Raw genomic sequence first — 56,592 nt, 5'->3', positions numbered from 1 at the left:
GCGCGCGATGGATCGGGTTGCGGGTCTGGAAGGCCGCTATCCTGCGCCAGCCGCGCCGAGCGAATGCCTCGCGGCTTTGCGCCGGCGTGTAGCGGTAGGCCGCGAAGTCGCCATGCAGCTCGGGGTCGATCAGGCGCACACGACCGGCGAGGTAGAACTCTCCGAGGGCGCGCACGGCGGTCACGCCGGGGTGCTCGGCGTCGTCCACGCCGTAGACCGCGAGCGCTTCCAGCGCCTTGTCGGCGCGGTAGGATTCGGCGATCTCCAGCGTGGCGACCACGCGGCCGTTCCAGCTCAGGGCGATTTCCGCGGCATCGCCGATTTCAGCCAGCGTCGATGCATCGGTGTCGAAGATCACCGGGATCGGCCACAACGTACCGTCCGCCAGACGCATCTCGCGCAGAACCCGCCGATAGTCTCCTTCGCACATGAAGCCCTCCAGCGGCGAGTACACGCCGGTGGCGAGGCATTCCAGGTCGGCTAGCTGGCGTGCGCTCAGCACCAGCCTGGGCAGGGTGGCGGCGCGGCGCAGCGTGGCTTCGCGTTCTTCAGGCGGAACGACGAGGTCGATCAGTTGCCCGCCGTGAGGCGCAATGAGTGCGGAGGTGTCGAGCGTATTCATGCGGATTTCCTGGGTCGCGGGTTGAGGATCAAAGCAGGGCGTATACGGCTTCGCGCCGTTCGCGTTGCGGGCGCGCGATAACCGGCGGAGTGCCGTACCAATGCAGTCTTTCCGCGAGCGCGGTGGTCTTGCCGACCATCAGCAGGGCCGGTGCGGGGATCTCGCGCTGCTCCGCCAGTCGCGGCAGCGTGCTCAGCGTGCCGAGCAGTACCTGCTGCCCGGTCTGTGTCCCTTCGGCGACCAGCGCTGCCGGCCAGTCGGGCGGCAGGCCGTACGCGGTGAGCTGGGTGCAGATCAAATCTAGTTCGTGCAGCGGCATGTAGAACACCAGGGTGTGCTGACGCTTGGCCAGTGCGCCCCAGTCGTGTTCGCTGCCGTCCGGATGGGCGTATCCGGAGGTGATTACCACGGTGTGCGCAAGTTCGCGGTGGGTCAGCGGTATGCCCGCATAGGCGGCGCAGCCGTTTGCGGCGCTGATGCCGGGCACGACCTCGAAGGCGATGCCCGCGCGCGCCAGGGCCTCGGCCTCCTCGCCGCCGCGGCCGAAGACCATCGGATCGCCGCCCTTCAGGCGGACCAAGCGCAGTCCCTGGCGGGCGTAATCGATCATCTGCCGTTGGATCTCATGCTGCGGGGTATGCACGCCGCCGGCGCGCTTGCCGACGAACACGCGCTCGGCCTCCGGGCGTACCAGCTCCATAATCGGCGCGGATACCAGGGCGTCGTACAGCACCACGTCGCAGCCCTGAATCAGTTGCAATGCCCTGAGCGTGAGCAATTGCGGGTCGCCGGGTCCGGCGCCGACCAGCGCGACCGGCGGGGGCGCAGCTTCGGCGTCCTGCTCCAGTTCATGCCAGGCGTCGCGTACCCGGTGCGCGTCGATCAGTGTCAGCTCGGGGCCGCCCAGCACGCGTTCCCAGCACGTGCGCCGCGCGGGCAGCGTGGAGAAGCGCGCCTTGACCCGCTCGCGCAGCCCACCCATCAGTTCGGCTGCGGACGACAGCGAGTACGGCAGTCGCGCCTCGATCCAGGTCTTGACGTGGCGCGCCAGCATCGGCGCCTGCCCGCCGGACGAGATCGCCACGAGCAGCGGCGAACGGTCCACGATGGCCGGCAGGATGAAGTCGCAGTGCTGCGGATCGTCCACCACATTGACCGGAACGCCCGCCGCGCGCGCATCGACGGCGACACGGCGGTTGGTCTCGGGGTCGTCGGTGGCGGCGATCGCCAGATGCCGTCCGCGCAGCACGTCGCCGGCATAGCGGCCGGCGACGTGCGCAATGCGTCCCGCCTCCAGATCGTCGCGCAGCTCCGCGCCGAGGCGCTCGGCCGCGACGCACACCGATGCGCCTGAACGGAGCAGCGCCCTGACCTTGCGCGCGGCCACCTTGCCGCCGCCGACCACGAGCACGGAGCGACCACGCAGATTCCAGAACACGGGATACCAGTGCATGGTCAGCTCGGCAGCAGCGTGTAGCGCAGATACGGGCGCGGCGCTTCCCAGCCCTGCGGGAACAGCTCGCGCGCACGCTCGTCGGAGACCGCCGGCGGAATGATCACGCGCTCGCCCGGGCGCCAGTTCACCGGGGTGGCCACCGTCGCGCGGTCGCTGGTCTGCAGGGCGTCGACCACGCGCAGGATCTCGTCGAAATTGCGTCCCACCGAAGGCGGGTAGGTGAGGCTCAGGCGCAGGCGCTTCTGCGGGTCGATCACGAACACGGCGCGCACCGTCACCTTGGGGTCCGCCTCGGGGTGCACCATGCCGTAGGCCGTCGACACGATGCGATCCTGGTCGGCGATCAGCGGGAAATTCAGCGCATGGCCCTGGGTATCGCGGATGTCGTCGGCCCAGCCGAGGTGATCGTCTAGCGGGTCGACGGACAGGCCGATCAGCTTCACGCCGCGCGCCGCGAATTCCGGCTGCAGGCGCGAGGCCTCGCCCAGCTCGGTGGTGCATACCGGCGTGTAGTCGGCCGGGTGCGAGAACAGGATCGCCCACTGGTCGCCGATCCAGTCGTGGAAGTCGATGGGGCCTTCGGTGGTCGCGACGCTGAAGTCGGGGACGGTCTGATTGAGCTGCAGGGTCATGCGCGGGTTCCTCGTGAAGTGGTTGAAGTGGCCTCGATCAGTTCGAGGCGGTGCAGAAAATCGCCGAAGCCTTCGTCCGCGGCGCGTTCCTCGGCAAAGCGCGCGAACAGCGGACGCAGGGTGTCGATCAGCGCGGCCTCGTCCACGGCCTCGCGCACCCGCGTGTTGAGCCGGGTGCCGGCGCGGTCGCTGCCCAGATACAGGTCGTAGAGCCCCGGTGCCTTGCCGACCAGGCCGATCTCGGCCAGGTACGGCCGGGCGCAGCCATTGGGGCAGCCGGTCATGCGCAGCGACAGGTCCTCGCGCGCCAGGCCGAACTCGTCCAGCAGCCCGTTGAGTCGGCGGGTCAGTTGCGGCAGGTAGCGCTCGCTTTCGGCCATCGCCAGCGGGCAGGTGGGCAGGGCGACGCAGGCCATGGCGCCGGTCTCCAGCGATGTGCGCCGCGGCGCCAGATCCAGCGCGCGACGGGCGAGCAGCGTTTCGATGCGAGGGCGCGCCTCGGGCGTGACGCCGACCAGCACCAGATTCTGGTTGCAGGTCAGGCGCAGTTCGCCGCCGTGGGCTTCGACGAGTTCGTCCAGATCGCTCAGCGGCAGGTATTCCGGGCGGTCGTCCACGATGCGTCCGCCCGGCACGTAAAGCGTGAGGCTGGCCGTGCCGTCGGCATGTTCGACCCAGCCGAACTCATCGCCGGAGGTGTCGAAACGGGCTGGCCGTGCGGGCGCCAGCGCGAAGCCGCAGCGGCGCGTCACGTCCGCGACGAAGGCGTCCAGCCCCATGCGGTCGATGGTGTACTTGAGACGGGCCTGGGCGCGGTCGCTGCGGTTGCCGTGATCGCGCTGCGCGGCGACCACCGCCTCGGTCACGGCGAGCACCTGCTCCGGCGTGCAGAAGCCGATTACGTCAGCCACGCGCGGATAGGTCTCCGCGTTGGTGTGGCTGCGCCCCAGCCCGCCGCCGACGGTGACGTTGAACCCGGCGAGGCGGCCGTGCTCCTCGATGGCGATGAAACCCAGGTCGTGGGCGAACACGTCCACGTCGTTGGACGGCGGGATGGCCAGGGCGATCTTGAACTTGCGCGGCAGGTAGGTCGGTCCGTACAGCGGTTCGGGCTCCGACTGCACCACCGGCTCGCCCTCCAGCCAGATCTCGTGATAGGCGCGCGATCCGGGCAGCAGGCGTTCGGCGATGCGGCATGCCCAGCCGTACACCGCGCCGTGCAGGTTCGAGCGGTTCGGATTGGCGCAGGCGATGACGTTGCGGTTGATGTCGCCGCAGGTGCTGATGGTGTCCAGCAGCACGCGGTCCAGTGCCTGCACGGCCGGCTTGAGGTCCTGCTTGAACAGGCCGTGGAACTGGATGCTCTGGCGGCTGGTGATGCGCAGGCTGCCGTTGCCGTTTTCGCGGGCGATGCGCCCCAATGCCAGCCATTGCGCGCTGCTCAGCACGCCGCCGGGCAGACGCAGGCGAGCCATGAACTGATACTGCGGCTCCAGCTTGCGGCGCTGGCGCTCGGCGCGCAGGTCGCGGTCGTCCTGCTGGTAGATGCCGTGAAACTTGATCACCTGCGTGTCGTCGGCGTGCACCGCGCCGGTGTGGCCCAGCGCCAGACTCTCGACCAGACTGCCGCGCAGGCCGCGGCTCGCGGCCTTGATGCGCTCGACATCGGAAAGCGGTTTTTCAGTAGACATCGCGGTGGTATCTCCCGGTGTGCTTGAGGTCCTCGACGTAGCCCTCGGCCCGTTCGGCGGTCAGCCCGCCGGCCGCGCCGACCAGATCGATCAATGCCTGGTGCACGTCATGGCCCAGCCGCTCCGAGCCGCAGACATAGATCGCCGCGCCCTCTTCAAGCCAGGCATAAACCTCGGCGCCGCGCTCGCGCAGGCGGTCCTGCACGTAGACTTTGCGCGGCTGGTCGCGCGAGAAGGCCACGTCCAGACGGGTCAGCAGGCCGCCCTCCAGCCACTGCAGCCATTCGCGCTGATAGAGGAAGTCGGTGCGACGATTGCGGTCGCCGAAAAACAGCCAGTTGCGCCCCTGCGCGCCCAGCGCCTCGCGCTCCTGCAGGAAGGCGCGATAGGGCGCGACGCCGGTGCCGGCGCCGATCAGGATGATCGGGTGCGCCGGGTCTTCCGGCAGGCGGAAGGCTGCGTGTCCTTCGATGAACACCGGCACCTCCCCGCCTTCGGCCAGACGTTCGACCAGCAGGGTCGAGGCCACCCCCAGGCGCACCCGGCCGCGGCTCTCCCAACGCACCGGCGCCACGGCCAGGTGGGCCTCGTCGGGATAGGTGAGCGGGCTGGAGGCGATGGAGTAGCGCCGCGCGGGCAGCACACGCAGCAGATCGCCGAAATCCTGCGCGGACAGGTCGCGCGCCGGATGCTCCTGGATCAGATCGAGCACGTCGCGCCCGGTCATCCATGCGGTCAGCGCTTTATCGTCGCGCGCCAGTCCGCGCAATGCGTTCGAGTCGGCGAGCTCGGCGTAGCGTTCCACCAGGGGGCGCGTCAGCCGCGAGATTTCGTAGCGCGAGGCGAGCGCCTCGGCCAGCGTGCACTCGCCATGCCGGGTTGCGATCGTGGCGTCGCCGTTCAGACCCAGCCGGGTCACCAGCGAGTCCACCAGTTCGGGCGGGTTCGACGGCACGATGGAGAGGCAGTCGCCGGCGGCGAACTCGATGCCCGAGCCGGCCAGATCCAGCTCCAGGTGCCACACGCGACGGGTCGAGCCCTCGGCGGTCAGCGGCAGGCGTTCGAGTAGCGGCGCGGCGAAGGGCCTGTGCCGCGTCCACGAGACCTGTTCAGTGGCCGCGGACACGACGGATACCGTCGACGCCTCGCTTCGCGGCCCGTCGAACAAGCCCAGGACGCGTTCGGCCCAGGCCTGCGCGTCGTCCTCGTAGTCCACATCGCAATCGACGCGTTCGGCGAGGCGCGTGGCGCCGGCGGCGACCAACGCCTCATCGAATTCCCGGCCCGTCTGGCAGAAACGCGGGTAACTCGCGTCTCCCAGGGCGAGCACGGCGTAGCGCGTGCCGGTCAGGTCCGGCACGCGCGGTCCGGTCAGCAGCGCGTGCAGCTCCTGCGCGCCGTCCGGCGGCTCGCCGTCGCCCTGGGTGCTGACGACGACCAGCAGGTTGCGGTCCTCGCGCAGCCGCGCGCGTCGGTAGCTCCGCATGTCTAGGGCCTCGGCCGCAAAGCCGAGCGCGCTGGCGCGGCGCGCCACGCGTTCGGCCAGGGCCGCGGCGGTCCCGGTCTGCGAGCCGTAGAGCACCGCGAGGCGCACGTTTTCGGCCGCGGGCTGCGTGGCCGGCAGCGCGGACGTCGAGCCCTGCAGCCCGGCGAGATAGCCGCTGGCCCACAGCAGCTGCTCGGGGTTCAGGGCCCCAGCGAAGCGCCGCAGATCCTGAAACTGACGCTCGTCGAGCAGTGGCGCGGAAATCCGCTGAGGCATTTCGACAACCGTGCTCATGCGCTCGCGTTCCCGTCGACGTAGCGGTGCAGGCCGCATTCCTTGGATTCGGGCTGCTCCCACCACCAGCGTCCCGCGCGCACGTCCTCGCCCTGCGCGATGGCGCGCGTGCAGGGTGCGCAGCCGATGCTGGGGTAATGCCGGTCGTGCAGCGTGTTGTAGGGCAGATCGCGGCTGCGGATGTATCCCCAGATTTCCGCCTCGCTCCAGTCGGCCAGCGGATTGAACTTGAACAGGCCGTTGCCCTCGTCCCATTCGCGCACGTCCAGGGCGAGCCGGGTCACCGACTGTTCGCGGCGCAGGCCCGTCACCCAGGACTTGTATCCATGCAGGGCGCGGCGCAGCGGCTCGATCTTGCGGATCGCGCAGCAGCGCTTGCGCAGCGCCACGCTGTCGTAGAACGCATTCGCGCCGAACGCGTTGACGAAGGTTTCGAGCGCCTCGGTGTCCGGGCAGTAGATACGCGGGGCGCGGCCGTAGCGCGCGCGCACCTGTTCCAGCAGCGCGTAGGTCTCCGCCGGCAGGCGTCCGGTATCGAGCATGAAATCGTCGATCTCGGGCACCTGGCGGTAGATCAGATCCGTCAGCACGATGTCCTCCGCGCCGAGGCTGTTGGCAAAGGTCGCGGGTGCGTCCGCGGTTGCGGCGAGACGCAGAATCTCGACGCTGTGGGCGATCCGGTTGTGCAGGTTATGGGGTAGCGCAGACATGAGCGGTCCTCGTGGTCGGTCAGGCGATGAGCGTGATCGAAGCGCCGGCCAGCAACGCGGCCGTGGCAAGGCGCAGCCATCGATCGGGGAGGCGGTGCATCAGCTGCCGCCCAAGCCAGATGCCGGGCAGCGAGCCGATGGACAGATCGACGGCGGCGCGCCAGTCGACCTGTCCCGAAAGGAAGTGCGCGCCCGCGGCCAGCGCGGCCAGCGGCACGGCCATGGCCAGTTCGGTGCCGACGATCTCGGCCAGCGGGCGTTCGGGATAAAGGAGCGTTAGCAGGGCGCCGGTCAGCGTGCCCGCGCCGATGGACGACAGCGTGACCAGCACGGCCACGGTGGCGCCGCTGGCGATCAGCCAGCGTCGAATGGCGGCGGGTGGCCTAGCGACATGACCGCGTCGACGCGGCAGCAACAGCCCGAGCGCGCTCAGGGCGAGCACGCAAGCGACCGCGGTGCCGACCAGGCGGTCCTGCAGCGCGGCGTCGTGAAACGAACTCAGAAACAAATGCGCGGCGGCCACGCCCGGCACACCGCCGGCCAGCAGCCAGCCGACCGTCGCCCAGTCGACGCGCCTATCACGCGCATAGGCCAGTAGGGCACCGCTCTTGGTGAACGTCGCATACAGCAGGTCGGTGCCCACCGCGGTGGTGGGCGCAAGGCCGCAGCCGAGGATCAGTGCGGGCGTCATCAGCGAGCCGCCGCCGATGCCGGTGACGGCAATCAGGGCGGCGATCAGCAATCCGGTGGTGACGAGCGTCCAGTCCATGTCCGTGCCTGCGGTGAAGTACGCTGCAGACACTACCGACGATGCTTATTCCAAACAAAGATCGATTTATTACATGCTTATGCCTGGACGGAATATGCGGCCGGCAGTAGGCTGGATGCTTGTTCAAGCGGTTTCGGCAGCCGGGTGGCCAGATGAAGCTCCGACAGATTCAGTACGTCTGCGCCGTGGTGCAGCAGGGGTTCAGCGTCTCCGCCGCGGCCGAGGCTCTGTATACCTCGCAGCCTGGGGTGAGCAAGCAGATCAGGATGCTGGAAGACGAGTTGGGCTCGCCGATCTTCGAGCGCAGCGGAAAATCGTTTACCCGGCTGACCGAATTCGGGCGCGTGATCATGCCCTACCTGGAACGCATTCAGGCCGAAACGGAAAACGTGCGGCGCCGAGCCACCGAGCTTGCGTCACCGGCTGCGGGTACGCTGTCCATCGCCACGACGCACACACAGGCGCGCTACATGCTGCCGCCCATCGTCGCCGAGTTTCGTGCGCGCTATCCCGGTGTGGCACTCAACCTCCACCAGGGCACACCGGAACAGATAGCCGAGATGGCTGTAAACGGAAAAGTCGATTTCGCCATTGCCACCGAAGGTCTCAATCACTTCGAGGATCTGGTGCTGCTGCCTTGTTACAAGTGGAATCGAGCGGCGTTGGTGCCGCGCGGGCATCCTCTAGAGCTCGTAAAACGCCTGAGCCTGGAGGATCTCGCGAAATTTCCGCTGGTAACGTACGTTTTCGGTTTTGCCGATCACTCGGAAATGTCCGCGACCTTCGCCAAAAAGCGGTTGCGGCCCAATCTCGTGCTGACCGCCGTCGATGCCGACGTTATTAAGACCTACGTGCGTACGGGCTTGGGCGTGGGCCTGCTCGCCAGAATGGCTTACGAGCCCGAGCGGGACGGCGATCTGGTCTGTCTGGATGTGCGCCACCTGTTCCCGCACGAGGTCACTAGCATCGGCCTGCGCCGGGGCCTGGTGTTGCGGGACTACATGTACGACTTCATCCACAGATTTGCGCCACATCTGGACCGCATTGCAGTCGACATGATGGTGCTCGCGCACGACCGCCATAAGGAAACGCAATTATATCTTGCGCACATACCTTATTTGACGTTAAGGGAATAATGCTCTAAGTGAACAGCCACCCCAGGGATCGCGGAAACTATTTTGCATCAGTGTAGGCATCGGTCAGAAGAATTTGTATTCCAGGCGAGCTACCCATGTCTCACTCTGTAGAGTGCGCCTACATGTATGTGGTTGCCAAGGGCGCTTATACCGCGCGCATACAGCGCGATGGATTTCTCGTCAAAGCCAGAGGAAGGAGGGCGGGTGCTTGGGAGTCAGCAGTGGATCGCGCGTCCGTGGCGGTCGCGCGAGATATCCAGCACCACATGCACATCGGCTAGGGTGTCTGATTTCTGCAAATAGCGATTTCGGTGGTTATTGGCTGTCTGCCGGGTGGCGGCTTCCAGGTGCGCGTCCAGCGCGGTCGACAACAAGCGTTCGGCCAGATGTTTCTTGAATTCGCCGATCAGTCAGTCGTTGCTCAGCAACGCCGCGCTTGTCTGGTGGCCCTCCAGCATCTGGTCGATCAGTGCGTTATCAATGCTCGACTGGGTGCGTTGTGCCATGGGGGTCCTTTTCAGATCGCTGCCATGACTCACCACGCAAAATTACTTGCGCCTACAGGTTTGTTAGCGCCTAAATCCCATGTTTTTTCTTGAAATGGATTGGAATCTGGCAACCAGTGAATCTAGTTCAGCGGAAAGTGAGATCAATCCATCCGACAGGTTTTTTGATCGGGTGGCTGAATCGGTTATCTGTTCGGCGCCATCTCGTATATTGACCACGTTCTGGTTGATTTCCTCCGCGACAGAATTTTGTTCCTCGGCGGAGGTGGCGATCTGGGTGTTCATGTTATTGATGATGTCCACAGCGTTGGATATGGCCGTTAAGGCATTATTTACATCCGCAATGCGAGCCACGCCTTGACTGGATATGGATTGACTTGACCGCATGTTTTCTGCGCTCTCGTTGATAACTTTTTTGAACTCTTCGAGTTGAGTGCGAATGTTCGTTGTTGCATTCTGCGTTTTCTTTGATAATGCGCTGACTTCGCTTGCTACTACGGCAAAACCCCTTCCATGCTCACCTGCTCTCGCAGCCTCTATCGAAGCATTCAATGCCAGCAGGTTGGTTTGTTCGGCAATCTGGGTGATCAGGTCAGTTACTTTGTAAATTTCCTCGCTGTCATTCAAGAGTTTTTCCATGGCATGGGTTGCAAGAGCGGTTTGATCGGCCGCCTGTCGTATATACATCGAAAAATCTTTTGCGATCCGATTGCCATTTTCGGTTTCCAGGTGTGAATTTTGAGCCGCCTCGGCTGCAAAAGTGGTGTTCCGTGCAACCTCCTGTACAGTGGATGCCATTTCATTCATCGCCGTGGCCACAAGATCAGTTTGAGTATGCTGAAGCTCGATTTGCTCGATGACTCGCATCAGTTCAGTTGCTGAAGTATCTGCCGCCTGATGGAGCTTTTTGGATTCTTCCCCAAGCCGTCCCAGAATAGTTCTTTGGCCTGATTGGAGTAGGCGGATTGCCAATTCAAGACGGCCCGGCTCCCCACGTTTTCCGCTATACACGGCCTGCATGAGCGGGTTGTCCACGATCTCGCGACGCACGGAGGCATCGAGCTCCCTTAGAGGGCGAAACATCAACCAGGTCCCGAAAATTCCGAGAGCAGCCAGGGTTGCAGTGCAGGCGGTAATGGCATCCCGAGGTAGCGAGGTCATCGTCATTATCGTGATGAGTGAAAATACGACAAGAATACTGAAAATGACTCGGTTCGTCAGGTTATCCAAAAGATGGGGCTTTCCTAATTTTTCAGCCAGCCTTGACGCACGCTCGGATGCGACTCCCCGATCGTCCTGGCTGGTTGCAGGACCGAGTGCTTTGTACAGTCGTTCGGCACGTTTGCGGTCTTCGGGGCGGGGTTTTACGCGGACGGATTCATAGCCGACGCAAAGTCCTCCGTTGTAAACAGGGGTGACATAGGCATCCACCCAGTACGAGCCGCCATCCTTGCTGCGATTTTGAACAATTCCCATCCATGGTCGGTTTTCCTTGAGCGTTTTCCATAGATCGGCAAATGCTGCCTGAGGCATATGAGGATGGCGAACGATGTTGTGACTCTTGCCAATGAGTTCATCAACCGTGAAACCAGAGATTTCAGCAAAATTTTCGTTGCTGTACGTGATGACTCCAGCCACGTCAGTCGATGAAATCAACAAATCTTTCTCGTCAATAGGGTGTTCTTTCTGAGAGATGGGGAAGTTTTTCTTCATGATTATGCCCAGAAGACGTTGAGTTTCATATTCCGCGTCAGGAATGCGGTAGCTGGGCCGCAATTGTATGCTATCTGACTAGAAGATTGCTTTATTCATGAGTGTCTTTTGATATGAATTTCTTGAACTCAATTTAAAGAGCCCATCCATTCGCCCGGCGTTGACATTCTAGGTACCTGGCAGTCGGTTTTGGGGGGGGCGATGATTGACGGATGCGCTGATATCAGCATGCGCAAGTGTGCAAAATGGATGCCTGCTGCGCCAGCACCAAGCGGATGAACCCTTCCCCCGAATTCTATCTCGCTGCACAAAGGATGAGTCGCTATTAGTTTCGTGGTATCCCCTGATTCGGGCATCCGAGTTGCAACATTATTATTGTGGCTTATTGGCCTGTCAATGTAATTCGGTACCGCATCTGGTTCAGGGTAGAGGCGACCACTCAGTGCGCCCGTTCGAGGATCGTACAACGGACGGGTCGCTGCCCGTTCAGAGCTGCATCATGATTCAGCGTACCCAGCGACGGGCGTCCTTCAAGAGCAGCAGCAATTGCTGCTCTCGCAACGGCGAGGCGATGAACCCGAACCGGGTGTAGAACTGTGCCGCTTCTTGATCGATGGGATGGGTCAACATGGCCCTGATGCCGGCTTGTTCGGCAATCAGCATCGTGCGACGAATCGCGTCTTGCAGCAGGCCAAAGCCTATGCCTCGCCTCTGATCCGCCACCGAAACAGCCAGCCTCGCCAGAATCACCACCGGTAACGGGTACTGCCCCATTCCCTTGCGAATGCGCTCCGGAGCTTGCAGTGTATCGACCTGTCCAACGGTTAGGCTGAAGTAGCCTGCGACGCGGTCCTCATCCTCGGCAACCACAAAGGTCTTGGCCGAGCCGCTGCCCTGCGCCTGACGGGCGTGGCGCAAAAGCCAGTCATTCAGCGCGGGCTTGCCGCAATCGAAACCCTCTAGCCGATGCTGCGCGGCGAGAGGTTCCGGTGCGCGCAAGGTCACCTCGTGTCCCAGGGCGCCTTGTGGGCAAACAGGTTACGCAAACCTTCATTGGCCTGTTCGGGCTGATCCAGCAGATCCATCAGGGCTTGGTATTGGCTCCCGGAAACCATGAACAATCGCTGATCGAGCAGGGTCTGCTCGGCAGCCAGGCAAGCGCTGTCGAGAATGAAGTCGGTCAGCGACTTGTGGGCCACCTCGGCGGCACGGCGCAGCATCGCCTCCTGTTCGGGGGTGGCGCGCAGCCCAAGTCGGGCAGAGCGAGCGGAAGTCGACGATGCCCCGGCAGTCATGACAGCACCTCTCGTGTTAGATCAATTGCCGCAATGTTGGTACAAGAAGCGTACATTGTCTAGTGGCGTGGGCGACTCTGTGCGCGGCAAGCTCCACTGTTCAGGACGGAGAGGACGGCTCACCGAACGACGCTGGGTGCTGGTGTATGCGTTGCTGGGTGGAAACGAATTATCGGTACACGAACTGGCACCACCCGTGCGCTCTGGTCGTTGACCCAGGAAACCCCCGCTACAAACCCTTCGGGGATTTAGCGGTGGGAGACTTCATGGAGTCCGAGAACATCGTTCGGTACTGGCATGCAGTCGAGTTGCTGCAGCCGCAATCGGCCCCCAAGATCAAAGAACGCAGCAGCGCCTATGGTGCATTCCTTCACGATACGCCCTGCACGCGCCCTATCCCTCCTTGGGCACCCCAGAGCATCGTTAGCAAGCAGGCGCTTCCCGAGAAGCGCGAATGGAGCCATAGGCTCTATGCACACCTGTACGACAGCCGGCTCGTCGCCGCCGCGCTCCAGAAACTGTACGGCGCCGACCAGGGCTACCGCGAACCACAGCACCGAGAGTCTGCGATGTTCGCCGCGAAGTTCACCATGCGCGGGCAACTGGTGGAAGATAGTTTCGTGCTCTCCAGCGAGGCCTGGTTCCTCGGACGGGCGCTGGCGAGAAAGGACTGGACACGCGGATTCGAGGACGATCAGCGGGCCGCCGCCGAGCAGGCGCGAACGCAGCTACAAGGCCAGGTCTCCGGCGATGCGCTGCGGGACTTCACCCGGTGGGTGCTGCAGTTTCTCGGCGTGGCGGATTTCTTTGCGACTATTGAGCGCCCGCCACTGCGATTTCGTTCCCAACCTGTCAAACCCGACAAGCCCGCATCGGAGGACGATCCGCTCAACAGCTTCCTGCTCGACGATCTGGCCACCGTTGCTGACAGCCTCAGCAAGGGCGTGGCGAGCGAAGCGTTGAACCAATACCTGCGCCGCCACGATCCGCAACTGCGGCTGCATATCGACAGCGACGACGCCTCCCCATCGCTGATCGAGCGGCTTATGCCGCAGGCCCATGCCGATAGCTGCTGGCCCTCCGAACGGCACCTGGGGCTTGTGCATTCCCAGCAACTGGCCGTGAACACCGTTCTGTCCAAGCTCGCTGACGGACAGGGACTTCTAGGAGTCAATGGCCCGCCGGGCACGGGCAAAACGACCCTGCTGCGCGATTTGATAGCCGCCATCATCACCAGCCGGGCGGACGTGCTTGCCACGCTGCGCCGCGCATCCGACGGTTTTGCCAGCAACGCGCGCGAAACCGGCAACGATGGCGGTAAGGAGCGGGCTGCCTTCAAGCTCAATCCTTCGCTGTACGGCTTCGAGATCGTGGTCGCTTCGTCCAACAACGGCGCCGTGGAGAACGTCACCCTTGAACTGCCCCAGCGCGACAAGATCGACGAGAACTGGCTGCCCGAGGCCGAGCACTTCGCCGACCTGGGCGAGCTGATCACCGGCAAGCCGGCCTGGGGATTGATCTCTGGTGCGCTGGGCAGCAAGGCGCGGCGCAAGACGTTCGTAGACCGCTACTTCTATGGGCAGAGTCCAGCGGCCGGCCAAGACAAGGTGGACAACAACGAGGAAGCCAGCGACGAAATCGACGATGAGAATGTCGCCAAGACCCTGTTTGCCGGCCCGGCCACCGCTGCCGAGACCAATGATCAGCAAGCATCTCAGCAACCGCTGAAGAAAGCGCCGCAAGGCCTGATGGCATGGTTGGGCGAGCACAGCCAGCGCAACAAGGAGCGCAGGCCGGAAGAACGCCAAGCCCTGTGGCAGCAGGCGGTCGCCGAGTACGAGAAGGCCAAGGCGCAGGTTCGCTTGGTATGCGCCGAAGCCTCCCGCATCCGCGCTCTGATCCAGACGCTGGAAACGACCAGGAAGAAGATCACCGAAATGACTGCCACCGTGCAGGCGCTTGAAAAGCGCTTGGCGCACACGGCGGAACAACAGGCACGCCTGGATGCCGATGAAGGTCGTCCCGCCAATGCGGCGTTCAAACATGCGCTGGAGGCGCTTGCCCAACACCAGGCCAGCAAACCAGGGTTCTGGGCGAACCTATGCAGTCTGTGGGGAGCGTCACGCACCTGGAACACTGCGCTGAAACTGCTGCAAGACCGGCATGGCCTCGCCAAGGCTGAGTTCGACCGCATCGCACGGCTTGCCAAGCAATTCGAGGACTCCAGGCAGCAACTGGATAGGCAGATCGCCAATGCGCAGCAGGCGTTGAAAAAAATGCGGGCGGAAGATCAATCCCTGACGCAACAGGCCAGCGATTTGGCTAGCGCTTGTCGAGCCGACCATCTGCTGGCATGGTTGCGCGGCGGCGTGATCGGTCGTGGCGACGCCATCGAACTGGCCGAACCCTGGCACATCGAGGGCTGGCGACAGGCCCGAGCGCGTGTCTTCATTCAGGCACTGAAGCTACATCGGACATTCTTCGAGCTGGAGGCGGCACGGATGCGCTCCAACCTGTTTCTGATCAACGCGATGTTGACCGGCGCGCACCTGCAGGGATTCTCGCGCGAGGCGATTCGCTCGGTTTGGGCCTCGTTGTTCATGGTCGTGCCGGTACTCAGCAGCACCTTTGCCTCGTTCGCAAGCTCTTTCCGCACATTGGGGCCGGGGGAGATCGGCTGGCTGCTGGTGGATGAGGCCGGACAGGCCCTCCCGCAAGCGGCGGTGGGTGCGCTGTGGCGCTCCCGACGCGCGCTGCTGGTGGGCGATCCCCTGCAACTCAAGCCCATCGTCACCGTGTCCGACGCTGTGCTGGAACACATGCGCACACGCTATCGCGTCGATGCGCATTGGCTCCCCAACAGACAGTCCGCGCAGACCTTGGCGGATCAGGCCACGACATGGGGCCGCCTGGCGGGGCCAGCCGACAGCAAGATGTGGGTGGGGTTGCCATTGGTCGTGCATCGGCGCTGCGACAAGCCGATGTACAGGCTGGCCAACCGTATCGCCTACGACGGTGCCATGGTGTATGGCACCCTCGCACCGCGCGCCGACAAAGAGACGCGCGCCCGCCTGCCGACGGGATGGATTCACGCCAGCGGAGCATCCGACGGGAACTGGGTGCCGGCCGAAGGAGAGGCCTTGCGGGCGCTGCTCGCCCTGTTGCGCGTGGATGGCGTGGATGCGGCCGAAATTTCGGTGATCACGCCCTTCAAGGCTGTTCAGGAAAACCTCAAACGCCTGCTCGGTGACTCGATGGTTTCCGGAACCATCCACACCATGCAGGGCAAGGAGGCTCCAGTCGTTATCATGGTGCTGGGCGGCAATACCGAAGGTTCCGGCGCACGAGATTGGGCGGTCTCAGAGCCCAACCTGCTGAATGTGGCAGCGACGCGGGCCAAGCGACGTTTTTATGTTATCGGGGACCGGAACGACTGGCAGAACCGGTCGCTGTTTCGCGATGTCATGGATCTCTTGCCGCTCCAGTGCCTTCCCGAGCGCGAAACGATAGTGGCGCCCTAACCTTAGTAATCGTGCTGGGCTGGGAGCGATGCGCGTGCGGGTCTTGCATCGATCCGCTGGAGGCAAGCGAAGCCGCAGCGCCATAGGCACGAAGGCGTGAGGGATTGAAGCCGAATGGTTGTGACGGCAAAGACGGCATGGGGCGCAGTCCGAAAGCCCGGCGGCGCGTCGCGCCGACACACCCCGGCTCCGAGACTGCTATTACGCCGCAGGTCAACTACATGAAGAAGCTGCCCTGATCGGAGTAACCCGCAGGCTCGATCCCAACATCCGCAATGCGCGACTGCAACGCACGCTTGCAGTGAACATCCTCGCCACCATCCTGAAGCCAGGCACCCAAGTGCCGCTCCACCCTACCAGAAGCCACCGCGTCCCCACTGCTCAAATCGCAATCCCACTCCGGCTGAATGTCAGCTTTCCGAGGCTTGAGAACAACATTGATGGAAAGCTCGCCGCCGCTGATCGTATCCACACTGGCGACCGCCGGCAGATCTCCATCGAACACGAAGCGATGGGGGCTGCGCTCGCAGTGATGACTGTCTTCGGCACCACCGGGCCACCAGTTCTCGCCTTCCGACAGCCCGAACAGGCGCTGTTCGAGGTCAGCGTTGACAAGCCGACACCATCAGATTTCGCCAGACCCACCAGCGCGCGCTGCGCTGCGTTCGCAGCGGGAAGGTCTTGAACGGCGAATAGGAGCGCTTGAACTTCGGCAGCCGCAGGTCGTCGGGTGCGGCGTAGCCGAATTGCCGCAGGCGCTGCACCAGCCGGGCATTACTCGGCTTCTGCGCCTCTGCGGTTGCGCGGCCGGCAAGGGCTGCACGCAGCGCCGCATGGTTTTTGAATCCCAAGGCTGCGGCACCGGCTCGCCGGTTGCCGTCATATCGGCCACGACCTGCTCGACGAGGTGGCGGATTCCGGGCAAGGCGGCTCGGATGTCAAATACAAAGCCAGACATAATCACTCGCCCGAGTCACGGCGACATAGAGAGCGCGATGATAATCTTCGGCGCCGGACTTGCGGACCATGCCATACAGATCGCGGACATCGACAATCGAACAATAGAATGTGCTGCCCTGAGATTTATGCGCGGTCATGGCATAGCCATGCATAACCGGCGCGCAGGCGCGCGTCACCGCCCAGGCCCGGCCGAATTCTTCTTCGCGCAGCCGGTGGTTTTGCTGCTCGCGGTAATGCGCCCAGGTTGCTGTCTTGATGCGGGTATGCTCGTCCGCATCGTCTGCGATATAGAATTCGACYTCGCCGTCCTCCGGAGTCGAGGTCAGTATCCGCCAGCTGGGGATGTGCAGATAAGGGTGCTCCATCGCACGGCATTCGCGCACAACCATTTCAGTGTTGTTCTGGATGGAAATGGGTTTGAACCCGGCCGCGGCTTTTTCCCGTGCCTTGCGCTGAGCTTTGCTATTTCCAGATGTTTTCGCGGGCGAAAGCATCGCCTCCCAGAATAGTTCGTCTCGCCACTCGCTGCCGCATCCGGCGGGAAACGCATGCAGCATCTCGCGCGCGATGATCGTTTCGCCGGGCCAGAAGGGTGCGTCACCCGTGCCTTCTTGGCTCTCGTACAGGTCGGCCAGTTCCCGGTGCACGAAGGCGTTGTGATGGTCGACGACGCGGTTGCGCCATGCGACGGCGCGAATATCTTGATCGGGCCTCGCGCGCCTGAGCTTGACGAGTCCTGCTCCGACATCCGAAACCGAGGCGATGCGGACCCGGCCAGCCAGATTATCGCTTTGCCGAACGACATATTCACGGACGCGTTCCGGCGTAAACACGCCCTCTGTGTCACCCTCGATATAACCACGGACGACTTGGGCGAACTGCACGATCGGATGGGGGCGTCCGGTCGCTTTCTGGCGCACGATCTCGTTCAGCTCGTGCTGCATCGAAACGGTTTCAAAGACGGGGGGGAGCCTCGCCAGCAAAGCGCTCGTGCCGGCGTTTTTATCGGGCTTGTCCTCGACTGGCAGCAACTGTCCCGGATCGCCGACATAGAGCACCCGAACATCGCTGTCCTGCATCGCCTCATGTATGTGATAGAGCAGGGTGTCGCCCACCATGGAAGATTCGTCGATCACGACCAACGGGTAATCGTCGAAGTATTCGTTGCCGGGGTTTCTGTCGATTTCCACCCGATAAGCGCCGAATCGGTCCTCTTTGAGGCGCAGGCCCAGCAGCGCATGCAGGGTGCCCGTCCGGATGGCTATCTGGTCGGTGGTTTTGTCAGCGCTGGCGAGCGCAGCGTCCAGCTTGTCACGAATGACGGCGACGGCCTTGTGGGTCGGTGCGCAAACTGCGGTTTTGATGCCGAGTTCGGCTGCTAGCAGCACCGCCTGCACCAGCAGCCAGGTCTTGCCGGTACCGGCATAGCCCCTGAGCACGCATTCACCGGGAGGCCCCTGCATGAAGCGGCGCAGTGCCTCGAACGCGCGCGCCTGATCTGCATTCATCGTCAAAAACGACGACGAATCGAAAGCATCGGCGGTCTTTGTGGCGGGCGTCATCACCAGACCTTCCTGTCGTCCGGGATGGGTCCGATGTAACGACGATAGGCCGAGATCCAGTTGCGCGCGATCATGCGCTGAGCGTCGGCGAGCGGCAGCCTGCCGGAACAGACCAGATGGTTGAGCTTGTTCTCGAGACGGTCCTTGGCATAGGACCCCCATCCGCCGGCAACGCGATGAGGCTCAGGCCAGAGATTGCGAGGCGAAGACGGCGATCCGCCCAATTCGAGACTGATGAGGTGGTCTTCCTCGAAGAACCACAGCCGGTTCATATCCTGAGGGTAGTCGTATTCGCGAATCTGGCGCCGCTTGAGCGATTCGGTATACCGTTCAGGCGGTCGTATGCTTCTCGTATAGCCGCGCACGCAGATGGTTTCGTGGATGTTCGCCTGGGTCACGGCGGGGTTGAGGGCGCCCGGCGTGAGGCGCGGATTTGGCAGCGCATCGCGGCGCGGGAACACCGGGTGCCGGGCGTCGCGGTAGTCATGCCACCAGGCGCTGGCCGGCGACGCTGAGAACGCAGCGAACAGGGTGACAGTCAGGAGAAACATGGGGCGCCAGCACATCGAAAAGCTCCGAAAAATCTATGTATCCCCAGTTTACCGCGAGAGCGCGAAACGCAAGCCGATTGTGCAGGTTTTGGTAGGCGGCCCGCGCATCGCGATCTTTGATAGACTGGCTTCGAGGTGAAGCCATGTTACCTATCGGACATCTGTTGACGGGCGTTGAGGCGGCAAGTACCGCAGCCGGCGGCCTGTATCAAACTCACTGGGCCACCGCGCGCATGCGTCCGGGACGCCTGTGTCTCGAGCCGCTGGTGTCCGCCAGCAGCCTGCGCCAGGTCTGCGGGGTTGAGATCCTGTACCGGCCGCAGTTCCCGTTTCGCGCAATGCCGTCGGAAGACAGCCGCCGCTGGCTATCGTGGTACCGCCATCTAGCCGACCGCGGCATGGCCTTTGCGCTCGACCGCGCGCCTTATGTCACTTTCAACCTGACCACCCGGCAATTGGCGGATGATCGCATCTATCGTGAAATCCTGCGCCTGCCGTTGCATGGGCGCATTGTCGTCGAATGGGTGGAAACGCCGGCCTCGCCAGCGCAGCTTGAGAAGGCCACGAAACGCTTGCATGCGTTGAGATCGGAGGGCGTAGGCGTCGCCATCGACGATGCCGGTGCGGGCCACGACTGGATGGACCGCGCGACCCGTGTGCGACCCGACTGGATCAAGATCGATGGCGCGCTGTTTCAGGCCGGGGCGGCGGGCTACCGGAGTGCCGCAGACATCGCGTGCCGCGGGATCGTTGAGATCGCCCGAGACCTGGGCGCCGTGGTGGTGGCCGAGTGGGTGGAACACGATGCGCATGTGGCCTATGCGCGAAAGATCGGGTGTCGATATCTGCAGGGGCGTTACTTCAATGGCGCGTTGGAACGGCAGCTTGCCAGGATGGGTGTTTGAATTTTATTACGCCAATTTTATTTAAGTTTTTGAATATAAACTATGCATTGATTCCTCTCAACGGCACCATAGAATCGCTTGAAGAAGCCAGCCGGGTGCTGGCTTTTTTTGTGGCTGGCGTCCGTGGTTAGGGGTGCAAAACCTGATGGCCGCCAGGAGGCGCCGATGTCGGATATGGCGGACAGCGAACATCCTTACGTCGGGCTGACGCCCGATACGGTTTTGGATGCGATCGAAGCGGCCGGCGGTCGGCCGACGGGATCGGTGTCGGCGCTCAACAGTTACGAGAACCGCGTCTATCAGATCGGCGACGAGGAGGCGGGGTTTCTGGTCGCGAAGTTCTATCGCCCGGGGCGCTGGAGCGACGGGCAGATCTACGAGGAGCATGCGTTTTCGCAGGCGCTGGCCAGGCTGGAGATTCCGGTGGTGGCGCCGATTGCGGGCGAGGACGGGGATACGCTGTCGCGTCATGCCGGATTTCGCTTCGCGCTGTTCCCCCGGCGCGGCGGCCGCGCGCCGGAGCTGGACGATCCCGATACGCTGTATCGCCTGGGGCAGTTCATCGGGCGCCTGCATGCGGTCGGCGCGGCGCGGGATTTTCGTCTCAGGCCGACGCTGACGCCGGCCGATTTCGGTCATGCGAGCGTCGAGTATCTTCTGGCCAACGAGTGCGTTCCGCGCGAATACGCGGGCGAATACCGCTCCCTGGCCGAAGCGTTGATGGGCGAGGTGGATGCGCGCTTCGCGGCAGCCGATTTCCGCACGATCCGCCTGCACGGCGACATGCACGCCGGTAACGTGCTGTGGACCGACAGTGGCGCGCATCTGGTCGATCTCGACGACAGCCGGATGGGACCGGCGGTGCAGGACATCTGGCTGTTGCTCAACGGCGAGCGCGCGGACATGCAGCGTCAGCTGGGCGAGATTCTGGACGGTTACGAGGAGTTCTTCGATTTCGACCGCCGCGAGCTGGCGCTGGTCGAGCCGCTGCGCACCCTGCGCCTGCTGCATTACGCCGCCTGGCTGGCGCGACGCTGGGCCGACCCCGCCTTTCCGATGGCCTTTCCCTGGTTCGGCAGCGTGCGCTATTGGGAAGAGCAGATTCTCACGCTGCGCGAGCAGCGCGAGCGGATGCTGGCGCCGCCGCTGCAAATCGGGTGATACCGGCGCTGCCGTTCGCCGGGACTGCTACGGCGCCTTGCTAGGCAAGCTTCCCTTGCCGCTGTCATGCGGCGACGTTGCGGGCGGCGGAGCCAGGGAAAGCAGCGCCTTTGCCATGGCGGCAGGGAGATGGTAGTCCACACCGAGCTTGTCGCGCCGCAGCACGAGTTCGGGCTGGGTGGAGATGACCTCGAATCGATAGAGCGTGCCGTTGTCCAGCGTAATGGCGACAGGCTGTGCGGGCTTGCCGCCGGCGGGTGCCTTGGGGGTGGCGGTGATGCGGTAGGCCGAGGCGAGCGTCCAGTTCCGCAGCAGCTGCGTCACCTGGTCGGACCTGAGCTTGGGCGGGTGCGGGGTGACGGTCCAGCTGCTCGGAGAGAGGGCCCGGATGCTCAGGCCCGGCAGCGCGAGATCGCGGATGCGCGCGTGCGGGGGCAGCAGATCGAGGCTGATCCAGCGCCGCGCGGCGGACTCCGGCAGATCGGCGAGTGCGTCCTGTATCAGATAAAGCTGTTGGCCGGCCAGCACGTAACGCAGCCGGTTCAAGGCATTGAGCGTGCCGAGTGCCAGGGTGTGGGTATCGCCGTAGTCGATGGTGACGCGTGGGGGAGAAAGGCCGTATTGCGCGAGGTCCAGGCCCTTGGCCGCATAGTGCCGCTGGCTGCGGGTCTCGGGCAGCGCGAGCAGGGATTGCATCAGCATGCGGTTGGCGCGAGCCTGCAGCGGCGCGACGATCCGCCAGACGCCGGCTTCGAGGGCGAATTCCAGTTTCGGCCTGTCCCCGCGCGTGAGCGTGATATGCCGGATATCCGCAGCGTGCAGGCCGGGCATGAGGATATGACCGGCTGGCGCTTTGGGGCGGCTCACCCGCCATACCGTGACCGCCAGCAGCACGACCACGACCAGCATGCCGAGGTTGAGCAGTCCTCGACGTTGGCGACCTGTGCCGGCCATCAGCGCGCGGCGCGCCGCCGGCGCATCCAAACCAGTGTGCCGGAGACCAGCAGGCCGATGGGGAAGAGAATCAGGAAGCCGGCGGCGATGGCATAGCCTTCGCCGCGGCTGAGCACCAGCCGGGTGTCGGGTGCGGAGGGCAGGTGTATTTGCACGAGACTGTCGTCGTGGCTCAGCCAATTGAGCGTGGCCGTCGCCAGGTTGAGGTTGGCGCCGCGTCCGATGAAGGCGTTGCTGACGAAGGCGCTGGTGCCGAACACGGCGATGCGCTGCTGATGCCCATCCGTGCGTTTGCGGCTGAAGGCCTCGCCGAGCACCAGCGGGCCGAGGGTGTCTCCGCGCGCGGCGTCGAATTTGACGTCGCCCTGAAGCGGCCCCGTCTCGCTCCAGCTCTTGGGCAGCGAACGCAACAGCGGCTCTGCCTGCCAGTCCTTGCCGCCGGCGGGCTGGGCGATGGCGGCGGTGAAGGGCATGAGGGTCTGGACCTGCAGGTGCTCGGTGATCGGCGACTGACCGTAGTCGAGCACCGGCACCACGGCCGGATTCTGGATGCCGATCATGGCGCGTAGTTCGGGGTTGGCATCGACCACCGTGCCGGGTACGAAGCGCAGGTCGAGCGTCCTTGCGAGTGCTGCCAGACCATGCAGGGAGCCCGGGTCGTGCAGCCAGAGCAGGTCACCGCCCTTTTCGACATATTGCGTGATGGCGGTGGCCTCGCCAGGCGTGAAATCGGTTTCGGGGCCGGCGACCACCAGGACGGCGGTGTTTTCCGGGATGTGAGGTGTACGCAGGAGGTTGATCGGCTGCACGTGCAGCCCGGTCTGCGCGAGGCTGGTTGCGAGTCGGCTGAGGCCGCGACTGCTGTCATCCAGCGGGCTGCGCTCCTTCTGACCCTCGATGAACACCACCCAGCGGTTGCCGCTGCGCGCGAGCTGCATCAATGCGTTGGCGATGCTCTGTTGCCCCAGGCTGTCGATCACCCGGCTGCGCCCGTCGATCTCGATTACCAGCTGACCGGTGTGGCGGACGCCGTACTGCTGGGCGCGCTTGGGCGCAAGATCGGGGTTCACGAAGCTCAGGGTGACGTCATGTCCGGCGCGGCGGTACTGCGCCAGTTGCCGGCGGATGCGCGCATGCAATGCGGCGTCGTCGCTGACGAAGGCTATGAAGTGGATGGGCTTGCGGATGCCGGCGATCAGCTTGCGGGTCACCGGTGCCAGGCTGTTGCGGTGAGTGTAGGTCCAGTCCTGATCGAAGTCGTAGCGGTGACTCAGCCAGGCCAGCAGGCCGACGGCGACCAGGAACAGGGCGACGAAGATCAGCGAATTGAGCCTGAGGTGCCAGCGGGTAGTGCGGGATATCTGCATGCGATACCTCAGCGGGGCAGCCGCAGGCCGTCGAGCTGGCGGACGGTGAGCACAAGGAAGGTGAGGATGAACAATAGGTAATAGGCCAGATCGCTGCTCCTGAATTCGCCTCGTAGGAACGACAGGAAATGGCTGAACTGCGAGAGATAGATAAACAGTTGGCTCGCCGTGTTCTGCGAAGTGCCCGAGATGTACAGGACGACCAGGAACAGCAGCAGGCCGAAGGTGCCGACCGCGGCCAGCGTCGGTTGGCCGGTCAGGCTGGAGATGTAGAGGCCTGCGGCGGTGAAGGAGGCAAGCAGCAGCGCGAGCCCGAGCAAGGCCGCCGCCAGATGTCCCCAGTCGAGGTGCGTGCCGAGCGACAGCGACAGTGGCATCAGCGAGACCATCAGGATCATCAGCAACATGAAGGCGAGCAGTCCGAGGTATTTGCCGAGCACGATTTCGGTGACCGAGACGGGAGACGATGTCAGCAGGGGCAGGGTGCGGCCCTGGAACTCCTCGCTGAGGCTGCGCATGGTGAGCAGCGGCGAAACCGCGAGCATGATGATCCCCGACCACATGATCAATGGCGAAACCACCAGCTCGGTGACCCCGGGCGCGCCGGAAACGCCGGTCAGCCGGGGCTCGACCACGTCGACGAAGTTCTGCAGCATGGTCAGGAAGATCAGGGCGAGAATGAACTGGACGATGGCGAGAATGACCCAGGCCAGCGGCGAATAGAACATGCGGCGGAATTCGAGGCGGGCGATGGTGAAGATCATGCCGTCAGCTCCTCGATGTCATCGTGTTCGTGATAGATCGTGTTCAGGAATGCCTGTTCCAGGCTGGCGCGTTCTGGGGTCAGCTCGCACAGCCCCCAGCCTTGTGACACGGCCCGCTCGGCGATGCGTCCGGCCGGGCTGCGATCGGGCGCGTGCTCGATGCGATAGCGCCCGTCCGCGAGCGCCTGAACCGCGAGAATGCCTTCTATCTCGGCCAGCGCGCGCGCGTCTGGCGGACTCGCGAAGCCGACCTTGAGGGCGGTGCTGGGACGTCGATCGGCCAGATGCTGCAGGGTGTCGGTGAAGACCGTATGGCCGCGGTTGATGATCATGACGCGGTGACAGGTGGCCTGCACCTCGGCAAGGATGTGCGTCGACAGGATCACGCCGTGCTCATGGCACAATTCGCGGATAAGGTCGCGTATCTCGCGGATTTGCAGCGGGTCCAGACCGACCGTGGGTTCGTCGAGGATGATCACGGCCGGCTGGTGGACGATGGCCTGCGCGATGCCGACACGCTGCTGGAACCCCTTGGAGAGCACGCCGATCAGCGCGCGCCCCGCATCCTCCAGGCCCGTACGCGATTTGGCCAGGTCGACGGCCTCGTTCACGGCCTTGCGCGGTATGCTGTGCAGACGTGCGGCGTAGTGCAGAAATTCGTCGACCGTGAGATCGCGGTACAGCGGCGGGTGTTCCGGCAGGTAGCCGAGATGGCGCTTGGCGCCGCGCGGATCATCGAGTAGGTCGATGCCGTTGATGCGGATGTGTCCGGCACTGGGCGCGAGGTTGCCGCTGATCATGGACAACGTGGTCGACTTGCCTGCGCCATTGGGGCCGAGGAGGCCCAGAACCTCGCCGGGGCGTAACTCCAGGGAAATGCCTTGCACCGCGCAGTGACTACCATAATAGCGGGCAAGCCCGCGTGCCTCGATCAGGGGCGTGTCGGTCATGGAGCGGCTGTGGTCCGGCGATTGTTGGAATGCATGGCCATGGGACATCCTTGTGGTTGACGCTGAGCCTTTGTCCAGCAAGGCAGGGTGATGGTTCCCCGAGATCGTCGTTGCTGCGATCTCGGGTCGATTCATGAGTCTTATGATAAACGCCGCCGGGCCGTTCGGCAGTGCCTGCTGGCCGTTCGGGGTGAATCCATGGACGCTGATTGGCGCCTTGGATATAGTGAGCACACCGGTTCAATGGGGATTGAATATATGAGCTTTTCATTATCCATGCTCTATGGATATCTGCAGCTTCCCTGGTGGGGCTACGTTCTGGTCGCGCTCGCATTGACCCACGTCACCATCGTGACGGTCACGCTGTTCCTGCACCGCTGTCAGGCGCATCGCGCACTCGACATGCACCCGCTTGTGCAGCACTTCTTCCGCTTCTGGCTGTGGCTGACCACCGGAATGGTCACCAAGGAATGGGTGGCGATCCACCGCAAGCACCACGCCAAGTGCGAGACCCCGGAGGATCCGCACAGCCCGCACGTCTACGGTATCGGCAAAGTCATGCTCGAAGGCGCCGAGCTGTACCGGGCCGAATCCCTGCGTCCGGAGACCATGGAGGCCTACGGGCACGGCACGCCGGACGACTGGCTGGAGCGCCATCTCTATTCGCGCCACAACTTCATGGGCGTCACGCTGATGGCGTTCATCGATGCCGCGCTGTTCGGCGTCTACGGTATCGTCATCTGGGCGGTGCAGATGCTGTGGATCCCCTTCTGGGCTGCCGGCGTGATCAACGGCCTGGGGCATTACCGGGGCTACCGCAACTATGAAACCACCGATGGCTCCACCAACGTCTCGCCGATCGGCATCATCGTCGGCGGCGAGGAGATGCATAACAATCACCACGCCTTCCCGAGTTCGGCCAAGTTCTCGATGCGCCGCTGGGAATTCGATATCGGCTGGATGTATATCCGTCTGCTGCAGGCGTTCGGGCTGGCGCTGGTCAAGAAGGTGGCGCCTCGCCCGGTGATCGTGGCCGACAAGGACAAGTTGGACGCGGAGACCGCGCGGGCCGTGGTGGTGGGGCGACTGCACCTGATGGCCAATTACGCGCGTCAGGTGATGCTGCCCGTGCTGCGCGAGGAATTGCACAAGGCCGACGATTCGTGTCGGCGTCTGCTCAAGCGAGGTCGCCGGGCGCTGGTGCGTGAGGAGTCGCGCATGGACGAGCGTACGCGGGCGCGTCTGGCCGATGCGCTGGAAAGCTGCGAGTCGCTGAATACGGTGTACCAGTTCCGTCTGCGGCTGCAGGCCTTATGGAGCCGGACCCAGGCCACCGACAAGCTGCTCGGCTCGTTGCAGGAGTGGTGTACGCAGGCCGAGGCCAGCGGCATCCGCGCGCTGCAGGACTTCGCGCGCGAGCTGCGCGGCTACTCGCTGGGCAAGACGGTGGTCTCCGGGCGCGTCTGAGTCCGCGCAAAGTCCAGGCCCGCCGCCCCTCAAGGGCTGGCGGGCCTTTGATACGCTCATCCCAAACAAAAAGGCCCCGGCGTTGCCGCCGGAGCCTTTTTTCACGCCCGCGGCCCTGGCCGCGACGATGATGTTCTACTTGATCTTGCCTTCCTTGTAGGAGACATGCTTACGCACGACGGGATCGTATTTCATGATCTCCATCTTTTCGGGCATGTTCCGCTTGTTCTTGGTCGTGGTGTAGAAGTGACCCGTCCCGGCGGAGGAGATCAATCGAATCTTTTCGCGAGCACCCTTGGCCATCGTTTCGCTCCTTAGACCTTTTCACCGCGGCTGCGGATTTCCGAAAGAACGGCTTCGATGCCCTTCTTGTCGATGATGCGCATGCCGTGCGAGGAGACACGCAGGTTCACCCAGCGCTTCTCGCCTTCGACCCAGAAACGGTGGGTATGCAGGTTGGGCAGAAAGCGGCGGCGGGTCTTGTTGTGGGCGTGGGAAACGTTATTCCCGGTAATGGGGCGTTTGCCCGTCACCTGACAAACTCTGGACATGCGCGTAACTCCGAATGCGTCTTGCTCGTGCAGAAAGGCAGCGGATGTTAGCCGATCGAGGGGGGCAAGGCAAGTCCGTTCGCGCGTTGCCGGCGTGTCCGGCGGCGCCCGATACGGGGACGGTCCACCCGGTGCGGGATTTGGTGCATGATGCCTGGGCGCGCGCACGGCGCGATATTCCAGGACAGTACTGAGGAGCGAGGCGTGGATATCGTATTCATTCGCGGTTTGAGGATCGAAACTCACATCGGCGTTTATGACTGGGAACAGCGTATCCTTCAGGCGCTGCACGTCGACATCGAGCTGGCCGCCGATGCCGCCCGCGCCGCATCCGCGGACGACATCGCCCTGACGGTGGATTATGCGCGGGTTGCCGGCCGGCTGAGGGCGCTTGGCGACGCGCAGTCCTGGAAGCTGGTGGAAACCTTTGCCGAAAGGGCGGCGGAAACGATCCTCGCCGAATTCGGCACGCCCTGGGTGCGGCTGTCGGTGACCAAGGCCGTGCGCTTGCCGCAGCGCACGGAGGTCGGGGTCGTCGTCGAGCGTGGAGTGCGCGCGGCGTGAGCGCTTCCCGCCTGCGCTTTCTCGGTACCGGCGATTCCGAGGCGATCGATTTCTGGAACACCAATCTGCTGCTGGAGGCCGGCGAGCGGCGCCTGCTGATCGATTGCGGCTATACCATCAAATACGCGCTGCGAGACGCGGGACTCGCCATTCCCGACATCGAAGCCATCCTGATCACGCACACGCATGCCGACCACGTCTACGGACTGGAACGCTTCGGCGTCGAGACGCGTTATCGCTACGGGACGCGGGTGCGACTGTATGCCGAGCCGGACGTGCTGCCTGCCTTGTGGCACGAAACGCTCAAGGGCGGAATGGGCCATAGCAGCGACGGCAAGAACCGTCTGGAGGATTTCTTCGAGGTGGTGCCCATCGCGGAACACGCCATCGAGTTCGCCGGTCATCGCCTGCGCACCTTCCCCACGATACACACGGGCGGCATGGCGACCTACGGCGTGGAGATCGACGACCGCGTGATCTTCACCGCGGACAGCAAGCCGCTGCCCTGGATCGCGCAGGACCGCAGCGCGCGCGCGATCCTGCACGACTGCAGCCTGCAGGCGGACAACCCGGTGCACGCCACGCTGGACGAGTTGATTGCGGCCTATCCGCCCGAGGTGCGCAGCCGGGTGCTGGCAATCCACTACGGCGACGACCTGGAGGCGCACCGCGCCACCATCGAACGCGAACTCGGCGGCGTGGCCGAACAGGGTGGGAGCCTGGCGCTGTGAGCGAGGGCGCGTCGGGCTACGTGATCGGCATCGGCAGCAATATCGAGCCGGAGCGCAATGTGCCGCGCATCATCGATGCGCTGCTGCGTCGCTTCGGTGCATTGCGCATGAGCCGGATATTGCGCACCCGTCCGGTGGATATGGCTTCGGAGCGAGATTTTCTCAATCTGGCGATTTATGCGGAAACGGCCTTGACGGCGAGCGAGCTCAAGGATGTCTGCAACGGCATCGAGTGCGCGCTCGGGCGCGACCGATGCGATCCCGAGCGCGCACGCAAGGATCGGGTTGCCGATCTCGACATCCTGTTCGCGCTGGTGCCGGGCGTTTCGGCGCCGTCGTTGACGGCGGTCGACGGCGTGTACTTCCGGCCGGTCGTTGCCGACCTGTACGGCTTGCTGGGGCTTTCGCCGGTCGCCATGGAATCGCCAGGCGTGCCCGTATGTCTGGACGGCGCCTCAGCGGGTGAGGTGCCGGCCGCCATCCACCTGGATCGCGGTACCGGTCAGGTAGTCGTTGTCGAGCAGCGCCCTTAGCGCGCGATAGACCGCTTCGGGGCCACCCTCGCGTCCCAGTGGGGTTTCCGCGAGCACGCGTTGCCGCATCGCCTCGGTATGGCTGTCCTTGAACAGGATCGGACCGGGTTGCAGGGTGTTGACCTTGACCTGCGGGGCGTAGCGCATGGCGAAGGACCGGCTCAGATTTTCGAGCCCGGCCTTGGTTGCGCAGTAGATGTCGAAGGCGGGATTGGGGCTGACGGCGAAGATGTCGGTGATGTGTACGATATCGGTAGGCGTGACGGCTGCGGCCGCGCGCAGCAGGTCGATCAATCCGTTGTTGATCAGGTAAGGCGTGCGCATATGGATCGAGAAGAAATGCTCGAACATTGCGTCGGCGGCGTCCATATCCGTCGGCGTGGGCGTGAAGGCGGATGCGTTGTGCACGATCGCGCGCAGCGAGACCGCCTGCCCGCGGACGGCCGCGACCAGCGCATGCGCGCCTTCAGCCCGGTCGAAGGCGGCCTGAATCGGTATCGCCCCGCGCGCGACCAGCGCCTCGATGGCCTCGCTGGGACGGTGGTAATGCGCGATCACCGGATGGCCGTCGTCGAGCAGGCGCTGGGCGATGTGCAGGCCGACGCGCCGACCTGCGCCGGTGACGAGTATGGGAGGCTTGTCGTGGGTGCTCACGGTGCGGAATCGATCGCGTGTGTAGAATGACGAAGGTACAGACTCTACCTTATCCACGACAACTAGGGGTCGTCCGAGACGGCGCGGCCCGGGGTTTCGCGATGCATCAGTCCCTGACCGAGCGGTTGCCGACTCCGCCGCCCGAGGCCGCGGCGCTCAGCAAGGCGCTGCTTGAGCGGATTGCGGACGAAGTGGCCGCCGGCGGCGGCTGGCTGGGTTTCGACCGTTACATGGAGCTTGCGCTGTACGCGCCGGGTGCGGGTTATTACAGCGCGGGTTCGGCCAATTTCGGTGCCGCCGGCGATTTCGTCACGTCGCCGGAGTTGGGAGCGCTGTTCGCGCGCACCCTGGCACATCAGGTGGCGGACGTGCTGGCGACGCTGGGAGGCGGCGAGGTACTCGAATTCGGCGCCGGCAGTGGCGCGCTGGCCGCCGTATTGCTTGCCGAACTGGATCGACTCGACTGTCTGCCGGTGCGTTACGCGATCCTGGAACTCAGCGCCGAACTGCGTGAGCGCCAGCACGCGGCCATCGCCGCCCGCGTGCCGCGGGCGCTATCGCGCCTGGATTGGCTGACGCAGTGGCCGGAGACGCCGATGCGTGGGGTCGTGCTCGCCAACGAAGTGCTCGACGCCATGCCGGTGCGCGTCTTCGGCTTGGCCGGCGGACAGGTCTGGGAGCACGGCGTCGGGCTGTCCGAGCCGGGGTTGGGATGGACTCGCCGCCCGTCGGATCCGGATTTCGAGGCGGCCGTGCGCCATCGTCTGCCCGGTGCGGTCGAGGACTACCCGGAAGGTTATCGCGGCGAGTTGAACGAGCGCCTGCTGCCCTGGTTCATGGGGCTCGCGGACACCCTGGCGCAAGGCGTGGCCCTGCTGGTCGATTACGGCGGCGTGAGTGCCGAGGTCTATCGACCACAACGGACGGCAGGCACGTTGCGAGCCTATTACCGGCATCGCCTGTTGGACGCACCATTCTGGTGGCCGGGATTGTGCGACCTGACGGCCGATGTGGATTTCACTGCCGCAGCGGAGGCCGCCGAGGCCGCCGGCCTGCACGTTGCTGGATTCGCGCCGCAGGCGCAGATGTTGCTGCACGGCGGTCTGGAGGCCGTGTTCGCCGAGGCCTTCGCCGCCGCGCCGGACGAACCGGCGCGGTTGCGGCTGGCGCAGGAAGTCAAGCGCCTGACGTTGCCGGACGAGATGGGCGAGCGTTTCTGGGGATTGGCGCTGTCGAGGGATTACGAGGGGCGTTTGCCCGGCTTCGAAAGTCGCGACTTCCGCTATCGGCTGGGCGCCGGCCGATAGCACCGTCATCGTGGGCGAGTGACCGGTCTCGCCTAGGGGGGGATATGCCGTTGACCCATTTGCTGGCTCTGGCCGTGTTGCAGGGCCTGACCGAATTCCTGCCGATTTCGAGTTCGGCCCATCTGATCCTGTTGCCTCGCCTGCTGGACTGGTCCGACCAGGGGCTGGCCTTCGACGTGGCCGTGCATCTCGGCACGCTCGGCGCCGTGGTGGTTTATTTCCGGGCAGAGCTGTGGCGCATGGCGCGCGACTGGCTCGGTTCGCTCGCGGGACGCGGTTTGACCGCGGAGGCGCGGCTGGCCTGGGCGGTGCTGTGGGGCACGATTCCTGTGGGGCTGGCGGGGCTGCTGCTCAAGGGCTGGATCGAGCAGGCGCTGCGTACGCCGACGGTGATCGCCCTTGCGACCCTGGGCTTCGGTGTGCTGCTGGGGCTCGCGGACTGGGCAGGGCGGCGCCGGCGCGATGAGTATTCGCTGGGTTGGCGCGGAGTGCTGGCGATCGGCGTGGCGCAGGCGCTGGCGCTGATTCCAGGTACCTCGCGCTCCGGTGCGACCATGACCGCGGGACTCGCCCTCGGACTCACGCGGGAGGCGGCGGCGCGGTTTTCGTTTCTGCTGTCGATCCCGGTGATCGTGCTTGCCGGCGGCCTGGAGTTGCGCGACCTGGCGACCGCCGGGCCTGCGGTGGACTGGTCGACGCTCTGGATAGGCGCCTTGATCTCCGGTGCAAGCGCATTCGCCTGCATCCACTTGTTCCTGCGCCTGATCGCACGGCTTTCGATGTGGCCCTTCGTCGTATACCGTTTGGTGCTTGGGGGCGCGCTGTTGGCTATTTATGCCCCCTGAGCGGGGTGGCCGGGCGAGATGCGCCACACGCGATTGCGCCCCGAGCGCTTGGCCTGATAGAGCGCATCGTCCGCGCAGAGCATGAGTTTCTCGGGGTCGCTCAGGTCTTGGGGCCAGCAGGCCATGCCGATGCTCAGGGTCGGCGCGCCGCCGTCGAGCGTGTCGCCCCAGGCGTGGGTGGCGATCTCGTGGCACAAGCGGGTGGCGATCGACCACGCGGCCGCCGGTTCGGTGGCGGGCAGCAGGCACAGGAACTCCTCGCCGCCCCAGCGCGCCAGTCGATCGCCCGGCCGCATCAGATGCTTCAGCCTCAGGGCGACGGTCTGCAGCACATGATCGCCGACCGCATGGCCGTGCCGGTCGTTGACCGACTTGAAGTGGTCGAGGTCGCAGATCAACAGGGCGTAGGGCTTGCCCGTACGTGTGGCCTGGTCGTGCGAATGTGGCAGGATGTCGTGCATGGCGCGGCGGTTGGTCAGACCGGTCAACGCATCGTGTTCCGCCTGATGGCGCAGGCGGGCAAGCAGCTCCTGCTCGCCGCTGACGTCGCGTATCACCAGGACGCCGCCATCCTCGCCCGGCGCAGGCGCCAGAGGGGCGAGCCGCAGCTCCAGCCAGCGTGATCCGACGGCCAGCTGAATTGGTTGCGGTAGCCGATAGGGCTGCCCCGCGCTCAGGGCCGTCAGCAGACCTCGGAGGCCATTCGCGCCATTGAGAGGTTCATCGATGGCGAGCATGTCGCCGACGCACTGGCCGGCCTCCCAGCCGGTCATCTCGCGGGCTGCCGGATTGAGATAACGGATGCGACCATCCGTCGAGAGCGAGGCGACGCCTTCGCAAAGTGCCGCGAGTATGGATTCGTGGCGCTGGCGTTCGGCATCGATGCGCGCCTCCATTTCGACCCGCTCGGTGATGTCGCGGATGGTGCCCACGCTGACCCTGCCTTCATCCTCGTCGCCTTCGGCCATGCGCACGTCGACCTCGACATGGATCACGCGGCCGTCCTTGCGCACCATGCGCTTGACGTGGCGGGAGGCGGAGGTCTTGCCGATCTCAAGGGACTGCTTGACCTTGAGGTTCATGGGGCGGTCTTCAGGGTGGACGATGTCGAGCAGGTGGGTGCCGAGCGATTCCACGACGGTGTAGCCGGTCATGTGCGCCCAGGCCGGACTCAGGTAACACCAGTAGCCGTTGCGGTGGGTGCGGAACACCACGTCGCGCAGGTGGGTGGTGATGTCCGCAAGCCGGGGTTCTTCATCCTGCATCCGTTCGTCGCCTCGGGTTGGAAACGGGTGGGCCGGATGAGAATAGAACAATTTGCCCGCAATGTTGTATGTCGGGTGGGGTTAATCGATGGCGGGGCGCGGCAGGGCGGCTATGGCATCGGCCCTTGCGCCGTGCAGGTGTTCGGCCAGCTGCGGGCCTTTGTGGCCCTGCGCGACGAGCGGCTGCACCGGGACGGCGCGTGCGGCGGCGAGGGCGGCGCGCAGAAAATCGGCCTGCGGGTAGGGCCGCGACTCGAAACCGGGCCGGCCGCGCGCGTCGGCCTCGCAGGCAAGCAGGAACTGCTCGAAGCGCTCGGGCCGGCGAAAGGCATCGCTGCCTTCGAGCAGCTTGAGTACGGTGTCCGGTCGCAGTGCCAGCGCACGGTGGGCGTTGCCGTGTTCGCGGGCGACGAGACGGGCCAGGTCGCGGAATTCGTTGGGCGCCCTGAAGCGTGCGCAGACGTCCAGCACGAGCCTTTCGCCGCGTTGCTCGTGGCCGTGGTGTTTAGGCCATTGCGCTGGCGGCGTGGTGCCCTTGCCGAGGTCGTGCAACAGTGCCGCGAAGCGCACGGTCGGTTCCGGCGACAGCCTTGCGGCCTGCTGCAGTACCAGCAGGGTATGTAGGCCGGTGTCGATTTCCGGATGCCACTGGGGCGGTTGCGGCACGCCCCAAAGACGGTCCAGCTCGGGCATCAGTCGGGCCAGCGCGCCGCAGTCGCGCAGGGTTTCGAAAAAGGCCTCCGGCGCGGGCGCCGCGAGCGCGCGCGCCAGTTCCTGCCAGACCCGTTCCGGCACCAGGGCGTCGACCTCGCCGGCCGCGACCATCTCGCGCATCAGCGCCAGTGTCGCCTCGGCGATGACGAAGCCTTGCGGCGCCAGGCGTGCGGCGAAGCGCGCCACGCGCAGGATGCGCACCGGATCCTCGACGAATGCCGGCGAGACATGGCGCAGCAGACGCTTTTCCAGATCCTGTCGCCCGCCGTAGGGGTCGATCAGGCGGCCGTCGTCGGCCTCGGCCATGGCGTTGATGGTCAGATCGCGACGTTGCAGATCCTCTTCCAGGGTGACGTCCGGCGAGGCGTGCACGGCGAATCCGTAGTAGCCGGCGGCGGTCTTGCGTTCGGTTCGCGCCAGGGCGTATTCCTCGCCGGTCCGCGGATGCAGGAATACGGGGAAGTCCTTGCCGACCTGCTTGAAGCCCAGGCGGCGCATTTCTTCGGCGGTACTGCCGACGACTACCCAGTCGCGTTCGCGCACCGGCAGCCCCAGCAGCCGGTCGCGCACGGCGCCACCCACCAGGAAGGTTGCGGACGGGGTCGTGGGTGTCGCCATCGTTTCGTTCAATACTGGCCGAGGTCGCGCAGGCGGTCGTATTGCCGCTGCAGATCCTGGTCGCCGAGATACCGCGGCGCGATGCTTTCCAGCGAGGTGGGGCAGTGAGGCGCGCCCGGCGCGCATACGCTGTCGATAGTCAGCGAACGATAGTTGTCCATCGTGAAGGGTTTGCCAGGCACGCGTTCCAGCATGCGCGCCTGAAGCCTGGCGGCCCAGTCCGGTAGCCCTACGATGCGCCGACGAAGTCCTTTCAGCCGGGCGACGTAGGCGACCAGTTCGCGCAAGGTATAGATCCTGGGTCCGCACAGATCGATGCGGGCACCGTGAGTGGCCATGTCGTCCAGGGCGTGGTCGAAGGCCTGTGCGACGTCACCGACGTAGACGGGCTGGAAACGGGCTTCCGGGCAGGCGAGCGGAAAGACAAGGGGAATGTCTTCCAGTAATTTGGAGAAACGGCCGAGGAAGTCGCCGCCAGGGCCGAAGATCACGGACGGGCGCAGGCTGGTGACCGCGAGTGCCGGACCGCTGAGGGTGTGCACCAGGCTTTCGGCTTCGGCCTTGGTGCGCAGGTAGTGGCTGGTGTCGGGGGTGTTTTGCGCGTGCAGCGCGCTCATGTGCAGGAGGCGCTGCACGCCGGTACGCTGGCAGGCGTCGAGCACCTTCTTGGCCAGCTCGACATGCGCCTGCGTGAAGCCGCGGCCGTCGCGGCCCCGCTCGTTGAGGATGCCGACGAGGTTGATGACCGCCTCGCTGCCCTCGATGGTTTTCGCAAGCTGCGCCGGGTCGTGGACGTCGGCTTCGATCAGTCGTACGCCATCGAGCAGGCGCAGGTCACGGTGTCGCTGCGGGTGACGGGTGGGCATGCGTAGTTGCAGTCCGCGAGCGCTGAGGCGCGCGGCCAGGTGGCGACCGACGAAGCCGGTGCCGCCGAGGATGCTGACGCAGGTCAACTTCATGGAATGAGTCCGTTGCTGGTGAGGAGTCGCTCGTGCAGGGTAGGGTCACTGCTTTATAGCGGATGCGCTTGCGATCACGATCCGGATGCTTGGAAAAATGATACCGGTATCGACGCGACGCTGCCAAAAAACCATGCGGTGATCCGCGTGACGCAAGGGGGATGCATGTCGGGAGCAGAGGCGTGACGCGCCGGTGGCGGAGAGGGATCCGGTACGCATGCCTGTTGTCGCTCGCGGCGTTCGTCGGCGCGTCGACGGATGCTTCAGCTTCCGCTGCACCCGAGTCGGCCTCACTGATCGGCGCCATCCGCTTCGAGGGGAACCGCGTGACGCGCGGTGTGGTGTTGCGGCAGCAGTTGCTGATACGTGTCGGCGAGCCGCTGTCGCAGCCCGCGGTCGAGGCGTCGCGTCAAGCCATCATGAATCTCGGGTTGTTCGTGCGCGTCGAGGATAGGATCGAGCCGATGCCGGATCGGCGGGTGGCCGTGATCTTCGCGGTGAAGGAAAAAACCTATGTCTGGGCGCTGCCTCGCCTGGGGCGCAACAACGACGGGGACATCAGTTACGGGGGGCAGCTCGAGTTCGACAATCTGTTCGGTCTGGATCAGCGTCTGAAGCTGATCGCCGAGCAGAAGCGCATCGCCGGCGGCGGCACCTCCGATCAGCAGAGCATCGAGTATTCCTCAGCGCGCATTCCGAATACCGCTTATGGTTTCAGCGCCAGGGTCGGCGCCACCGAACAGCGGGAACGCTTGTATGCGCCCGATGGCACCTCGGGAACCTACCGCAACGAGGTGCTGAGTCTGAGCGCCGGGCTGACCCGCTGGTTGGACCGCAATGGTCCCAACAGTGGCTGGAGCGGTGGTGTCGGGATGGATGTGAGTCTGGTTCGCTACCGCTATCTTGCGGGTGCGCCCGGTCTAGCCGCTTCCGGCCGCGACGCGGGGATGAACGTGCATGTCGATTACACTCGCGTGGCGCTGGGGCGATACGGTTATCGGCGCGGCGTGGAGTACGGCCTCAGCCTGGGCGGAGGCGGGCGCTTTATCGGCAGCGATTACGATCAGCTTGCGCTGGGCGGATATTACCGCCGCTACCGCCAGCCGGGCGGCGGATCGTCCAACCTGAACTACCAGCTGCGCTTTGGGTTCAGCAGCCGCTCGCGTCTGCTGGGTCCGGCCTACACGCTGGGCGGTGCCGATACCCTGCGGGGTTATGCGCGCGATTCGCTCGAAGGCAACGCCTATGTGTTGGCCAACGTCGAGTACCTTCATCCGCTGTTCGGGCGTCCGTTGTTGCGTGGCGTGCTGTTCACGGATCTGGGCAATGCCTGGTATCGAGGCACGGCCAAACCTTGGCGCCTCGATCAGGCCCTGGGGGTCGGCCTGCGATGGCATATCGACTGGCTGGTCAACGTTGATCTGCGAGTGGATGCCGCCTATGCGCCTGGGCAGCGGCGTTCGCAGATTTATGTCGGCTCGCGTTCGATGTTTTAGGGGCGTGACTCGGGTGGTCAGCCGCCGGTCATCGACATGAAACGCACCACTTTGGTCGGTTGCTCGCGGAACTCGTGTTTTTCGGGTTTGAGATCGATGCCCCGACGCAGGGCCTGTTCGAGGCCAGTATCGTCGATGCCGGCGCGCAGCAGCGGCCGCAGTTCGAGTTTGTCTTCCTGGCCGAGGCACAGATACAGCGTGCCCTCGACGGACAGTCGGACGCGATTGCAGGTTTCGCAGAAATGCTGCGAAATTGGGGTGATGAAGCCGATGCGCAGATTCGTGCCGGCGACCTGGACGTAGCGTGCGGGGCCGCCGCCCGGCATCATGCCGGGGATCAGCTCGAAACGTCGGGCGAGGCGTGCCTTGACGGTCTGCAGGTCGAGGTACTGGCCGCTCGCCTCGCGTCCGGTCTCGCCCATCGGCATGGTTTCGATGAAGCGCAAGGTGAAATCGTGCGCGATGCAGAACCGCACCATATCCTCGATTTCATCTTCGTTTACGCCGCGCATGGCCACCATGTTGATCTTGATCGGTCCGAAGCCGGCCGCCTTGGCGGCCATGAGGCCGTCGATCACCTTTTCGAGTTTGCCGCCGGTGATGGCCTTGAAGCGCTCGGGTTTCAGCGTGTCGAGGCTCACGTTGATACGCGAAACGCCGGCCTCGCGCAGGGCCTGGGCGTGCTTCGTCAGGCGCGTCGCATTGGTGGAGAGCGACAGATCTTCGATCCCAGGCAGGCGAGACAGGCGGCCGGCGAGATCGGGCAAATGCTTGCGTACGAGCGGTTCGCCGCCGGTCAGTCGCACGCGGCGGACACCAAGCCGGCCGAATGCGGCGATCACGCGTTCGATTTCGTCGAAGCTGAGCCATTCCTCCGGCTCGCTGAAGTCCTTGAACCCTCTGGGCATGCAGTAGTGACAGCGCAGGTCGCACTGGTCCGTCACCGAGAGACGGACGTACTCGATAGGGCGCTGGAAGCGGTCGATCAGGGTCGTCATGGGCGCAGTATACGCCCGGCTGCGAGGTGCGAACACTCGATACATCTGGGGGTTATCAGCGGTACGATGCTTACAATAAGTAAATTTTGTGCCACATAAATTTTATGGATTAGAAAATAAAAAAGACTAGTTTGTGTCTGCCCGCAACGCCCTTCAGACTGCACGGTCTACATTGTCAGACACAGTAGCCAGAGGTTCTGCATGAGCGCGATCCCCGAATTCGAAAACCACGCCAAACAGGAAGTCAAATACACCACCTGTTACATGTGTGCCTGCCGCTGTGGAATCAAGGTCACCGTGGAGGACAACCAGGTCCGTTTCATCCAGGGTAACCGCAACCACCCGATCAACAAGGGCGTGCTCTGCGCCAAGGGCAACGCGGGCATCATGAAGCAGAATTCGCCGGCCAAGCTGCGTTCGGCGCTGCTGCGCAAGCAGGGTGCGGAACGCGGCAGCGGCGAGTTCGAAGAGATTCCGATGGCCCGCGCGCTCGATATCCTGACCGAGCGCCTCAAGAAAATCCGCGAGACCGACCCCAAGAAGCTGGCCTATTTCACCGGCCGCGACCAGATGCAGGCGCTGACCGGCCTCTGGGCAACCCAGTTCGGCACCATCAATTGGGCCGCTCACGGCGGCTTCTGCTCCGTGAACATGGCTGCCGGTGGCCTCTACACCATGGGGCACGCCTTCTGGGAGTTCGGCGATCCCGACTGGGACCGCACCAAGTACTTCATGATGTGGGGCGTGGCCGAGGATCATGCCTCGAACCCGATCAAGATCGGTATCGAGAAGCTCAAGCGCCGAGGCGCCAAGTTCGTCGGCGTGAATCCTGTGCGCACCGGCTACCAGGCCGTCGCCGACGAATGGATTCCGATCCGCCCGGGCACCGACGCGATGTTCGCCCTGTCCATGGCGCACGTGCTGCTCAAGCACGAGCAGTTCGACTGGGAGTTCATGATCCGCTACACCAACAGCCCCTGGCTGGTGGTCAGCACTCCCGGCGAGCAGGGCGACGGGTTGTTCGTGCGCGACGCCGACGGCAAGCCGCTGGCCTGGGACATGGCCAGCGAGTCCTTCGTCGACGCGACGCGCGCCGACATCCAGCCGGCCCTGTTCTGGGAAGGCCAGGGTCCCGACGGTCGCCCGGTCAAGAGCGCGATGATGCTGCTGGCCGAGAAGTACCTCGACGAGCAGTACGCCCCGGAAAACGCGGAAAAGGTCACCGGCGTGCCCGCCGAGACCATCGAGCGACTGGCGCTTGAGATGGCCCACGTCGCCTTCAAGGAAACCATCGAGGTCGACGTCGAGTGGACCGACTGGGCCGGACGCAAGCACGACAAGTTCGTCGGCCGGCCGGTGTCGATGCACGCGATGCGCGGCATCTCGGCGCACTCCAACGGCTTCCAGGCCTGCCGTGCGATCCATCTCGTGCAGGCGCTGCTGGGGTCGATCGACTGCCCCGGCGGTCACGTCGCCAAGCCGCCGTATCCCAAGCACGTGCCGCCGTCGATCAAGCCGGCCAAGGAGATGGCGCCGAATACGCCGCTCAAGAGCCCGCCGCTGGGCTTCCCCAAGGCCCCGGAGGATCTGGTCATCGATGCCGACGGCAATCCGCTGCGCATCGACAAGGCCTTCTCCTGGGACGCGCCGATCTCCAATCACGGCCTGATGCACATGGTCATCACCAACGCGGTGAAGGGCGATCCCTACCCGATCGACACGCTGATGTTCTTCATGGCGAACATGTCGTGGAACTCGACCATGAACACCAAGGACGTGCAGGACATGCTGCGCGCCAAGGACGACAACGGCGAGTACAAGATCCCCTTCCTGGTGGTGAGCGACGCCTACCACTCGGAGATGGTGAATTTTGCCGATCTGGTGATCCCGGACACCACCTATCTCGAGCGCTACGACACCATCTCAATGCTCGACCGCCCGATCTCCGAGGCGGATCTGGCCGCGGACTCCATCCGTCAGCCGGTGATCGAGCCCAAGCGCGACGTGATGGCCTGGCAGGAGGTGCAGGTGGAACTGGCCTCGCGTCTCAAGTTCCCGGCCTTCACCAATGCCGACGGCTCGCGCAAGTTCAAGGACTACAAGGACTTCATCGTCAACTACGAGAAGGAACCCGGCATCGGCTTCCTCTCGGGGTGGCGTCTGGACGAGAACGGCAACGAGGTGCATCTGCGCGGCAAGCCCAATCCCAAGCAGTGGGACCGCTACATCGAGAACCAGTCGTTCTTCGCCTACCATCTGCCGGAAAACACGCGCTACTACCGCTTCGCCAACAAGGATTACCTTGAACTGGCCAAGCATGCCGGTTGGGTGGGCTCGACCGATCCCATCATCATCGAGCTGTACTCCGAGACGCTGCAGAAATTCCGTCTCGCCGGCCAGGGGCTGTACGACGGCCCGCAGCCGACCCGGCCGGAGCACAAGGAGCGCCTGGTCAAGTACTTCTCGCCGCTGCCGGAACACTACAAGCCGTTGGAGCAGTGCCGTATCGACGAGGACGAATATCCGTTCCACGCGGTCAATCAGCGTCCCATGTTCATGTACCACTCATGGGATTCGCAGAACGCATGGCTGCGTCAGATCGTGGCCCAGAACTACCTGTTCATGAGTCGCCAGCAGGCGACCGAGATGGGTATCGAGGATCTGTCCTGGGTCTGGGTCGAATCCCATAACGGCAAGATTCGCGTCCAGGTCAAGCTCATGGAGGGCGTCGAGCGCAACACGGTATGGACCTGGAACGCGATCGGCAAGCAGTCCGGTGCCTGGGGCCTCAAGCCCGATGCCAACGAGGCCACCAAGGGCTTCCTGATGAACCACCTGATCCGCGAGCTGTTGCCGAGCAAGGGGGATGCGGTCGACAACATCACCAATTCCGACCCGGTCACCGGTCAGGCGGCGTGGTACGACCTGAGGGTGAAGATCACACCGGCCGCGCCGGGCGAGGTGGGCAGCTGGCCGACCTTCGACACCATCAAGCGGCTGCCCAACGTGGCGGAATCGCCCGATGTCCTGCGCTACCACACGCACGCACCCGTGCGCATGCAGCGCGATCTCGGCGATGTCCTGACCCGCGGCCAGAAATAACGGAATATAAGGAGCGTTGATCATGCGACTCGGTCTCGTCATCGATCTGGACACCTGCGTCGGCTGCCATGCTTGCGCGGTGGCCTGCAAGCAGTGGAACACCTCGGGCACCACCGGCCCGCTGACCGACTACCGGCCCTACGGCGCCGATCCGAGCGGCGTGTGGTTCAACCGCATCCGCCATTACGAGGTGGGCGACTATCCCAACAGCAAGACCATCAACTTCCCGATGTCCTGCATGCACTGCGAGGACGCCGACTGCGTCACCGTCTGCCCCACCGGCGCGTCGTACAAGCGCAAGGAGGACGGCGTGGTCCTGGTCGACCAGACCAAGTGCATGGGCTGCAACTACTGCTCCTGGGCCTGCCCCTACGGCGCTCGCGAGCTGGACCGCGAATCGGGCACGATGAAGAAATGCACGCTGTGCATCGATCGCATCTACGACGAGACTCTCGCCGAGATCGATCGTCAGCCGGCCTGCGTCATCACCTGCCCGGCGCACGCGCGTTTCTTCGGCGATTTCGACGATCCGGATTCGGAGGTCAGCCGCCTGGTGCGCGAGCGCGACGGCATGCAGCTGATGCCCGAGCTCGGCTACAACCCGACCAACCGCTATCTGCCGCCGCGTATCAACACGCCGATCCCGACCGAGGACGTGCGCCGCGACAGCCTCGTCGGCAAGGTCAAGGAATGGGTCAACAAGGCGGTGGCGCGTTGAGACGCGCCGGTCCCTGCACGCAAGCTTGAGGTAAGTCACCATGCATCCGGCATTGTCTGTCATCTTTTTCACCGTCGTCTCCGGCGCGGGTTTCGGGCTGTATTCGCTCACCGCGATCCTGCAGCTGTTCCGACTCGGCCCGGCGATGGACCGTTCCGAGCTGCTCAGCGCCCTGATCACCGCCTTCGTGCTGATCGTGGCCGGTCTGATCTCGTCCACGGGACATCTGGCCAATCCGAAGAACGCCTGGCGTTCCTTCATGCGCGTGAAGACCTCCTGGCTGTCGCGCGAGGCTGTGCTGGCGGTAATCTTCTTCCCGTTCGCGCTGCTGTATCTGCTGGGCGTGTACCTTTATGGCGCGCACGTGCCCGTGTTTTTCGGGCTGATGGGCGTGATCGCCATCGTGCTGGGCTTCATGACCGTGTTCGCCACCGGCATGATCTACGCCTGTCTCAAGACCATGCGCCAGTGGAACACGCCGCTGGTCCCGGCCAACTACCTGCTGATGGGGCTGACCCTGGGGGCGCTGTTCCATCTGGCGATCGAGGCGTACTACGGCGCCAATCTGCAGTTCATCATCGGCGTGGCGGGTACCGCGCTGGTGATGACCGGCGTCATGAAGGGCATTTACTACTTCTGGATCGCCAAGACCAGTGGTCCGAGCATCAACACCGCAACCACCTTCACACGGGCCACCGTGCGGTTGCTCGACGTGGGCCACACGGCGGGTACCTTCCTGACCGAGGAGTTCGGTTATCGGGTGGAACCGGGCCGTCTCAAGCTGCTCAAGACGGCCGTGTTCGCGTTGGGCTTCATTCTGCCGCTGATCCTGATCGTGGTTGCCGGCGCGGCCGATGGCGGAGCCTTCGCGCTGACCGTGTTCGCGGTGCTGTCATCGCTAGCGGGCAAGGGCGTCGAGCGCTGGCTGTTCTTCGCCGAGGCCCGTCATGTTGTGAACCTCTACCATGGCGCGCAGCACACCTAGCGCAGTCCGCTCGGGCCCACCTGCACCGCGAAACGCCCGCCTGAATGCGGGCGTTTCGCGTTGTGGGCCTGCGTAACCGCATGAATGTGGCACGGGCTGGCATTCGGGTGCGCCGAGGGTGCGCGGCGGCCGCGTGTTCGAACTAGTGGTGGTGCCGCTGCCAGTACAGGATCTGCTGGACCAGCGAGCCTATGCCGATCAGCATTACCACGGTCATCACCAGTACGAAGGCGAGTCCGAGGTGGGCGAGATTGTGAATGTGCAGGCCGGTGGCGATGCTTGCGTCCGCCCAGTGCGGCGCGAGCAGGCCGAACAGGCCGCCGCCGACGAACACCACTCCCCCCCAGGTGAGCGTTCTGGATGCCGTGACCAGGGCGATCCGCCTGATTGCGTCGGCAGGCAGACCGATCCGCTGCGCAACCAGGCCGATGAGTGCGCCTGAGACCGCCTGCACGAGTGTGGTGCCGAGACCGAACAGGGCGCCGGGCAGCCAGCCGAGCGCGGGGCCGGGCATGGCCGGTGCGAGCACGGTATAGATGATCAGCGCGAAGGCGCCGACGCCCCAGCCGGCAATGAAACCGTGCACCAGGGGCATCCAGGGGCGCGGTGCCCGCAGGTCTGCGCCCAATGCCGTCGGGTCGCCGGCCCGCGGTCGCCAAAGATGGAGATCGCGTCCGCCTCTTATGTAGCGCCCGCCGAGCCACATGGCGGCGCCGACGACCAGATAGACGATGTAGTTCAGGTGCGCCGATGCATCGAACCAGCGGTCGAGCGCGAGATAGGCCAGCTCGCTGGCGAGGGCGCGCTGGGCGGTGAAGGCGAGCGAGAAACTCAGGCCGGCCACAAGGCCACGACGCGAGGAATAGCCTCCGATGGCATAGCTGTAGGTGATCGGCCAGGTGTGCTCGTCCGGGGTAATGCCGTGGACGATGCCGAGCATGAAGGCGGTCATCAGGGCGGGACCGACGTTCAATCCGGCCGAGGGTGCCCAGAGGTCGATCACATGCGACTCCGCGCGTCGAGGGAGATTCAGCCGGGGTTGGGCGTCGGTTTCCGCCTGCGCCGCCGGTGCGCGCCGTCGGAGCGCGGCTTGCTGTCTCCCTTGGCGCCCTGTGCGGGTTTGCCGCTGCGGCCAGGGCCAGGGCCGCGGACCGGCCGTCGCTTGCGCTCGTGTCTTATCTGCGCCCGGGGCTCCTTCAGCAGCGAAGGCTCGACCACCTGGGACTGGATCTTCATGCCGATGTAGGCTTCGATCTCGGGCAGATAAAAGGCGGTATCCTCGCAGGCGAAGCTGATGGCGTCGCCCTCGGCGCCCGCGCGTGCCGTCCGTCCGATGCGGTGGACGTAGTCCTCCGGCGACTGCGGAAGGTCGTAATTGAAGACGTGGGAGACATCGGGGATGTGCAGGCCCCGTGCCGCGACATCGGTGGCCACCATGATCGACATTTCGCCGCTGCTGAAGGATGCGAGCAGCTTCTGACGTTTGTTCTGCGGCACGTCGCCCGATAGCAGGGCGGTCGGGTAGCCGTTGTCCTCGAGATAGGCGGTGACTTCCTCGGCGGCGCGTTTGGTGTTGGTGAACACGATGCTGCGTTCGGGATTTTCACGTGCCAGCAGGCCGAGCAGCAGCGGGATTTTCTCCCTGTTGGAGGGATAGTAGACCTCCTGCCTGACGCGCTCGGCGGTGACCTGCTCGGGCTCGATGCGCACGGTCTGAGGATTGTTCATGTGCTCGTAGGCCAGCTCCATGACCCGGTAGGACAGGGTGGCCGAAAACAACATGGAGAGGCGATGCGTCGGGGCGGGCATGCGTCGGAGCAGGAAGCGAATGTCCTTGATGAAGCCGAGATCGAACATGCGGTCCGCCTCGTCTAGCACCATCACCTGAATCTGCTTGAGATCGAACACGTGCTGCTTGAAAAAGTCGATGATGCGCCCTGGCGTGCCGATCAGTACGTCGACGCCCGTTTCCAGGCTCTGGCGCTGCTTTTCGTAGTCGACGCCACCGTAGATCAGCGCTAGATTCAGCCCGGTGTGGCGACCGAGCGCTTCGGCGTCCTTGTGGATCTGGATCGCCAGCTCGCGGGTGGGGGCCAGCACGAGCGCGCGCGGCTGATTGGCCTTGCGGGCATCTGCTGGCGGGTGGCCAAGCAGATGGTTGAAGGTGGCGATCAAAAAGGCGGCGGTCTTGCCCGTGCCGGTCTGTGCCTGTCCGGCGGCATCCCGCCCTCCGAGCGCGATGGGCATGATCGCGGCCTGAATGGGCGTCATTTTGGAAAAGCCGCAATCGAGAATGCCTTGTCGTACCGCGGGAACCAGCTCCAGGGAATCGAATGCGTGCTCGGACAGGTGAGTATCAGTCATAGTGGCCATTGGCGTCGGGCTTGAAATGGGTCCGGTACTCGGCCCACAATCCCGGTCATGCGGGATCGCTGTCGGTTCATGGGGTGCCGGAGCCTGCACCTTATCCGTAAGCCGCGGTCTTGCCAAGTTATCTATTCCGGAGGTTAATGTGAGCGACAAGATACTTCACGTGTCTGACAGTGATTTCGAGTCCGAGGTTCTCAAATCGGATCAGCCCGTGCTGGTGGACTACTGGGCGGAGTGGTGCGGTCCCTGCAAAATGATCGCACCGGTGCTCGACGAGATCGCGGGCGAGTACGAAGGCAGGCTCAAGATCGCCAAGCTCAATATCGACGAAAATCCGGCCACGCCTCCGAAGTACGGCATCCGTGGCATTCCGACCCTGATGCTGTTCAAGGCCGGCAGCGTCGAGGCCACCAAGGTGGGTGCCGTTTCCAAGTCGCAACTCACCGCATTCCTCGATCAGAACATCTGAGCCTTGTTCGCGGCGTCCGGACGATCGGGTCTGGACGCCGCGTGGGCGCCGTGATAAATTCGGTCCCGCGGACGCGCAATACTCTCCTCATAAGCCCGTTCGCTGCGATCTCCCCGATTCTAAAAACATCGCTTTGCGGTGCGTTGGCAACATGCCAACCGCGCTGGCATGAGAACACTTCCTTTTTCTTTCCGACCCCTTCCGAGTACCGATGAACCTGACCGAACTCAAGCAGATGCCGGCCGCCGAAGTGGTGGAACTGGCCCGCAGCATGAATATCGAGGGCACCGCCCGCGCCCGCAAGCAAGACATCATCTTCTCCATGCTCAAGGCTCATGCCAAGAACGGCGAAGACATCTATGGCGACGGCGTGCTGGAAATCCTGCAGGACGGCTTCGGTTTCCTTCGGGGAGCGGACAGTTCCTACCTGGCCGGGCCGGACGATATCTACGTTTCCCCGAGCCAGATCCGCCGTTTCAACCTGCGTACCGGCGACACCATATCCGGCAAGATCAGGCCTCCGAAGGAGGGCGAGCGGTATTTTGCGCTGCTCAAGGTCGACCGCATCAACTTCGAGCCGCCGGAACACGCCAAGCATAAGGTGCTGTTCGAGAATCTGACGCCGCTGCATGCGCAGAACCGCATGCGCATCGAGCGCGGCAACGGCAGTACCGAAGATATCACCGCGCGGGTCATCGACATCGTCGCGCCCTTCGGCAAGGGGCAGCGTGGCCTGATCGTTTCGCCGCCGAAGGCGGGCAAGACGATGATGATGCAGAACATCGCTCAGAGCATCGCCTCGAACTATCCGGACTGCTATCTCATCGTGCTGCTCATCGATGAGCGTCCCGAGGAGGTTACCGAGATGTCGCGCATGGTGCAGGGCGAGGTAATCTCCTCGACCTTCGACGAACCCGCCTCGCGCCACGTGCAGGTCGCCGAAATGGTCATCGAGAAGGCCAAGCGCCTGGTCGAGCACAAGCGCGACGTGGTCATCCTGCTGGACTCCATCACTCGCCTGGCACGTGCCTACAATACCGTGGTGCCCTCGTCGGGCAAGGTGTTGACGGGTGGTGTCGACGCCAATGCGCTGCACCGTCCGAAGCGTTTCTTCGGGGCCGCGCGCAATATCGAGGAAGGCGGCAGCCTGACCATTATCGCGACCGCGCTGGTGGATACCGGCTCGAAGATGGACGAGGTGATCTACGAGGAATTCAAGGGCACCGGCAACATGGAGGTGCACCTTGATCGCCGCATCGCGGAGAAGCGCGTCTATCCGGCGATCAACATCAATCGGTCGGGCACGCGCCGAGAGGAGCTGCTCACCGATCCGGAGGAGCTGCAGAAGCTCTGGATCCTGCGCAAGTTCCTGCATGGCATGGACGATCTCGACGCCATGGAGTTCCTGCTGGGCCGCCTGCAGCAGACCAAGACCAACAACGAGTTCTTCGATGCGATGAAGCGCTCCTGAGCGCCCGGGCGGCGCCTTCGCGGCGTCGTGCATCCGTCCGAAGGCAACGAGGCCCCGTGCAGACGGGGCCTCGTTGCATCAGCTGACGCCGCGCGTGCGCCCGGCGCAGCGGGGTTCGATGCCCCATATCCGGCTCGCATATTCCTTGACGGTGCGATCGATCGAGAAGCGGCCCATGCGTGCGGTATTGAGCATGGCCTTGCGGGTCCATTCTTCCGGGGAACGGTACAGCCGGTCGATCTCGCCCTGGGCCTCGATATAGGCGGCGTAGTCGGCCAGCAACAGGTAGCGGTCTTCATGCAACAGGCTATCGACGATGGGGCGATGGCGATGCGGGTCGTCCGGCGCGAAGAAATCGCTTGCGATCATGTCGAGACAGCGGGCCAGTTCCGGATTTTCCCGGTAGTGGCTTTGCGGATCGTAGCCGTTGCGGCGTAGCGATTCGACCTCCTCCGTACGCAGTCCGAAGATGAAGATATTGTCTTCGCCGACCTCGTCGCGGATTTCGACATTGGCGCCGTCCAGCGTGCCGATGGTCAAGGCGCCGTTGAGCGCCAGTTTCATGTTGCCCGTACCGGAAGCCTCCGTGCCGGCAGTCGAAATCTGCTCGGAAAGATCGGCGGCGGGGATGATGAGGGTCGCGCTGGAAACGCCGTAGTTGGGCACGAAGACGCATTTGAGCCGATCGCCGACGAGCGGGTCGTTGTTGACCACGTCTGCCACGTCGTTGATCAAGCGAATGATCCGTTTGGCCATGACGTAGGCCGGTGCGGCCTTGCCGGCGAACAGCACCGCACGTGGTACGCAGTCGTCGGCCTGGCCATCGCGGATGCGGTTGTAGAGTGTGATGACGTGCAGCAGTTTGAGCAGCTGGCGTTTGTATTCGTGGATGCGCTTGATCTGGACGTCGAACAGGGCCGCCGGATCGACGGCGACGCCGGTCTTGTCGGCGACGTACTGGGCCAGGCGGCGCTTGTTCGCAAGCTTGACCGCACGGAATTCGGCACGCGCGTCGGTATCGTCCGCCAGCGGCGCGAACGACGCGAGCTGGTCCAGGTCGCGTATCCAGCCCTCGCCGATATGCCGGCAGATCAGATCGCCGAGTCCGGGATTCGCCTGATGCAGCCAGAGTCGCGGCGTGACGCCGTTGGTCACGTTGATGAAACGCTCCGGCATGATGCGGCTGAAATCGCTGAACAGCGTGTTGCGCAGCAGTTCGCTGTGCAGCGCGGCGACGCCGTTGGTGTGATGGCTGCCAACCACGGCGAGATGGGCCATGCGGACCCGCCGGCCGTGATCCTCGTCGATCAGCGAGACCCGGCGCAGCAGCTCGTGCTCGCCGGGGAAGCGATGGCGGACGTCATTGAGAAAGCGGTGATTGATGTCGTAGATGATCTGCATGTGGCGCGGCAGGACGCGCGCCATCAGTGCCACCGGCCAGGTCTCCAGTGCCTCCGGCATCAGCGTGTGATTGGTGTAGGCAAATGTGCGCACGGTGATGGACCAGGCTTGCTCCCAGGGCAGATCGTTTTCGTCGACCAGCAGCCGCATCAGTTCGGCCACTGCGATGGCGGGATGCGTGTCGTTGAGCTGAATTGCGGCGTGATCGTGCAGAGAGGTCAGGGGATGCCCATCCTCGCGATGGCGTGACAGGATGTCCTGCAGCGAGGCGGATACGAAGAAATATTCCTGCTTGAGGCGCAGTTCCCGTCCCGCTTGACTGGCATCGTTGGGGTACAGCACGCGGCTGATGTTCTCGGAGACGTTTTTCTGTTCGACGGCACCGATGTAGTCGCCTTCGTTGAAGTAATCGAGCTCGAAGTCGCGCGTCGCCTTGGCGGCCCACAGGCGCAGGTTGTTCACGTTGCCGGGACCGTAGCCGGGGATGGGCAGGTCGTAGGGCATCGCCATCACGGTTTCACCGTCTTCCCAGAAGTGCTGGGCTTCGCCGTTGGGTCGGTAGTGCGTGATCAGATTGCCGTAGAAACGCACCGGGTGCAGCCCCTCGGGGCGGGGCAGTTCCCAGGGATTGCCGTAGCGCAGCCAGCTGTCGGGATGCTCGATCTGCACGCCGTCGCGAATTTCCTGGGCGAACATGCCGAATTCGTAGCGGATGCCATAGCCGATGCCCGGCAGGCATTGGGTGGCGAGGGAATCGAGGATACAGGCGGCCAGGCGGCCGAGGCCGCCGTTGCCGAGAGCGGCGTCGGGCTCGACTTCGGCAATTTCGGCGAGATCCACGCCGAATTCCGCCAGGGCCTCGCGCGCAGCGTCGTAGATGCCGAGGTTGAGCATGGCATTGACGAGGCTGCGCCCAATGAGGAATTCCATCGAGAGGTAGTAAACGCGCTTCGCGCTGGCCGCCTGATAGCTGCGCCGGGTGAATATCCAGCGTTCGAGCATGCGCTCGCGTACGGCGAGCGCGACGGCATGCAGCCAGTCTCGCTCGGTGGCGATGCGCGGATCCTTGCCGAGGCTGTGGATCAGGCGGCCACGGATCGAGTCCCCCAGAGCCTTGCGGTCGTTTTCGAGCGGCGTGAACTGGCTTTCGTGGAGGATATCGTTCATCGGAGCGTCCCCGTCAGTGAGGTGAATTCCCGAGTGATACCTGCAGTAACCACCACGCCGGCCGTATCACGGCGCCAAGCGTTCGCGGGGTGGTCAGCATCGCGCCAGGGCGCGATGTCCGATGTCGGTGCGATAGTACTTGCCGGGCCAGCTTACCGCCTCGGCCAGCGCGTAGGCTCGGACTCTGGCCTCGGCAACAGTATCGCCCAACGCTGTGGCGCACAATACCCGACCGCCCGCGCTGACGGCCCGCTCGCCGTCCAGGCGGGTGCCCGCATGGAACAGCTTGCGGTCGGCGCCGTCGGCAGGCAGGGGGCCGAGGTCTTCGCCCTCGCGGTAGGCTTCGGGGTAGCCGTGGGCGGCGAGCACCACGCCGAGCGCAACGCGGGGATCCCAGTCGGCACGGACCTGGTCGAGCCGGCCGTCGAGAGCGGCCTCGACCAGCGTGTGCAGTTCGCTGCGCAGCCGCAGCATGATCGGCTGGGTTTCGGGGTCGCCGAAACGGCAGTTGAATTCCAGCACCTTGGGCGTGCCTTCGGCGTCGATCATCACGCCGGCATAGAGAAATCCGGTGTAGGGCATGCCCTCGTTGGCCATGCCGAGCACGGTGGGCTCGATCACTTCGCGCAGGATGCGCGCGTGCATTTCAGGCGTCACCACCGGGGCTGGTGAATAGGCGCCCATGCCGCCTGTATTGGGGCCGATATCGCCGTCGTCGCGCGCCTTGTGGTCCTGCGAGCTGGCCATCGGCAGGATATGCGTGCCGTCGACCATGCAGATGAAGCTGGCCTCCTCTCCCTGCAGAAATTCCTCGATGACCACGCGGTGCCCGGCCTCGCCGAAGGCGTTGCCGGCGAGCATGTCCCTGACGGCGGCGCGCGCTTCCTCCTGAGTCTGCGCGACGACCACGCCCTTGCCGGCGGCGAGGCCGTCGGCCTTGACCACGATCGGTGCGCCGTGGTCGTGGATGAAGTCCAGCGCCGGCGCGATTTCGGTAAAACTGCCGTAGCGCGCGGTCGGAATGCGGTGGCGCCGGAGGAAGTCCTTGCTGAAGGCCTTGGAGCCCTCCAGGCGGGCAGCATCTCGCGTCGGCCCGAAGATGCGCAGGCCGGCGTCGCGGAAGGTGTCGACGATACCCGCCACCAACGGTGCCTCGGGGCCGACCACGGTCAGGTCGATGCCTTCGTCGCCCGCGAAGCGGAGCAGGCCAGGAATGTCGGTGGCGGCCAGCGGCACGTTGCGCAGGCCGGGTTCTCGTGCGGTGCCGGCATTGCCGGGCGCCACGTAGACCGTGTCTACCGCGTCGGACTGGGCCAGTTTCCAGGCCAGGGCATGTTCGCGGCCGCCGCCGCCGATGACCATGATCTTCATGTGCTTCCCCCGATCAGTTGACGTGTGCGAGTTCTGCCGCGGACGGGTCCTTTTTGTCTTCTCCGGCCGGCGGGCGCAAGGTGAACTCGAAGATATGCTCGCGCGAGGGCAGTCCGCGCGTATCGAAGCCCGCGGGCAGCTGGCTGGCGTGGAAGAACACGGTACCGTAGGGCGAACGCGGATCGCGGGCGTCGGTGATGTGCAGCAGCGGGTCGATGTGCTTCAGGTAGCGCAGAAAACCGAAGCCCTTGTCGTGATCGTAATGGTAGCAGGTACCGCGCAACCGCGATTCCAGGGTGCCCCAGGGCTGCTCCGACTTGACCGGCAGTAGGCCGGGGATCAGGTAGCCGGATACGAACAGGTCTACTTCCTGACGCAGCTCTGAGGAGATATTGCTGAAGGCGATCAGCTCGGTGCGACAGCCGCGATTCTGCAGTGCGCGTACCAGATAGGCGAAATCGCCGTCGCCGCTGGCGATCAGCACGCGGTCCAGACGTTCGCCCTGTAGCAGGGCGTCGACCGCGAGTTCGAGGTCCATGTTGGCCTTGCCGTAGCGTTCGCCGGCCTCGTCGGTATACCAGCGCACATGCTTGACGATGACCTTGTAGCCGATGTCGCGCAGGGCGGCGTGGAATTGGCGCGCGCCGGCACGGTAGCCGCTGTCACGTTCCGCTCTTTGCGCATCGAAGGCGAGATAGGCGTTGAGGTGCACGGGGTTGGCGCCGTCGCGGCAGGCGAAGTCCCGCAGGATGTCGAACTGCATGCGATAGCCGCCGTTGAGATGGATGTTGGAAACGTCGACGTAAACGCCGACGCGGAGCGGTGTGGTTGTCATGCGGTTCCGGTTTGGGGAATGGGGATCATGGGGGCGTCTTGTGCGCAGGTTGGCCGGCGATTTTATCACCCGGCAGCAGGCCATGCGTTCGTCCCGACGGGCGGACGCGGCATTTCGTCGGTTGCCTGGGGCGGCGGAAGGCCGGTGGTGGTTTTCCGAATGATCGTCCGGTGTCGGCTATCGGGGCCGATTGTCGTCCGTGAAGCCGCTTGCAAGGGCTATTCGTGCCGATCGTGCGCCCGGCATCCGCCGCGCCGCGTCGTTTGGCGGCCGCAGGCCGCGAGGCGGTCTGCCGCAAATGCCGCATAATGCGCATCGGTCACAACAGGAATGCAGGAGAACGATGGACGCAACCCCCGCAGGCGGCATGAACCCGCTGTATGCCCGCTCGTCGAGCGGCGTGGTCACCACCCCGAATGCCCTGGCAAGCGGCGTCGGTGCCGATATCCTCGGGCGCGGCGGCAACGCCGTCGAGGCCGCGATCGCCATCGCGGCGGCGATCGCGGTGGTCTATCCGCATATGAACAGCCTCGGCGGCGATGCGTTCTGGCTGATCGCCGATGGCGATGGCGAGGTGCGCGGTCTTGCCGGCGCCGGCGCGGCGGGGGCGGCCTATACGCCACAGCACTATGCCGACGCAGGTCTTGCGGCCATGCCGGAACGGGGCGGGATGGCCGCGGTAACGGTGGCCGGCGCCGTCGGCAGCTGGGCCGCCGCTTACGAGATGAGCAGGGATACCTGGGGCGGCCGTCTTGCCTGGGCCGAGATTCTGGCGCCGGCGCGCCGCTATGCCGAGGAGGGGTTCCCGGTCAGCCGCAGTCACGCGGCGACGCTGGCGGAACGCATCGATGGGCTGCGCGATCTGCCCGGCTTCGCCGAGGTGTTCCTGGCGCATGGCGGGGTGCCCGGCGAGGGCGAGACGATGACGCAGCCGGCGTTGGCGCGCACGCTGGCCGAATTGCAGGAAACGGGCGCCGAGGGCTTTTACCGCGGTGCGCTGGCGAGGCGCCTGGTCGCCGGTCTACGGGCCGCCGGCAGCTTGCTGAGCGAGGACGACCTGGCGGCCTACCGGCCCGAGTGGGTCGAGCCGTTGAGGATGGCCTATGGCGCGGGCGAACTGGTCAATCTGCCGCCGCCGACCCAGGGCGTGGCCTCGCTGATGCTGCTCGGCCTGCTCGAACGCGCAGGTGTGGCGTCGATGGATCCCGAGGGCGATGCCTATGTGCACCACGCCATCGAGGCGACCAAGCGCGCGTTCGCGCTGCGCGACCGCTATGTCGGCGATCCGCGCTTCGTCGATGTGCCGCTGGCCGCAATGCTCGATGCCGATGCGCTGGACCGGCTGGCGGCGACGATCGATCCGCAGCGGGCTGCGCCCTCGCCGGTCGTGCCCGGGCCCGGCGATACGGTCTGGTTCGGCGTGGTCGATGCCAAGGGGCGCTCGGTGAGCATGATCCAGAGCATCTACCACGAGTTCGGTTGCGGCGTGGTGGCGGGGGAGACCGGCGTGGTCTGGAACAACCGCGGCTGCAGTTTTTCGCTGACGCCGGGACATGCCAACGTTCTTGCGCCCGGCAAGCGGCCGTTTCATACCCTCAATCCCGCGCTGTACGTCGAAAACGGCCGGGTGCGGCTGGTGTACGGCACCATGGGCGGAGACGGCCAGCCGCAGACCCAGGCGGCGATCCTGACGCGCGCGCTGAACTTCGACTATGCGCCGGACGCGGCCGTGGCCGCGCCGCGCTGGCTATTCGGCCGGACCTGGGGCGAGACCTCGGCCGGGGTCCGTCTGGAACGCCGCTTCGCCCCCGAGGTGATGGTCGGGCTGCAGCGGCGCGGTCACCTCGATCTTTCCTGGGCGCCGCGCTTCGCCGACATCATGGGGCATGCCGGCATGATTCGTATCGGACGCCGCGATGGCGGTCTCGATCTCGAGGCCGGGGCCGATCCGCGCAGCGACGGCGCAGCCCGGGCGGCGGGGGTGTAAGGCGATGCTGGCAACCCTTCCGCTGTTTCTCGGTCTCGGCGTGGTCGCCGGCCTGCTTGCCGGCATGCTGGGCGTCGGCGGCGGCATCGTGGTCGTGCCGGTGCTGCTGGCGGCTTTCGCCTATCTCAAGGTCGCGCCGGAGATGATCACGCACCTGGCCATCGGCACCTCGCTCGCGACCATCGTGTTCACCTCGCTGTCGGCAGTGCGGGCGCAGCAGCGCAAGAAGGCCATCGACTGGCAGCTGGTCCGTGCGCTGGCGCCGGCCGTGGTCGTGGGCAGCTTCATCAGCGGCTACGTCGCGGGCTGGATTCCGGGGCACTGGCTGCGCCTGACATTCGGCGTTTTTCTGATCCTCGCCTCGATACAACTGTTGCTCAACTGGCGTCCGCCGGGGCGGCGGGGCCTGCCGGCAGGGCCGGGTTTGTGGGCCGTGGGCGTGGCCATCGGTACCGTGTCCGCCCTGGTCGGGATCGGCGGCGGGACGCTGACTGTACCCTTCCTGAGCTGGTGCAACGTCGAGATGAAGCGGGCCGTGGCGGCCTCGTCGGCGCTCGGTTTCGTGCTGGCCCTGTTCGGCGCCGCGGGCTTCGTGATTTCGGGGTTCGGCGATCCCATGCTGCCGTCGTGGAGCCTGGGTTACGTTTCCCTGCCGGCGTTGATCGGCATCATGGCCACGGCCGTGCTGTTCGCGCCGCTGGGCGTGCAACTGTCGCATCGGCTGCCGGTCGCGGTGCTCAAGCGCATCTTCGGCATGCTGCTGCTGGCGGTTGCGGTACAGATACTGTTTTTCAAATAGGCCGCGGGGCGATGGACGCGATCGATCACGACATTCTGGCTAGACTGGTCGAGGACGGGCGTGCGTCCTATGCCGAAATCGCACGCGCGCTAGGCATCTCGCGAGCGAGCGTGCGCGAGCGCGTGCAGCGTCTGCGCGAACAGGGCGTGATCGAGAATTTCACGGTGGTCGTCAATCCGGAGTATCTGGACAAGCGGATATCGGCCTTTCTCGACGTGCAGGCGACGCCGGCATGGCTGCCGCAGCTTGCCGAGGAACTGGCTGCCTGCGACGAGGTGGCGAGCCTGTACGTGATGAGCGACATGACCAGCCTGCATGTGCATGTGCTGACGGCCGACATGCCGGCGCTGGAACGCTTTACCCAGGCGCGCCTGTTCGCCCGCGAAGGCGTGCTGCGGGTCGAGTGCAAGCTGTTGCTCAGCCGGATCAAGCATCGTCGCGGCGGCGCGAGGCTCTGAGCGCGGCGGCCTGGCGCGATCGGCTATGGCTGTCCTGCGACAACGACGCAGTTGCGCCCCTGGGCCTTGGCGTCGTAGAGCGCCTCGTCGGCGCGTCTGATCAGCACCGCACCGTCCGCCGCGGCGTCGTCCAGCGCGGCAACGCCGAAGCTCGCGGTCAGCGGGTGTTCGTGATGCTCCCACGATTCGTCGAGAAAGGCCCTGCGGCAGCGTTCCGCCAGGGTGGCGGCATGGTCGCTGGGCGTGTCCGGCAGCACGATGGCGAATTCCTCGCCGCCGTAGCGGGCGGCCAAATCGGTGGTGCGGATGGATTCGACGATCAGCCGCGCGGACTGGCGCAGTGCCTGATCTCCGGCCGGATGGCCGAAGGTGTCGTTGTAGCGCTTGAAATGGTCGATATCGAGCAGGATCAGCGACAGCGGGGTATGCGAGCGACGCGCGCGCGCGATTTCCTTGGCAATGACCTCGTCAAGACTGCGGCGGTTGTGCAGACCGGTCAGGGCGTCGGTGATGCTCAGGTGCGAGAGGTCCTGCAGTGCCTCGCGCAGGGCCGCCTCGGAAGCCTTGCGCTCGGTAACGTCCAGAACCTCGCCGATCAGATAGCGGGGTTGCAGGTCAGGGGCGCGTATCACGGCGATGGCGACATGCGCCTCGATGGTACGACCATCCTGATGCTGGTAGCGCTTGTCCATTTCGAAGGCGTCGCATTTTCCGCGAATGAGCTTGCGTATCTCCGGTGCGGTCAGGCCCCGGTCTTCGGGATGGGTAAAGCGCTCAAAGGTGTTGCCGATCATTTCTTCTCGCGTATACCCGAACATGTCGCCGAGGACTCGATTGACATCGAGGATGCGGCTGCTTCCCACGTCGACGATGGCTTTGCCCACGATCGAGTGGTTGAAGCTCGCGTCCAATATGGCCTGGCGTTCGCCTAGGTGCCGCTCCAGTTCCTCATAGGCTTCTTCGCGGCCCTTGCGCTCGATGTGCAGGGCGATGAAACCGGCGAGCGATTCGACAAGCAGGACCTGGTCTGGCGTAAATGCCAAAGGATTCGCGCCCGTATCGCCGAAGTCGAGGCTGCCATAAACGGAACCGGCCAGTCCGATGGGCGAGCTGATGAACGTTGTCAGCGATACTCCGTCGGGGAAGGCCGGGTGGTCCGGGAGTGGTGTGTCCGCATCCGCCATATAGCGGAGCGTCCTGGCCTCAAGCACCGTGGCTTCGTAGGCGCTGCCAGTCAGTTGGGCCAGTCTGCCAGGCTGGATGTCCTGCAAGGGGCTTCGCGAACAGACGATTCGATACCCGTCCCGGTCTACATGACTGATGATGCCTGTTTCGACGTTCAGCAGGCGGCAGCCGGTCTCCAGGCAGGCGTCGAATGCATCGGCCGGCGTGTCAAATCGTGCCGAGAACAGTCGGTGAAGGTCCGTTAACCAGAATGAAGGGGGCTGTTGCCGCCCCCCCGGCCTCGCTGCATGAGGTGGGTTCATAAGCGCATCGTAGCGCTTGCACCTCAGTGACGGAAGTGGCGCACCCCGGTGAACACCATGGCCATGCCGTGCTCGTCGGCGGCGGCGATCACCTCTTCGTCGCGCATCGAGCCGCCGGGCTGGATGACGGCGGTGATGCCGGCCTCCGCCGCGGCGTCGATGCCGTCGCGGAAGGGGAAGAAGGCATCCGAGGCCATCACCGTGCCGGAAACGGCGAGGCCTTCGTCGGCGGCCTTGATGCCGGCGATGCGCGCCGAATACACCC

General features: G+C 64.6%; 53 protein-coding genes (2 of these 53 cut by a window edge). 20 read left to right on the top strand and 33 right to left on the bottom strand.

What is annotated here, in order from left to right; genetic code table 11:
- The 7 genes in view from sat to THPRO_RS10095 are tightly spaced (at most 28 nt apart) and all read right to left on the bottom strand, a layout consistent with a single transcriptional unit that may run on beyond the window.
- A protein-coding gene (sat, locus tag THPRO_RS10125) for a sulfate adenylyltransferase (protein WP_038092498.1) crosses the window boundary here: on the bottom strand, positions 1–622 show its 5' portion. It extends 554 nt beyond the left edge of the window; 622 of the gene's 1,176 nt are visible here — the first part of the coding sequence; the start codon lies at positions 620–622; its stop codon lies beyond the left edge, outside the window.
- Positions 623–650: 28 nt separating this feature from the next.
- A complete protein-coding gene (gene cysG, locus THPRO_RS10120; RefSeq protein ID WP_065089576.1) occupies positions 651–2,075 on the bottom strand; it encodes a siroheme synthase CysG in 1,425 nt (474 codons plus the stop codon).
- 2 nt (positions 2,076–2,077) lie between these two features.
- Entirely contained in the window at positions 2,078–2,710 is a 633-nt protein-coding gene (locus THPRO_RS10115) for a peroxiredoxin (protein ID WP_065089575.1), read from the bottom strand.
- Positions 2,707–4,401, bottom strand: a complete 1,695-nt coding sequence (locus THPRO_RS10110; protein WP_038092495.1) for an NADPH-dependent assimilatory sulfite reductase hemoprotein subunit — start codon at positions 4,399–4,401, stop codon at positions 2,707–2,709. Before THPRO_RS10110 ends, THPRO_RS10115 begins: the two co-directional genes overlap by 4 nt.
- The gene (locus THPRO_RS10105; RefSeq protein ID WP_082954575.1) at positions 4,391–6,181 is read right to left on the bottom strand and encodes a diflavin oxidoreductase; all 1,791 of its coding nucleotides are present in this window, start codon (positions 6,179–6,181) and stop codon (positions 4,391–4,393) included. The genes THPRO_RS10110 and THPRO_RS10105 overlap by 11 nt, the downstream gene beginning before the upstream one ends.
- A complete protein-coding gene (locus tag THPRO_RS10100; protein WP_038092492.1) occupies positions 6,178–6,891 on the bottom strand; it encodes a phosphoadenylyl-sulfate reductase in 714 nt (237 codons plus the stop codon). Before THPRO_RS10100 ends, THPRO_RS10105 begins: the two co-directional genes overlap by 4 nt.
- Positions 6,892–6,910: 19 nt before the next feature.
- Positions 6,911–7,660, bottom strand: coding sequence for a sulfite exporter TauE/SafE family protein (locus THPRO_RS10095; protein WP_038092489.1), 750 nt, complete (start codon positions 7,658–7,660; stop codon positions 6,911–6,913).
- Positions 7,661–7,812: 152 nt separating this feature from the next.
- On the opposite strand from THPRO_RS10095, the gene cysB reads away from it, so the two are divergent.
- Positions 7,813–8,796: an HTH-type transcriptional regulator CysB gene (gene cysB / locus THPRO_RS10090; protein WP_038092486.1), complete on the top strand. Its 984-nt coding sequence runs from the start codon at positions 7,813–7,815 to the stop codon at positions 8,794–8,796.
- A 215-nt stretch (positions 8,797–9,011) separates the two neighbouring features.
- On the opposite strand, the gene THPRO_RS17000 is transcribed toward cysB, so the two are convergent.
- The 4 genes from THPRO_RS17000 to THPRO_RS10075 form a co-directional block, all read right to left on the bottom strand.
- Complete coding sequence (locus tag THPRO_RS17000; RefSeq protein ID WP_161489963.1) at positions 9,012–9,167, bottom strand: hypothetical protein; 156 nt, start codon at positions 9,165–9,167, stop codon at positions 9,012–9,014.
- Positions 9,168–9,365: 198 nt separating this feature from the next.
- On the bottom strand, positions 9,366–11,015 hold the full coding sequence (locus THPRO_RS10085; protein WP_038092483.1) for a methyl-accepting chemotaxis protein: 1,650 nt from the start codon (positions 11,013–11,015) through the stop codon (positions 9,366–9,368).
- A gap of 504 nt (positions 11,016–11,519) precedes the next feature.
- A complete protein-coding gene (locus tag THPRO_RS10080; RefSeq protein WP_038092478.1) occupies positions 11,520–12,020 on the bottom strand; it encodes a GNAT family N-acetyltransferase in 501 nt (166 codons plus the stop codon).
- Complete coding sequence (locus THPRO_RS10075; RefSeq protein ID WP_038092474.1) at positions 12,017–12,310, bottom strand: type II toxin-antitoxin system TacA family antitoxin; 294 nt, start codon at positions 12,308–12,310, stop codon at positions 12,017–12,019. The genes THPRO_RS10080 and THPRO_RS10075 overlap by 4 nt, the downstream gene beginning before the upstream one ends.
- Positions 12,311–12,576: 266 nt before the next feature.
- Between THPRO_RS10075 and THPRO_RS10070 the strand changes: the two genes are divergently transcribed.
- Positions 12,577–15,831: a DEAD/DEAH box helicase gene (locus tag THPRO_RS10070; RefSeq protein WP_038092473.1), complete on the top strand. Its 3,255-nt coding sequence runs from the start codon at positions 12,577–12,579 to the stop codon at positions 15,829–15,831.
- Positions 15,832–16,048: 217 nt separating this feature from the next.
- Here THPRO_RS10070 and THPRO_RS10065 read toward each other — a convergent pair whose 3' ends face one another.
- The 4 genes from THPRO_RS10065 to THPRO_RS10050 all read right to left on the bottom strand — a co-directional run bounded on the left by THPRO_RS10065 (position 16,049) and on the right by THPRO_RS10050 (position 18,904).
- On the bottom strand, positions 16,049–16,303 hold the full coding sequence (locus THPRO_RS10065) for a hypothetical protein (RefSeq protein ID WP_145930794.1): 255 nt from the start codon (positions 16,301–16,303) through the stop codon (positions 16,049–16,051).
- Positions 16,304–16,433: 130 nt separating this feature from the next.
- Complete coding sequence (locus THPRO_RS10060; protein WP_038092471.1) at positions 16,434–16,682, bottom strand: hypothetical protein; 249 nt, start codon at positions 16,680–16,682, stop codon at positions 16,434–16,436.
- An 87-nt stretch (positions 16,683–16,769) separates the two neighbouring features.
- A complete protein-coding gene (locus THPRO_RS10055) occupies positions 16,770–18,353 on the bottom strand; it encodes an ATP-dependent DNA helicase (protein WP_038092470.1) in 1,584 nt (527 codons plus the stop codon).
- Entirely contained in the window at positions 18,353–18,904 is a 552-nt protein-coding gene (locus tag THPRO_RS10050) for a hypothetical protein (RefSeq protein ID WP_052064596.1), read from the bottom strand. The genes THPRO_RS10055 and THPRO_RS10050 overlap by 1 nt, the downstream gene beginning before the upstream one ends.
- Positions 18,905–19,047: 143 nt before the next feature.
- Here THPRO_RS10050 and THPRO_RS10045 point away from each other — a divergent pair, with 143 nt between their 5' ends.
- From THPRO_RS10045 to THPRO_RS10040, 3 genes are read left to right on the top strand one after another with little or no spacing between them, the layout of a single operon-like run.
- Entirely contained in the window at positions 19,048–19,809 is a 762-nt protein-coding gene (locus THPRO_RS10045; RefSeq protein WP_038092469.1) for an EAL domain-containing protein, read from the top strand.
- Positions 19,806–19,940, top strand: a complete 135-nt coding sequence (locus tag THPRO_RS17395; RefSeq protein ID WP_269085369.1) for a hypothetical protein — start codon at positions 19,806–19,808, stop codon at positions 19,938–19,940. The genes THPRO_RS10045 and THPRO_RS17395 overlap by 4 nt, the downstream gene beginning before the upstream one ends.
- A 34-nt stretch (positions 19,941–19,974) precedes the next feature.
- Positions 19,975–20,970, top strand: coding sequence for a serine/threonine protein kinase (locus tag THPRO_RS10040; protein WP_082954574.1), 996 nt, complete (start codon positions 19,975–19,977; stop codon positions 20,968–20,970).
- Positions 20,971–20,997: 27 nt separating this feature from the next.
- On the opposite strand, the gene THPRO_RS10035 is transcribed toward THPRO_RS10040, so the two are convergent.
- From THPRO_RS10035 to THPRO_RS10020, 4 genes are read right to left on the bottom strand one after another with little or no spacing between them, the layout of a single operon-like run.
- Positions 20,998–21,924 (bottom strand): DUF4340 domain-containing protein, encoded by a 927-nt coding sequence (locus THPRO_RS10035; protein ID WP_145930792.1) that lies wholly within the window; start codon positions 21,922–21,924, stop codon positions 20,998–21,000.
- The gene (locus tag THPRO_RS10030) at positions 21,924–23,291 is read right to left on the bottom strand and encodes a GldG family protein (protein WP_038092466.1); all 1,368 of its coding nucleotides are present in this window, start codon (positions 23,289–23,291) and stop codon (positions 21,924–21,926) included. Before THPRO_RS10030 ends, THPRO_RS10035 begins: the two co-directional genes overlap by 1 nt.
- Positions 23,292–23,299: 8 nt before the next feature.
- Positions 23,300–24,055: an ABC transporter permease gene (locus tag THPRO_RS10025; RefSeq protein WP_038092465.1), complete on the bottom strand. Its 756-nt coding sequence runs from the start codon at positions 24,053–24,055 to the stop codon at positions 23,300–23,302.
- Positions 24,052–25,005, bottom strand: a complete 954-nt coding sequence (locus THPRO_RS10020; protein ID WP_038092464.1) for an ABC transporter ATP-binding protein — start codon at positions 25,003–25,005, stop codon at positions 24,052–24,054. Before THPRO_RS10020 ends, THPRO_RS10025 begins: the two co-directional genes overlap by 4 nt.
- 276 nt (positions 25,006–25,281) lie before the next feature.
- On the opposite strand from THPRO_RS10020, the gene THPRO_RS10015 reads away from it, so the two are divergent.
- Positions 25,282–26,472, top strand: coding sequence for a DesA family fatty acid desaturase (locus THPRO_RS10015; protein ID WP_065089574.1), 1,191 nt, complete (start codon positions 25,282–25,284; stop codon positions 26,470–26,472).
- A gap of 135 nt (positions 26,473–26,607) precedes the next feature.
- Here THPRO_RS10015 and rpmG read toward each other — a convergent pair whose 3' ends face one another.
- Both rpmG and rpmB read right to left on the bottom strand, forming a co-directional pair.
- Positions 26,608–26,775, bottom strand: coding sequence for a 50S ribosomal protein L33 (rpmG, locus tag THPRO_RS10010; protein WP_038092463.1), 168 nt, complete (start codon positions 26,773–26,775; stop codon positions 26,608–26,610).
- Between the two features lie 11 nt (positions 26,776–26,786).
- On the bottom strand, positions 26,787–27,023 hold the full coding sequence (gene rpmB / locus THPRO_RS10005) for a 50S ribosomal protein L28 (protein ID WP_038092462.1): 237 nt from the start codon (positions 27,021–27,023) through the stop codon (positions 26,787–26,789).
- A gap of 204 nt (positions 27,024–27,227) precedes the next feature.
- Here rpmB and folB point away from each other — a divergent pair, with 204 nt between their 5' ends.
- The 3 genes from folB to folK are packed head-to-tail and all read left to right on the top strand — an operon-like array spanning position 27,228 to position 28,851.
- Positions 27,228–27,587: a dihydroneopterin aldolase gene (gene folB / locus THPRO_RS10000; protein ID WP_038092460.1), complete on the top strand. Its 360-nt coding sequence runs from the start codon at positions 27,228–27,230 to the stop codon at positions 27,585–27,587.
- Entirely contained in the window at positions 27,584–28,318 is a 735-nt protein-coding gene (locus THPRO_RS09995) for an MBL fold metallo-hydrolase (RefSeq protein WP_052064595.1), read from the top strand. The genes folB and THPRO_RS09995 overlap by 4 nt, the downstream gene beginning before the upstream one ends.
- Positions 28,315–28,851: a 2-amino-4-hydroxy-6-hydroxymethyldihydropteridine diphosphokinase gene (gene folK / locus THPRO_RS09990; protein ID WP_052064594.1), complete on the top strand. Its 537-nt coding sequence runs from the start codon at positions 28,315–28,317 to the stop codon at positions 28,849–28,851. Before THPRO_RS09995 ends, folK begins: the two co-directional genes overlap by 4 nt.
- On the opposite strand, the gene THPRO_RS09985 is transcribed toward folK, so the two are convergent.
- Complete coding sequence (locus tag THPRO_RS09985) at positions 28,774–29,505, bottom strand: SDR family oxidoreductase (RefSeq protein ID WP_038092457.1); 732 nt, start codon at positions 29,503–29,505, stop codon at positions 28,774–28,776. The genes folK and THPRO_RS09985 overlap by 78 nt on opposite strands.
- Positions 29,506–29,606: 101 nt before the next feature.
- Between THPRO_RS09985 and THPRO_RS09980 the strand changes: the two genes are divergently transcribed.
- Together THPRO_RS09980 and THPRO_RS09975 are read left to right on the top strand one after the other, a co-directional pair.
- Positions 29,607–30,812: a class I SAM-dependent methyltransferase gene (locus tag THPRO_RS09980; RefSeq protein ID WP_052064593.1), complete on the top strand. Its 1,206-nt coding sequence runs from the start codon at positions 29,607–29,609 to the stop codon at positions 30,810–30,812.
- A 44-nt stretch (positions 30,813–30,856) separates the two neighbouring features.
- On the top strand, positions 30,857–31,657 hold the full coding sequence (locus THPRO_RS09975) for an undecaprenyl-diphosphate phosphatase (protein ID WP_065089573.1): 801 nt from the start codon (positions 30,857–30,859) through the stop codon (positions 31,655–31,657).
- Here THPRO_RS09975 and THPRO_RS09970 read toward each other — a convergent pair.
- The 3 genes from THPRO_RS09970 to THPRO_RS09960 form a co-directional block, all read right to left on the bottom strand.
- Positions 31,645–32,922: a sensor domain-containing diguanylate cyclase gene (locus tag THPRO_RS09970; RefSeq protein WP_065089572.1), complete on the bottom strand. Its 1,278-nt coding sequence runs from the start codon at positions 32,920–32,922 to the stop codon at positions 31,645–31,647. The genes THPRO_RS09975 and THPRO_RS09970 overlap by 13 nt on opposite strands.
- An 81-nt stretch (positions 32,923–33,003) precedes the next feature.
- A complete protein-coding gene (locus tag THPRO_RS09965) occupies positions 33,004–34,254 on the bottom strand; it encodes a multifunctional CCA addition/repair protein (protein ID WP_065089571.1) in 1,251 nt (416 codons plus the stop codon).
- Between the two features lie 8 nt (positions 34,255–34,262).
- Positions 34,263–35,213 (bottom strand): complex I NDUFA9 subunit family protein, encoded by a 951-nt coding sequence (locus THPRO_RS09960; protein WP_065089570.1) that lies wholly within the window; start codon positions 35,211–35,213, stop codon positions 34,263–34,265.
- Positions 35,214–35,437: 224 nt separating this feature from the next.
- Between THPRO_RS09960 and THPRO_RS09955 the strand changes: the two genes are divergently transcribed.
- Complete coding sequence (locus THPRO_RS09955) at positions 35,438–36,709, top strand: POTRA domain-containing protein (RefSeq protein ID WP_065089569.1); 1,272 nt, start codon at positions 35,438–35,440, stop codon at positions 36,707–36,709.
- 17 nt (positions 36,710–36,726) lie between these two features.
- On the opposite strand, the gene moaA is transcribed toward THPRO_RS09955, so the two are convergent.
- A complete protein-coding gene (moaA, locus tag THPRO_RS09950) occupies positions 36,727–37,707 on the bottom strand; it encodes a GTP 3',8-cyclase MoaA (protein ID WP_038092452.1) in 981 nt (326 codons plus the stop codon).
- A gap of 201 nt (positions 37,708–37,908) precedes the next feature.
- Here moaA and THPRO_RS09945 point away from each other — a divergent pair, with 201 nt between their 5' ends.
- The 3 genes from THPRO_RS09945 to THPRO_RS09935 are packed head-to-tail and all read left to right on the top strand — an operon-like array spanning position 37,909 to position 42,512.
- Positions 37,909–40,809, top strand: a complete 2,901-nt coding sequence (locus tag THPRO_RS09945; RefSeq protein ID WP_038092449.1) for a molybdopterin oxidoreductase family protein — start codon at positions 37,909–37,911, stop codon at positions 40,807–40,809.
- A gap of 22 nt (positions 40,810–40,831) precedes the next feature.
- Entirely contained in the window at positions 40,832–41,527 is a 696-nt protein-coding gene (locus THPRO_RS09940) for a 4Fe-4S dicluster domain-containing protein (RefSeq protein ID WP_038092543.1), read from the top strand.
- A 40-nt stretch (positions 41,528–41,567) separates the two neighbouring features.
- Positions 41,568–42,512 (top strand): dimethyl sulfoxide reductase anchor subunit family protein, encoded by a 945-nt coding sequence (locus THPRO_RS09935; RefSeq protein WP_038092446.1) that lies wholly within the window; start codon positions 41,568–41,570, stop codon positions 42,510–42,512.
- A 142-nt stretch (positions 42,513–42,654) separates the two neighbouring features.
- On the opposite strand, the gene THPRO_RS09930 is transcribed toward THPRO_RS09935, so the two are convergent.
- Together THPRO_RS09930 and rhlB are read right to left on the bottom strand one after the other, a co-directional pair.
- A complete protein-coding gene (locus THPRO_RS09930) occupies positions 42,655–43,515 on the bottom strand; it encodes a hypothetical protein (RefSeq protein WP_038092444.1) in 861 nt (286 codons plus the stop codon).
- A gap of 26 nt (positions 43,516–43,541) precedes the next feature.
- Positions 43,542–44,876: an ATP-dependent RNA helicase RhlB gene (gene rhlB, locus THPRO_RS09925; RefSeq protein ID WP_038092443.1), complete on the bottom strand. Its 1,335-nt coding sequence runs from the start codon at positions 44,874–44,876 to the stop codon at positions 43,542–43,544.
- A gap of 148 nt (positions 44,877–45,024) precedes the next feature.
- On the opposite strand from rhlB, the gene trxA reads away from it, so the two are divergent.
- Both trxA and rho read left to right on the top strand, forming a co-directional pair.
- Entirely contained in the window at positions 45,025–45,351 is a 327-nt protein-coding gene (trxA, locus tag THPRO_RS09920; RefSeq protein ID WP_038092439.1) for a thioredoxin TrxA, read from the top strand.
- Between the two features lie 211 nt (positions 45,352–45,562).
- A complete protein-coding gene (rho, locus tag THPRO_RS09915; RefSeq protein WP_038092438.1) occupies positions 45,563–46,822 on the top strand; it encodes a transcription termination factor Rho in 1,260 nt (419 codons plus the stop codon).
- A 78-nt stretch (positions 46,823–46,900) separates the two neighbouring features.
- On the opposite strand, the gene THPRO_RS09910 is transcribed toward rho, so the two are convergent.
- From THPRO_RS09910 to THPRO_RS09900, 3 genes are all read right to left on the bottom strand, one after another.
- Positions 46,901–49,390 carry a glycogen/starch/alpha-glucan phosphorylase gene (locus tag THPRO_RS09910; protein ID WP_052064592.1) on the bottom strand — a complete coding sequence of 830 codons (2,490 nt, stop codon included), beginning with the start codon at positions 49,388–49,390 and terminating at the stop codon, positions 46,901–46,903.
- A gap of 93 nt (positions 49,391–49,483) precedes the next feature.
- Positions 49,484–50,761 (bottom strand): phosphoribosylamine--glycine ligase, encoded by a 1,278-nt coding sequence (gene purD / locus THPRO_RS09905; RefSeq protein WP_038092437.1) that lies wholly within the window; start codon positions 50,759–50,761, stop codon positions 49,484–49,486.
- Positions 50,762–50,774: 13 nt separating this feature from the next.
- The gene (locus THPRO_RS09900; protein ID WP_038092435.1) at positions 50,775–51,596 is read right to left on the bottom strand and encodes a LabA-like NYN domain-containing protein; all 822 of its coding nucleotides are present in this window, start codon (positions 51,594–51,596) and stop codon (positions 50,775–50,777) included.
- 343 nt (positions 51,597–51,939) lie between these two features.
- Between THPRO_RS09900 and ggt the strand changes: the two genes are divergently transcribed.
- From ggt to THPRO_RS09885, 3 genes are read left to right on the top strand one after another with little or no spacing between them, the layout of a single operon-like run.
- Positions 51,940–53,583 carry a gamma-glutamyltransferase gene (gene ggt, locus THPRO_RS09895; RefSeq protein ID WP_236717288.1) on the top strand — a complete coding sequence of 548 codons (1,644 nt, stop codon included), beginning with the start codon at positions 51,940–51,942 and terminating at the stop codon, positions 53,581–53,583.
- Positions 53,584–53,587: 4 nt separating this feature from the next.
- Positions 53,588–54,382 carry a sulfite exporter TauE/SafE family protein gene (locus tag THPRO_RS09890; protein WP_038092434.1) on the top strand — a complete coding sequence of 265 codons (795 nt, stop codon included), beginning with the start codon at positions 53,588–53,590 and terminating at the stop codon, positions 54,380–54,382.
- Positions 54,383–54,393: 11 nt separating this feature from the next.
- Positions 54,394–54,840, top strand: coding sequence for an Lrp/AsnC family transcriptional regulator (locus THPRO_RS09885; protein ID WP_038092433.1), 447 nt, complete (start codon positions 54,394–54,396; stop codon positions 54,838–54,840).
- A gap of 23 nt (positions 54,841–54,863) precedes the next feature.
- On the opposite strand, the gene THPRO_RS09880 is transcribed toward THPRO_RS09885, so the two are convergent.
- Both THPRO_RS09880 and purH read right to left on the bottom strand, forming a co-directional pair.
- Entirely contained in the window at positions 54,864–56,327 is a 1,464-nt protein-coding gene (locus THPRO_RS09880) for a sensor domain-containing diguanylate cyclase (RefSeq protein WP_082954570.1), read from the bottom strand.
- Between the two features lie 23 nt (positions 56,328–56,350).
- Positions 56,351–56,592, bottom strand: the end of a protein-coding gene (gene purH / locus THPRO_RS09875; RefSeq protein WP_038092432.1) for a bifunctional phosphoribosylaminoimidazolecarboxamide formyltransferase/IMP cyclohydrolase. Its footprint extends 1,327 nt past the window's final position; only the last 242 of its 1,569 coding nucleotides appear in the window; the start codon falls outside the window, past its right edge; the stop codon is at positions 56,351–56,353.

Source organism: Acidihalobacter prosperus (assembly GCF_000754095.2).
In the GTDB taxonomy this organism is placed as follows: Bacteria; Pseudomonadota; Gammaproteobacteria; order DSM-5130; family Acidihalobacteraceae; genus Acidihalobacter; species Acidihalobacter prosperus.
Note: the sequence above shows the minus strand (reverse complement) of the source record. Positions and strands in the feature narration are given on the sequence as shown.

Bases quoted from the DNA above. Each gene is read 5' to 3' on its own strand.
- THPRO_RS09980 (WP_052064593.1), top strand. From the start codon at position 29,607: ATGCATCAGTCCCTGACCGAGCGGTTGCCGACTCCGCCGCCCGAGGCC.
- THPRO_RS09940 (WP_038092543.1), top strand. From the start codon at position 40,832: ATGCGACTCGGTCTCGTCATCGATCTGGACACCTGCGTCGGCTGCCAT.
- THPRO_RS10085 (WP_038092483.1), bottom strand. From the start codon at position 11,015: ATGAAGAAAAACTTCCCCATCTCTCAGAAAGAACACCCTATTGACGAG.
- THPRO_RS09960 (WP_065089570.1), bottom strand. From the start codon at position 35,213: ATGAAGTTGACCTGCGTCAGCATCCTCGGCGGCACCGGCTTCGTCGGT.
- THPRO_RS10115 (WP_065089575.1), bottom strand. From the start codon at position 2,710: ATGACCCTGCAGCTCAATCAGACCGTCCCCGACTTCAGCGTCGCGACC.
- THPRO_RS09935 (WP_038092446.1), top strand. From the start codon at position 41,568: ATGCATCCGGCATTGTCTGTCATCTTTTTCACCGTCGTCTCCGGCGCG.
- moaA (WP_038092452.1), bottom strand. From the start codon at position 37,707: ATGACGACCCTGATCGACCGCTTCCAGCGCCCTATCGAGTACGTCCGT.
- THPRO_RS09945 (WP_038092449.1), top strand. From the start codon at position 37,909: ATGAGCGCGATCCCCGAATTCGAAAACCACGCCAAACAGGAAGTCAAA.
- rhlB (WP_038092443.1), bottom strand. From the start codon at position 44,876: ATGACTGATACTCACCTGTCCGAGCACGCATTCGATTCCCTGGAGCTG.
- rpmB (WP_038092462.1), bottom strand. From the start codon at position 27,023: ATGTCCAGAGTTTGTCAGGTGACGGGCAAACGCCCCATTACCGGGAAT.
- THPRO_RS09970 (WP_065089572.1), bottom strand. From the start codon at position 32,922: ATGCAGGATGAAGAACCCCGGCTTGCGGACATCACCACCCACCTGCGC.
- THPRO_RS10045 (WP_038092469.1), top strand. From the start codon at position 19,048: ATGTTACCTATCGGACATCTGTTGACGGGCGTTGAGGCGGCAAGTACC.
- THPRO_RS10075 (WP_038092474.1), bottom strand. From the start codon at position 12,310: ATGACTGCCGGGGCATCGTCGACTTCCGCTCGCTCTGCCCGACTTGGG.
- THPRO_RS10105 (WP_082954575.1), bottom strand. From the start codon at position 6,181: ATGAGCACGGTTGTCGAAATGCCTCAGCGGATTTCCGCGCCACTGCTC.
- THPRO_RS10020 (WP_038092464.1), bottom strand. From the start codon at position 25,005: ATGACCGACACGCCCCTGATCGAGGCACGCGGGCTTGCCCGCTATTAT.
- THPRO_RS10110 (WP_038092495.1), bottom strand. From the start codon at position 4,401: ATGTCTACTGAAAAACCGCTTTCCGATGTCGAGCGCATCAAGGCCGCG.
- cysB (WP_038092486.1), top strand. From the start codon at position 7,813: ATGAAGCTCCGACAGATTCAGTACGTCTGCGCCGTGGTGCAGCAGGGG.
- THPRO_RS10070 (WP_038092473.1), top strand. From the start codon at position 12,577: ATGGAGTCCGAGAACATCGTTCGGTACTGGCATGCAGTCGAGTTGCTG.
- THPRO_RS10050 (WP_052064596.1), bottom strand. From the start codon at position 18,904: ATGTTTCTCCTGACTGTCACCCTGTTCGCTGCGTTCTCAGCGTCGCCG.
- THPRO_RS10025 (WP_038092465.1), bottom strand. From the start codon at position 24,055: ATGATCTTCACCATCGCCCGCCTCGAATTCCGCCGCATGTTCTATTCG.
- cysG (WP_065089576.1), bottom strand. From the start codon at position 2,075: ATGCACTGGTATCCCGTGTTCTGGAATCTGCGTGGTCGCTCCGTGCTC.
- THPRO_RS10040 (WP_082954574.1), top strand. From the start codon at position 19,975: ATGTCGGATATGGCGGACAGCGAACATCCTTACGTCGGGCTGACGCCC.
- THPRO_RS09910 (WP_052064592.1), bottom strand. From the start codon at position 49,390: ATGAACGATATCCTCCACGAAAGCCAGTTCACGCCGCTCGAAAACGAC.
- THPRO_RS09885 (WP_038092433.1), top strand. From the start codon at position 54,394: ATGGACGCGATCGATCACGACATTCTGGCTAGACTGGTCGAGGACGGG.
- rpmG (WP_038092463.1), bottom strand. From the start codon at position 26,775: ATGGCCAAGGGTGCTCGCGAAAAGATTCGATTGATCTCCTCCGCCGGG.
- THPRO_RS09975 (WP_065089573.1), top strand. From the start codon at position 30,857: ATGCCGTTGACCCATTTGCTGGCTCTGGCCGTGTTGCAGGGCCTGACC.
- THPRO_RS09965 (WP_065089571.1), bottom strand. From the start codon at position 34,254: ATGGCGACACCCACGACCCCGTCCGCAACCTTCCTGGTGGGTGGCGCC.
- THPRO_RS10095 (WP_038092489.1), bottom strand. From the start codon at position 7,660: ATGGACTGGACGCTCGTCACCACCGGATTGCTGATCGCCGCCCTGATT.
- THPRO_RS09890 (WP_038092434.1), top strand. From the start codon at position 53,588: ATGCTGGCAACCCTTCCGCTGTTTCTCGGTCTCGGCGTGGTCGCCGGC.
- THPRO_RS10015 (WP_065089574.1), top strand. From the start codon at position 25,282: ATGCTCTATGGATATCTGCAGCTTCCCTGGTGGGGCTACGTTCTGGTC.
- purD (WP_038092437.1), bottom strand. From the start codon at position 50,761: ATGAAGATCATGGTCATCGGCGGCGGCGGCCGCGAACATGCCCTGGCC.
- THPRO_RS10100 (WP_038092492.1), bottom strand. From the start codon at position 6,891: ATGTCTGCGCTACCCCATAACCTGCACAACCGGATCGCCCACAGCGTC.
- THPRO_RS10030 (WP_038092466.1), bottom strand. From the start codon at position 23,291: ATGCAGATATCCCGCACTACCCGCTGGCACCTCAGGCTCAATTCGCTG.
- THPRO_RS09900 (WP_038092435.1), bottom strand. From the start codon at position 51,596: ATGACAACCACACCGCTCCGCGTCGGCGTTTACGTCGACGTTTCCAAC.
- THPRO_RS10035 (WP_145930792.1), bottom strand. From the start codon at position 21,924: ATGGCCGGCACAGGTCGCCAACGTCGAGGACTGCTCAACCTCGGCATG.
- ggt (WP_236717288.1), top strand. From the start codon at position 51,940: ATGGACGCAACCCCCGCAGGCGGCATGAACCCGCTGTATGCCCGCTCG.
- THPRO_RS09880 (WP_082954570.1), bottom strand. From the start codon at position 56,327: ATGAACCCACCTCATGCAGCGAGGCCGGGGGGGCGGCAACAGCCCCCT.
- rho (WP_038092438.1), top strand. From the start codon at position 45,563: ATGAACCTGACCGAACTCAAGCAGATGCCGGCCGCCGAAGTGGTGGAA.